46 protein-coding genes and 3 tRNA genes (2 of these 49 cut by a window edge) are annotated in these 57,671 nt (G+C 64.4%); 13 read left to right on the top strand and 36 right to left on the bottom strand.

Annotated elements, in window-relative coordinates:
* The 5 genes in view from L2Y96_RS07065 to L2Y96_RS07045 are tightly spaced (at most 32 nt apart) and all read right to left on the bottom strand, a layout consistent with a single transcriptional unit that may run on beyond the window.
* Positions 1-390 carry the 5' portion of a response regulator transcription factor gene (locus tag L2Y96_RS07065; protein WP_247334591.1) on the bottom strand. Its footprint begins 213 nt before the window's first position, so the window shows 390 of its 603 coding nt (coding positions 1-390); the start codon lies at positions 388-390; its stop codon lies beyond the left edge, outside the window.
* Entirely contained in the window at positions 387-1,484 is a 1,098-nt protein-coding gene (locus L2Y96_RS07060; RefSeq protein WP_247334589.1) for a sensor histidine kinase, read from the bottom strand. The genes L2Y96_RS07065 and L2Y96_RS07060 overlap by 4 nt, the downstream gene beginning before the upstream one ends.
* Positions 1,485-1,516: 32 nt before the next feature.
* Positions 1,517-2,716 carry a sensor histidine kinase gene (locus tag L2Y96_RS07055; protein WP_247334587.1) on the bottom strand — a complete coding sequence of 400 codons (1,200 nt, stop codon included), beginning with the start codon at positions 2,714-2,716 and terminating at the stop codon, positions 1,517-1,519.
* A gap of 6 nt (positions 2,717-2,722) precedes the next feature.
* Positions 2,723-3,502, bottom strand: coding sequence for an ABC transporter permease (locus tag L2Y96_RS07050; protein WP_247334585.1), 780 nt, complete (start codon positions 3,500-3,502; stop codon positions 2,723-2,725).
* Positions 3,499-4,410, bottom strand: a complete 912-nt coding sequence (locus L2Y96_RS07045; RefSeq protein WP_247334584.1) for an ABC transporter ATP-binding protein — start codon at positions 4,408-4,410, stop codon at positions 3,499-3,501. Before L2Y96_RS07045 ends, L2Y96_RS07050 begins: the two co-directional genes overlap by 4 nt.
* A gap of 235 nt (positions 4,411-4,645) precedes the next feature.
* Here L2Y96_RS07045 and L2Y96_RS07040 point away from each other — a divergent pair, with 235 nt between their 5' ends.
* The 4 genes from L2Y96_RS07040 to L2Y96_RS07025 all read left to right on the top strand — a co-directional run bounded on the left by L2Y96_RS07040 (position 4,646) and on the right by L2Y96_RS07025 (position 10,647).
* Positions 4,646-6,142 (top strand): aminotransferase class III-fold pyridoxal phosphate-dependent enzyme, encoded by a 1,497-nt coding sequence (locus tag L2Y96_RS07040; RefSeq protein ID WP_247334582.1) that lies wholly within the window; start codon positions 4,646-4,648, stop codon positions 6,140-6,142.
* 202 nt (positions 6,143-6,344) lie between these two features.
* Positions 6,345-6,665: a PsiF family protein gene (locus L2Y96_RS07035; protein WP_247334573.1), complete on the top strand. Its 321-nt coding sequence runs from the start codon at positions 6,345-6,347 to the stop codon at positions 6,663-6,665.
* Positions 6,666-6,866: 201 nt separating this feature from the next.
* A complete protein-coding gene (gene upp, locus L2Y96_RS07030; protein WP_247334571.1) occupies positions 6,867-7,505 on the top strand; it encodes a uracil phosphoribosyltransferase in 639 nt (212 codons plus the stop codon).
* Between the two features lie 406 nt (positions 7,506-7,911).
* Entirely contained in the window at positions 7,912-10,647 is a 2,736-nt protein-coding gene (locus tag L2Y96_RS07025; RefSeq protein ID WP_247334564.1) for a lamin tail domain-containing protein, read from the top strand.
* Between the two features lie 225 nt (positions 10,648-10,872).
* Here L2Y96_RS07025 and pip read toward each other — a convergent pair whose 3' ends face one another.
* Together pip and L2Y96_RS07015 are read right to left on the bottom strand one after the other, a co-directional pair.
* Positions 10,873-11,829, bottom strand: a complete 957-nt coding sequence (pip, locus tag L2Y96_RS07020) for a prolyl aminopeptidase (RefSeq protein WP_247334562.1) — start codon at positions 11,827-11,829, stop codon at positions 10,873-10,875.
* A 90-nt stretch (positions 11,830-11,919) separates the two neighbouring features.
* Positions 11,920-13,302 carry an FAD-binding oxidoreductase gene (locus L2Y96_RS07015; protein WP_247334560.1) on the bottom strand — a complete coding sequence of 461 codons (1,383 nt, stop codon included), beginning with the start codon at positions 13,300-13,302 and terminating at the stop codon, positions 11,920-11,922.
* A 124-nt stretch (positions 13,303-13,426) separates the two neighbouring features.
* On the opposite strand from L2Y96_RS07015, the gene serA reads away from it, so the two are divergent.
* The 3 genes from serA (at position 13,427) to L2Y96_RS07000 (ending at position 19,458) form a co-directional block, all read left to right on the top strand.
* Entirely contained in the window at positions 13,427-14,662 is a 1,236-nt protein-coding gene (serA, locus tag L2Y96_RS07010; RefSeq protein WP_247334559.1) for a phosphoglycerate dehydrogenase, read from the top strand.
* 26 nt (positions 14,663-14,688) lie between these two features.
* Positions 14,689-17,406, top strand: a complete 2,718-nt coding sequence (locus L2Y96_RS07005) for a glycoside hydrolase family 78 protein (RefSeq protein ID WP_247334557.1) — start codon at positions 14,689-14,691, stop codon at positions 17,404-17,406.
* A gap of 81 nt (positions 17,407-17,487) precedes the next feature.
* Positions 17,488-19,458: a S1 family peptidase gene (locus L2Y96_RS07000; protein ID WP_247334555.1), complete on the top strand. Its 1,971-nt coding sequence runs from the start codon at positions 17,488-17,490 to the stop codon at positions 19,456-19,458.
* Here L2Y96_RS07000 and L2Y96_RS06995 read toward each other — a convergent pair.
* Both L2Y96_RS06995 and L2Y96_RS06990 read right to left on the bottom strand, forming a co-directional pair.
* On the bottom strand, positions 19,455-20,396 hold the full coding sequence (locus L2Y96_RS06995; protein ID WP_247334554.1) for a GGDEF domain-containing protein: 942 nt from the start codon (positions 20,394-20,396) through the stop codon (positions 19,455-19,457). The two genes, L2Y96_RS07000 and L2Y96_RS06995, sit on opposite strands and share 4 nt — an antisense overlap.
* Positions 20,386-21,621, bottom strand: coding sequence for a homocitrate synthase (locus L2Y96_RS06990; RefSeq protein WP_247334552.1), 1,236 nt, complete (start codon positions 21,619-21,621; stop codon positions 20,386-20,388). Before L2Y96_RS06990 ends, L2Y96_RS06995 begins: the two co-directional genes overlap by 11 nt.
* Positions 21,622-21,846: 225 nt before the next feature.
* Here L2Y96_RS06990 and L2Y96_RS06985 point away from each other — a divergent pair, with 225 nt between their 5' ends.
* On the top strand, positions 21,847-22,173 hold the full coding sequence (locus L2Y96_RS06985; protein WP_247334551.1) for an EF-hand domain-containing protein: 327 nt from the start codon (positions 21,847-21,849) through the stop codon (positions 22,171-22,173).
* Between the two features lie 6 nt (positions 22,174-22,179).
* On the opposite strand, the gene L2Y96_RS06980 is transcribed toward L2Y96_RS06985, so the two are convergent.
* Positions 22,180-23,244: a linear amide C-N hydrolase gene (locus tag L2Y96_RS06980; RefSeq protein WP_247334549.1), complete on the bottom strand. Its 1,065-nt coding sequence runs from the start codon at positions 23,242-23,244 to the stop codon at positions 22,180-22,182.
* Positions 23,245-23,411: 167 nt separating this feature from the next.
* Here L2Y96_RS06980 and L2Y96_RS06975 point away from each other — a divergent pair, with 167 nt between their 5' ends.
* A complete protein-coding gene (locus tag L2Y96_RS06975) occupies positions 23,412-23,777 on the top strand; it encodes a hypothetical protein (RefSeq protein WP_247334547.1) in 366 nt (121 codons plus the stop codon).
* A 74-nt stretch (positions 23,778-23,851) separates the two neighbouring features.
* Here the strand turns inward: L2Y96_RS06975 and L2Y96_RS06970 are convergent.
* From L2Y96_RS06970 to uvrB, 17 genes are all read right to left on the bottom strand, one after another.
* A tRNA-Pro gene (locus L2Y96_RS06970) sits at positions 23,852-23,928 on the bottom strand.
* Positions 23,929-23,975: 47 nt separating this feature from the next.
* Entirely contained in the window at positions 23,976-24,332 is a 357-nt protein-coding gene (locus tag L2Y96_RS06965) for a MerR family transcriptional regulator (RefSeq protein WP_036114913.1), read from the bottom strand.
* Positions 24,313-24,612 carry an integration host factor subunit alpha gene (gene ihfA / locus L2Y96_RS06960; protein WP_036114917.1) on the bottom strand — a complete coding sequence of 100 codons (300 nt, stop codon included), beginning with the start codon at positions 24,610-24,612 and terminating at the stop codon, positions 24,313-24,315. The genes L2Y96_RS06965 and ihfA overlap by 20 nt, the downstream gene beginning before the upstream one ends.
* A gap of 1 nt (position 24,613) precedes the next feature.
* Positions 24,614-26,995, bottom strand: a complete 2,382-nt coding sequence (gene pheT, locus L2Y96_RS06955; protein WP_247334545.1) for a phenylalanine--tRNA ligase subunit beta — start codon at positions 26,993-26,995, stop codon at positions 24,614-24,616.
* A gap of 34 nt (positions 26,996-27,029) precedes the next feature.
* Positions 27,030-28,022 (bottom strand): phenylalanine--tRNA ligase subunit alpha, encoded by a 993-nt coding sequence (pheS, locus tag L2Y96_RS06950; protein ID WP_247334544.1) that lies wholly within the window; start codon positions 28,020-28,022, stop codon positions 27,030-27,032.
* A gap of 100 nt (positions 28,023-28,122) precedes the next feature.
* Positions 28,123-28,482 carry a 50S ribosomal protein L20 gene (gene rplT, locus L2Y96_RS06945; RefSeq protein ID WP_072322974.1) on the bottom strand — a complete coding sequence of 120 codons (360 nt, stop codon included), beginning with the start codon at positions 28,480-28,482 and terminating at the stop codon, positions 28,123-28,125.
* A 13-nt stretch (positions 28,483-28,495) separates the two neighbouring features.
* Positions 28,496-28,693 carry a 50S ribosomal protein L35 gene (gene rpmI, locus L2Y96_RS06940; RefSeq protein WP_045831437.1) on the bottom strand — a complete coding sequence of 66 codons (198 nt, stop codon included), beginning with the start codon at positions 28,691-28,693 and terminating at the stop codon, positions 28,496-28,498.
* Between the two features lie 199 nt (positions 28,694-28,892).
* Positions 28,893-29,420 carry a translation initiation factor IF-3 gene (gene infC, locus L2Y96_RS06935; RefSeq protein ID WP_343218450.1) on the bottom strand — a complete coding sequence of 176 codons (528 nt, stop codon included), beginning with the start codon at positions 29,418-29,420 and terminating at the stop codon, positions 28,893-28,895.
* 44 nt (positions 29,421-29,464) lie between these two features.
* The gene (gene thrS, locus L2Y96_RS06930) at positions 29,465-31,366 is read right to left on the bottom strand and encodes a threonine--tRNA ligase (RefSeq protein ID WP_247334535.1); all 1,902 of its coding nucleotides are present in this window, start codon (positions 31,364-31,366) and stop codon (positions 29,465-29,467) included.
* Between the two features lie 192 nt (positions 31,367-31,558).
* Positions 31,559-33,442, bottom strand: a complete 1,884-nt coding sequence (recD, locus tag L2Y96_RS06925) for an exodeoxyribonuclease V subunit alpha (RefSeq protein ID WP_247334529.1) — start codon at positions 33,440-33,442, stop codon at positions 31,559-31,561.
* Complete coding sequence (recB, locus tag L2Y96_RS06920; protein WP_247334528.1) at positions 33,439-37,089, bottom strand: exodeoxyribonuclease V subunit beta; 3,651 nt, start codon at positions 37,087-37,089, stop codon at positions 33,439-33,441. Before recB ends, recD begins: the two co-directional genes overlap by 4 nt.
* Positions 37,086-40,511 carry an exodeoxyribonuclease V subunit gamma gene (gene recC / locus L2Y96_RS06915; RefSeq protein ID WP_247334517.1) on the bottom strand — a complete coding sequence of 1,142 codons (3,426 nt, stop codon included), beginning with the start codon at positions 40,509-40,511 and terminating at the stop codon, positions 37,086-37,088. The genes recB and recC overlap by 4 nt, the downstream gene beginning before the upstream one ends.
* Positions 40,512-40,581: 70 nt before the next feature.
* The gene (locus L2Y96_RS06910) at positions 40,582-41,004 is read right to left on the bottom strand and encodes a CopD family protein (RefSeq protein WP_247334510.1); all 423 of its coding nucleotides are present in this window, start codon (positions 41,002-41,004) and stop codon (positions 40,582-40,584) included.
* A 68-nt stretch (positions 41,005-41,072) separates the two neighbouring features.
* The gene (locus L2Y96_RS06905) at positions 41,073-41,447 is read right to left on the bottom strand and encodes a hypothetical protein (protein WP_247334496.1); all 375 of its coding nucleotides are present in this window, start codon (positions 41,445-41,447) and stop codon (positions 41,073-41,075) included.
* Between the two features lie 101 nt (positions 41,448-41,548).
* The gene (locus tag L2Y96_RS06900; protein WP_247334495.1) at positions 41,549-42,259 is read right to left on the bottom strand and encodes an rRNA pseudouridine synthase; all 711 of its coding nucleotides are present in this window, start codon (positions 42,257-42,259) and stop codon (positions 41,549-41,551) included.
* Between the two features lie 100 nt (positions 42,260-42,359).
* A tRNA-Val gene (locus L2Y96_RS06895) sits at positions 42,360-42,434 on the bottom strand.
* Positions 42,435-42,515: 81 nt separating this feature from the next.
* The gene (uvrB, locus tag L2Y96_RS06890; protein WP_247334487.1) at positions 42,516-44,537 is read right to left on the bottom strand and encodes an excinuclease ABC subunit UvrB; all 2,022 of its coding nucleotides are present in this window, start codon (positions 44,535-44,537) and stop codon (positions 42,516-42,518) included.
* A 126-nt stretch (positions 44,538-44,663) separates the two neighbouring features.
* On the opposite strand from uvrB, the gene L2Y96_RS06885 reads away from it, so the two are divergent.
* The 3 genes from L2Y96_RS06885 (at position 44,664) to L2Y96_RS06875 (ending at position 46,567) form a co-directional block, all read left to right on the top strand.
* Complete coding sequence (locus tag L2Y96_RS06885; RefSeq protein ID WP_247334478.1) at positions 44,664-45,188, top strand: GspH/FimT family pseudopilin; 525 nt, start codon at positions 44,664-44,666, stop codon at positions 45,186-45,188.
* 47 nt (positions 45,189-45,235) lie between these two features.
* A tRNA-Asn gene (locus tag L2Y96_RS06880) sits at positions 45,236-45,312 on the top strand.
* 115 nt (positions 45,313-45,427) lie between these two features.
* A complete protein-coding gene (locus tag L2Y96_RS06875; protein WP_247334476.1) occupies positions 45,428-46,567 on the top strand; it encodes a serine hydrolase domain-containing protein in 1,140 nt (379 codons plus the stop codon).
* A gap of 12 nt (positions 46,568-46,579) precedes the next feature.
* Here L2Y96_RS06875 and L2Y96_RS06870 read toward each other — a convergent pair whose 3' ends face one another.
* The 7 genes from L2Y96_RS06870 to L2Y96_RS06845 form a co-directional block, all read right to left on the bottom strand.
* On the bottom strand, positions 46,580-46,852 hold the full coding sequence (locus L2Y96_RS06870) for a DUF2845 domain-containing protein (protein ID WP_247334466.1): 273 nt from the start codon (positions 46,850-46,852) through the stop codon (positions 46,580-46,582).
* 109 nt (positions 46,853-46,961) lie between these two features.
* Positions 46,962-47,567 carry a DNA-3-methyladenine glycosylase gene (locus L2Y96_RS06865; protein ID WP_247334458.1) on the bottom strand — a complete coding sequence of 202 codons (606 nt, stop codon included), beginning with the start codon at positions 47,565-47,567 and terminating at the stop codon, positions 46,962-46,964.
* Entirely contained in the window at positions 47,567-47,701 is a 135-nt protein-coding gene (locus L2Y96_RS22890; RefSeq protein WP_256452199.1) for a hypothetical protein, read from the bottom strand. Before L2Y96_RS22890 ends, L2Y96_RS06865 begins: the two co-directional genes overlap by 1 nt.
* A gap of 80 nt (positions 47,702-47,781) precedes the next feature.
* Positions 47,782-47,937 carry a DUF3309 family protein gene (locus L2Y96_RS06860; RefSeq protein ID WP_247334457.1) on the bottom strand — a complete coding sequence of 52 codons (156 nt, stop codon included), beginning with the start codon at positions 47,935-47,937 and terminating at the stop codon, positions 47,782-47,784.
* A 135-nt stretch (positions 47,938-48,072) separates the two neighbouring features.
* Entirely contained in the window at positions 48,073-49,470 is a 1,398-nt protein-coding gene (gene ppnN / locus L2Y96_RS06855; RefSeq protein ID WP_247334455.1) for a nucleotide 5'-monophosphate nucleosidase PpnN, read from the bottom strand.
* Between the two features lie 175 nt (positions 49,471-49,645).
* Positions 49,646-53,005, bottom strand: a complete 3,360-nt coding sequence (locus L2Y96_RS06850; protein ID WP_247334454.1) for a TonB-dependent receptor — start codon at positions 53,003-53,005, stop codon at positions 49,646-49,648.
* 409 nt (positions 53,006-53,414) lie between these two features.
* Positions 53,415-55,874, bottom strand: a complete 2,460-nt coding sequence (locus tag L2Y96_RS06845; RefSeq protein ID WP_247334452.1) for a TonB-dependent receptor — start codon at positions 55,872-55,874, stop codon at positions 53,415-53,417.
* Between L2Y96_RS06845 and L2Y96_RS06840 the strand changes: the two genes are divergently transcribed.
* Positions 55,864-56,106 carry a hypothetical protein gene (locus L2Y96_RS06840; RefSeq protein ID WP_247334451.1) on the top strand — a complete coding sequence of 81 codons (243 nt, stop codon included), beginning with the start codon at positions 55,864-55,866 and terminating at the stop codon, positions 56,104-56,106. The genes L2Y96_RS06845 and L2Y96_RS06840 overlap by 11 nt on opposite strands.
* A 560-nt stretch (positions 56,107-56,666) precedes the next feature.
* On the opposite strand, the gene L2Y96_RS22885 is transcribed toward L2Y96_RS06840, so the two are convergent.
* Together L2Y96_RS22885 and olsF are read right to left on the bottom strand one after the other, a co-directional pair.
* Positions 56,667-56,798, bottom strand: a complete 132-nt coding sequence (locus L2Y96_RS22885) for a hypothetical protein (protein ID WP_256452198.1) — start codon at positions 56,796-56,798, stop codon at positions 56,667-56,669.
* A 697-nt stretch (positions 56,799-57,495) separates the two neighbouring features.
* Positions 57,496-57,671 carry the 3' end of a bifunctional ornithine lipid synthase OlsF gene (gene olsF, locus L2Y96_RS06835; RefSeq protein WP_247334449.1) on the bottom strand. 1,531 nt of this gene lie beyond the right edge of the window, so 176 of the gene's 1,707 nt are visible here — the last part of the coding sequence; the start codon falls outside the window, past its right edge — the gene reads right to left on this strand; it ends in the stop codon at positions 57,496-57,498.

The raw sequence follows: 57,671 nt of genomic DNA, 5'->3' as shown, positions 1-57,671 counted from the left end.
CGCGAGCTGCGGATCGATCGCGCGGCCGCCGCGGTGCACGAGGCGCAGCGATTCGGCGAGGTTTTCGGCCGGCGCGTCTTTCAACAGATAGCCACTCACACCGGCATCCAGCGCGCGGCGCAGGAAACCCGGCCGCGCGAACGTGGTGACGATAACCACCTTGATCGGTAGCTCGTGGCGGTGCACGCGCTGGGCGATTTCCAGGCCGGTGAGGCCGGGCATCTCGATATCGGTGACCAGCACATCGGGCTTCAGCCGCTGCAGTTCCCGCCAGGCCGTTTCGCCATCGGGTGCGGAGCCGAGCACTTCGATATCGGATTCCAGGTTGAGCAGCGCCGACAGCGCGCCGCGCACCATGGCCTGGTCTTCGGCGAGAAACACACGGATCATGCGATGCGCTCCTGCAGGCCAGCATGGGAAAGCTCGATGGCCAGCGCTGTGCCCTGCTTCGCCGGCGAGTCGATGGCCAGCCGGCCACCGATCTGGCGCACACGTTCGCGCATACCCGACACGCCATTGCCGTGCGCGGCGAGGCCGCCGCAGCCGTTATCCGAGATTCGCATCGAGAACGCCTGTCCTTCCTGGGTGATGGTGACCCGTGCCTCGGTGGCGCGGGAATGGCGGTGAATGTTGGTGATGGCTTCGCGCAAGACCAGCGAGAGCGCTGCCTCGGCTTGCGCGGGCAACGTCAGTTCGCCCGGTTTCTCCACGGCAAGCGAGATACCGGAGGCCTCCAGCATCAAGCGCGCGGAGACCAGTTCGCAACCCAGGTCGCCCGCACGCATGCCGGTCACCGCGTTACGTACCTCGGCCAGGGTATGTCGGGCCACCCGCTCCACCTCCTCCATCTCGCGCTGCGCGCGCGGCGGGTCGGCGACGGCCAGGCGGCGTGCCAGTTCGGATTTCAGCGTAATCAGTGACAACGTGTGGCCAAGCAAGTCATGCAGATCGCGGCCGATGCGTTCACGCTCGGCCAGGGTGGCGAGGCGGGTGACCTCTTCCTGGGTGAGGCGCAGTTGCACATCGCGGCGGATCGTTCGCGCGTACAGGTAATTACCGTAGCCCGTAACCAGGCCGACGAAGGGCATGATCCATGCCTGGACGGCCGGAATATCGAACCAGTGAACCCACAGCAGGGTGAGGAGACTGCTGACCGTCGTCGCGATCAACCAGGGCCGGGGCGTGGTCGCGAAGGCCAGCATCGAAATCGAGATGACCACGTAGCCGATCGCGACCGGATTCACCGTCCACAGCGCGAAGCCCATGCCGATGACCGTGGCGCCGTTGCGAACCATGTGCCGCTGCGGTCCGAAGAAGACCTGCAGGTAGCAAGCCACGTACACAAACATCGAGAGCACCGAGGGAACCACCCACTCCCACTGGAAGCCCTTCACCGACCACGGCGCCGTGATCAGCGCGACCAGCCAGAACATCTGCAGGATGCAGGTCCAGCGCAGATAGATCGGCGAGTTCAGTCCGCCCATCAGGGAGTCGGGCCGCGGGTATCGCCACCAGTTCACGAGGCAAGCTTCCGCAGGACGGGCGGCAGGTCCTTGCGTTCCTCCGCGGTAAGCGGCACATGGATGACGACGCGCGTCCCCTTGCCCTTCAAGGAGTCGACTTGCATGCTGCCGCCGAGCGAACGAATGCGCTCACGCATGCCACACAGGCCGTTGCCCTCCGAGCCTGTCTTGCCGCGTCCGTTATCGGCGATGCTCAGCACCAGTTCGCTGCCCACCACCTCCACCTTTGCATCAGCCATCGAGGCCTGCGCGTGGCGGTGAATGTTGACCACGGCCTCGCGCAGCACGAGCGCGAGCTCGTTCTCGACGCGCGCGGGGAGCACCGGCACCTCCGTCAGATATGAAAAATTCACCGACGATGATCCCAGCAGCACACGTGCCGATGCGAGCTCCGCCGCAAGGCCCGTCGCACGGATGCCGGTGACCGCCGAGCGCACTTCCGCGAGGGCATGGCGGGCGACGCGCTCCGCTTCTTCCATCTCGCGGCGGGCCGCTTCCGTATCGCGATCGAGCAGGCGGCGGGAGAGCTCCAGTTTCAGGGTAATCAGGGACAGCGTGTGGCCCAGCAGATCGTGCAGGTCACGGCCGATGCGCTCACGCTCGGCCGTGGCGGCCAGCCGGCGCACTTCGTCGTGGGAAAGCTTCAGCTCCCAGTCCTTCTGGCCGTTCATCCGGTACAGCAGGTTCGCCACACTGACGGAGAGGGCCACGATCGTCATGACCAGCGCCACCGTCCAGGGCCACTCCATGACCGTGAGCGCCAGCGACACAAACACCGCGAGAACCACCGCGACCCGCGCGAGGCATACGCGCATGGGGCCATGGAAGCCCATGAACGAGCACGCGAAGATGACATAGCACGCGCCACCGCTGGCATTCACGCCCATCACCGCATAGCCCAGCAAGGCCATGGCCGTGGCGTACCACATCGTGTGCCGCACGGGACGGGTATACGCCATGGCGTAAAGGACCAGGAATGCCGGGAACGTCACGGACGTGACCGGTATCCAATGGTCGGGCAGCTTCGGCTGGAATACGAGGTCGCCGAAAACCCACAACGACCAGACCAGGTTGAACAGCGTCGTAAAGCGCAGCTTGCCTTGTGCCTTCAGGCGGGCCCACAGCGAATCGGGGGTAGGCTGCAACCACGACGAAGGCATCGGTCTGTCCGGGGTGGGAAGGTATGCGGCCATGCTACTTCAACCGTGCCGCGCCAGACGACGGCCGGCAAGGAACAGGAACACCGCCGTGAACCCGACCAGGGCGATCACGTGGATCAGCTCCCCACCCTTGCCCATGCCGATCGCGGAAAGCGCCAGTTGGTCAAGGTGGTAGGCCGGCCACAGCGGCGCGATCCCCTGGAGGAACCCGGGCATGATCGAGAGCGGAAACCACAGGCCTGAGAGGAAGGCCATGGGCAGGTAGATCAGGTTGACCAGACCCGTCGCCGACTGGCCCTTCACCAGCGTGCCGATGAGCAGGCCCAGCGAGCAGAAGGTGAGCACGCCCAGCACTTCGGTGACGAAGAACGCGGCGATGTTCGCGGCGCTTAGCTGCACATGCGCACCGAAGATGGCCAGGCACAACATGATCACCGTGATGAACGAGGCCATGATCAGCGCCATGCACATCTTACCGACGAGATAGGCGCCTGGCGGCATCGGTAGCGCGCGCTTCAACGTGAGCAGCCCCTGCTCACGATCGATCGCGAGCGATACGCCAAATCCGAACAGGCCCGGACCCATGACGCCGAACGTACCGTACGACGCGAGCAGGTAACGCGAGGCATCCGGCGAGTTGTGCTGGGCGAGGAAGATGCCGAACATCAGGTAGAACACCGACGGGAACAGCATCGTCGGCAGCAGGAAACCAGGCAGGCGCAGGTAACGCATGACTTCCGCGCGAGCTTCCTGGACATAGGCGTTCACGACCTGGCCGGTGCTCATCACCGGCGTGGCGGTACCTTCGAAGGTGTTCATGCGGCCTCCTGCACGGCGTCGCTGTCACGGGTAATTTCGGTAAACGCCTCGGCCAGGCCGGCGCGCTGTACTTCCAGTTCGGCGAGCTCGGCATCGATCGCCAGCAAACGGCGCACGACGGTTTCGGCTTGCGTGGTGGAGACCACGAGGCGATCGTGCTGCGCGCTGGCGCTCTCCACTTCCGGCCATGCCGCGACGGTTTCCGCGGGCACGCTGGTGATGCAACGTATGCGGCGCACGGCCACGTGGGCACGCAAGGCATCCACCGTGCCTTCGGTGACGACACGGCCCTTCGCGATCACGCACACGCGGTCGGCAAGCGCCTCGGCTTCTTCGAGATAGTGCGTGGTGAGCACCACCGAAGCACCGCTGGCGACGAGCCCGCGGATCGCCGTCCATAGTGCCTGCCGCGAGGTGATATCCATGCCCGCCGTCGGCTCGTCCAGGAACAGCAGTTCCGGATGCCCGGCCAGTGCCATCGCGAACTGCACGCGGCGCTGCTGGCCACCGGAAAGCGCGGCGTAACGGCGTTCGAGCAGGTCGGTGATGCCGGCGATCTCCGCGCATTCGGCCACGGCGCGTGGCCGCGGGTAGTAGCTGGAGGTGACCCGGAGCAGCTCGCGTACCTTCAGGGTCGGTGGCAGGTTGGCCGATTGCAGCATCACGCCGATGCGGCGGCGGGCGTCGAGCCCGAGCGGATCGCGCCCAAACAGGCTGACCGTACCGCTGTCGGCGCGATGGAGGCCGAGCAGCAGGCCGATGCTGGTGGTCTTGCCGGCGCCGTTGGGGCCGAGCAGCGCCAGCAGCTCGCCACGGTGGATGCTGAGGTTGATCCCATCCAGCGCCGTAACGGCGCCGTAACGCTTGTGGACGCCGTCGAGGCGGGCAATGCAGGTGTCGTGATTCATGGTGTCCTCCCTTGCGTCGCAACATAAACGCACGCAACCCCTTGGCGGCAGTCGTTTGCGTCATTGTGCGGATGTGACAAGCGTCACCCGGGGGTTACGGGGCAAAAATCGCCATGCTATGCTCGGCCAATAATCCCTTTAAACATAGGTAGTTAGAGCAATATCGGGGATTCCATCCAGGAGCGCGCTTACGCGCGATCCCATGCACGCCACAGCTTCAGGTTGAGGAAACGTAATGGACGTCATCGCTACCCTGCGCGAGATGCGCGACTTCGGCGGCAAGGCCCGCACCACCGGCCTGCCCGATGCCACCATCGAGCGCTTCGCGGCGCATGACGCCAACCTGCGCCGTGCCATCGAAGAAGCCGCTGCGTATCACAAGGGTTTGCGTGCGGAGATGGACGCTTTCCTGCGCATGGATGAAGCGGAGCAGATCAATCACCTGCAGTGCGGCCTGGTCAACTTCTACCCCGATGACGGCGTGAACCCGTACGTACCCGCCGCCGCACGCGGCCCGTGGGTGGTCACGCTGAAGGGCGCCGTGCTCCACGACGATGGCGGCTACGGCATGCTCGGCTTCGGTCACAACCCGGAGCACATCCTCGAAGCGATGTCGCGCCCGCAGGTCATGGCCAACGTGATGACGGCGAACGTTTCGCAGCTGCGCCTGTGCGAGGCACTGCGCAAGGAACTCGGCCGCACGCGTGGCAGCAATCCCTATTCGCATTTCCTCTGCCTGAACTCCGGCTCGGAATCGGTGACGCTCGCCGGCCGCATCGCGGACGTCAACGCGCGCCTGATGACCGATCCGGGTGCACGCCACGCCGGCCGCACCATCAAGCGCCTCGCCGTCAAGGGCGCCTTCCACGGCCGCACCGAGCGCCCGGCGCTGTATTCGGATTCGTCGCGCCGCAATTACCAGCAGCACCTCGCCAGCTATCGCAACGAAGACACGCTGATCACGGTCGAGCCGTACAACGTCGCGCAACTGAAGCAGGTGTTCGCCGATGCGGACCGCAACGGCTGGTTCATCGAGGCGATGTTCCTTGAGCCGGTGATGGGCGAAGGCGATCCGGGCCGTGCGCTCACGCCTGACTTCTATGCCGCCGCGCGCGAACTCACCCGCGACCACGGCACCCTGCTGCTCGTCGATTCGATCCAGGCCGGCCTGCGTGCGCACGGCGTCCTGTCGATCATCGATTACCCGGGCTTCGAGAAGCTCGACGCACCGGACCTGGAAACCTTCTCCAAGGCGCTCAACGCCGGCCAGTACCCGCTTTCCGTGCTCGCCGTCTCCGAGCGCGTGGCCGGCCTGTACCGCAAGGGCATCTACGGCAACACCATGACCGCTAACCCGCGTGCGCTCGATGTCGCCGTGGCGACCATGGCCGAGCTGACGGATGAGGTTCGCGCCAACATCCGCGAGCGCGGCAAGGAGTTCCTGCAGAAGCTCGAGGGCCTGAAGTCCGAACTGGGCGGCCTGATCACCAAGGTGCAGGGCACCGGCCTGTTGTTCTCGTGCGAGCTGGCCGCGGAGTTCAAGTGCTACGGCGAAGGCTCCACCGAGGAATACATGCGCGAACGCGGCATCGGCGTGATCCACGGCGGCGCCAACTCGCTGCGTTTCACCCCGCACTTCCGGGTCACCAGCGCCGAGGTCGACCTCATCATCGATGAAGTCCGGCATGCCCTGCTCAAGGGCCCGCGCCGCGCGGCCGAACAGGCAGCCTAAGCCCGCCCCGGTAGGAGCCCACCCTGTGGGCGACATCTTTCGCGGTACCGCCGAAGACCCTGTGGCGGCTGTGCGAAAGGCGTCGCCCACAGGGTGGGCTCCTACATGCGAACAGCGTCGCCCACAGGGTGGGCTCCTACGGTTTGAGAAATGGCGTAAGCTGCCCCACGCCGGACTTACCGGCGTCACGTAGGGGTTCGCCATGCGCGTGCAGTTTCGTGTCCTAGCCGTTTCCGCCCTCTTCGTTTTCGCCGGCTCCGCGTTTGCCGCGGCCCAGGCTTCCAAAGACCTTACCCCGCAACAGCAGCGGATGAAGACCTGCAACACGCAGGCCACCGGCAAGAAGGGTGACGAGCGCAAGACCTTCATGAGCAGCTGCCTGAAGGGTGAGCAGCCGACCGCAGCCGCGCCTGCCAAGGCGACCCAGCAGGAGAAGATGAAGACCTGCAACGCCGATCCGAAGGCCAAGACGCTGAAGGGCGATGAGCGTAAGGCGTTCATGAGCTCCTGCCTGAAAGGGTAACGCACACCTCGTAGGAGCCCACCCTGTGGGCGACGCCTTTCGCGCGTAGGAGCCCACCCTGTGGGCGACGCCGTTCGCACAGCCGCCACAGGGTCTGCGGCGGTACCGCGAAAGATGTCGCCCACAGGGTGGGCTCCTACAACGTAAGGTTCGTGGGCGTGCGAAAATGCGGGCATCGCCACCTACGCACGGCCCTGCCCCATGAAAATCGTCGAAGTCCGCCACCCCCTCATCCAGCACAAACTTGGCCTGATGCGCGCCGCCGGCATCAGCACCAAGGAGTTCCGCGAGCTGGCCTCCGAAGTCGCCGCCCTCCTCACCTACGAGGCGACAGCGGATATGGAGACCGAGTGCAAGACGATCGAAGGCTGGGCCGGCCCGGTCGAGGTCACCCATATCAAGGGCAAGAAGGTCACCATCGTGCCTATCCTGCGCGCGGGCCTGGGCATGCTGAGCGGCGTGCTTGAGATGATCCCGGCCGCCAAGGTGAGCGTGGTTGGCCTGCAGCGCGATGAAGAAACCCTGCAGCCGGTGGCCTATTACGAGAAGCTCAGCGGCCGCCTGGATGAGCGCACCGCCATCATCGTCGACCCCATGCTGGCCACCGCCGGCACCCTGGTTGCCACCGTGGATATGCTGAAGGCCGCGGGTGCCAAGCGCATCAAGGGCCTGTTCCTGGTGGCCGCGCCGGAAGGCCTGGCCCGGATCGAGGCCGCGCATCCGGATATCGAGATCTACACCGCCTCGATCGACGACCGCCTGAACGAGCTGGGCTACATCCTCCCCGGCCTGGGCGACGCGGGCGACAAAATCTTCGGCACCAAGCAAAAACCGGAATAAAAAAACCTCCGGCCCCCCGTAGGAGCCCACCCTGTGGGCGACATCTTTCGCCCCACCGCCACAGGTCCTGTTGCGCGATCGCGAACGGCGTCGCCCACAGGGTGGGCTCCTACATGCGAAATTCGCCTTACCGCCACAGGTCCTGTTGCGCGATCGCGAACGGCGTCGCCCACAGGGTGGGCTCCTACATGCGAAATTCGCCTTACCGCCACAGGTCCTGTTGCGCGATCGCGAACGGCGTCGCCCACAGGGTGGGCTCCTACGGGAATCCCTCGATCACCGTCACATTCGGTTGTCACAAACCTGCGGCAAAATCCTGCGGCGGACCTGACAGGGGGAGCGCCGCCGCAGGGGATTGCGGGCGTCTCGGGTCGCGTACAACTCAACGACTCGAGGGGAACATCGAATGCGTTCGACCAAGCAGCAGCGCGCCCTGTGGGCGGCGCTCGCCGGCCTTATGGCCGTCTCGTCGCTCCAGGCGGCGGATCTTTCCATCACCCAGTTCCGCGTCCGCGGCCCGGCTGGCGGCAACGACGAATTCGTCGAAGTCCAGAACTCCGGTACCGCCCCGCTGGATGTGTCGGGCTATAAGCTCAACGCCTCCAACAACGCCGGCACCACGGGTACCCGTTTCACCTTCCCGGCTGGCGTGACCATCGCCCCGGGCTGCTACCTGCTGCTGGCCAACACCGCCAGCTCCGGTTACTCCGGCAGCGTGGCCTTCGACCAGAAGTACTCGACCGGCGTGACCGACGACGGCGGTCTCGCCCTCCTCGACGCCTCGGGTACCGTGATCGACCAGGTCGGCCTGAGCGCCGGCTCGGCCTACAAGCTGGGCACGCCGCTGGCGAGCCTGGGCAGCACCAACGGCGACCAGGGCTACGGCCGCAAGACCAATGCCGCGGGCTTCCCGCAGAGCAGCGGCGATAACTCCGCCGACTGGGTGAAGGTCGCCCCGACCACCCCGCACAACAGCACCAGCACCTGCGTGGCCCAGGGCCCGAGCCTGTCGATCGCCGACGCCTCGGTCAGCCTGCGTAACGCCGATGACGTGCCGATGCCGTTCACCGTGACGCTGAGCCAGGCTGGCACCGCGGACGTGACCGTCCACGCCGCCACGGCTGACGACACCGCCACGGTCGCCGCAGGCGACTACGACGCCGTCAACACCGACCTCACCATCCCGGCGGGCCAGACCACGGCCACAGTGACGGTGAACGTGCACGGCGCCAAGGCCGCCGGTGACGACAAGGCGTTCAAGGTCAACCTCACCAACGCCTCGGGCGACGTGGCGCTGGCCAAGGCCACCGCCGTCGGCGCGATCCTCAACGAGATCCCGGTCGCCGCTGAAATCTGGCAGATCACTGGCCACGACCAGGTCTCGCCGCTGCTCGGCAAGCGCGTGTCGACCAAGGCCAACATCGTCACGGCCGTGGGCCCGGCGGGCTTCACCATCCAGACCCCGGACGCGCGTGCCGACAACGACGCGCTGACCTCGAACGGCATCTACGTGTTCACCAGCACGGCGCCGACGGTAAAGGCCGGCGACCAGGTGGACGTGGAAGCCACGGTCGACAACTACTTCAACCTGCCGGAACTGAAGAACGCCACCATCACCACGACGATGCACGGCGCTCGCCTGCCGACGGCCGTGGTGTTCAACGACAAGGTGCCGTCGAACGATCCGAACGCCCTCTCCTGCGGCACGACGAACTTCCAGTGCTTCGTGGGCATGCGCGTCACGATCAACAACGGCATGATCACCACCGGCAACCTGCGCTTCAGCAATGAGCCGTTTGCCGAGGTGTACATCACCGCCAACGGCCAGCGCTCGCTGCGCAAGCCGGGCGTGCGTTACACCGTGCCGGTGCCCGATGGCGTGAACCTGCCGAACTGGTCGGGTAACCCCGAAGTACTGAAGATGAACACGGCCGATTTCGGTGCCGTGGCCGCGAACACGCCGTACAACGCCGGCACCACCTTCAAGGCGGAAGGCGTGATCTCGTACGCGTTTGGTGCGTACACCTTCATCCCGAGCAAGATCACGGTCACGAAGACCAACCCGCTGCCGCGTCCGGTCGATAACAAGCCGTTCTACGCCGTGCGCATCGGCGCGTTCAACATGGAGCGTTTCTGCGATACGGACTTCAACACCACCTTCACCTGCAGCGGCGGCACAACCGAGCCGACGGCGGACGAAGTGAAGCTGAAGACCCAGCGTCTCTCCGCGTATGTCGGTAGCGTGCTGAAGCTGCCGGATATCCTCTCGGTCGAAGAGGTGAAGAGCCTCGCCGTGCTGCAGGGCCTCGCCAAGCAGCTGGGTGATGATTACCCGGCGCAGTACGAAGCGTTCCTGCAGCCGGGCCACGACCCGAGCGGCATCAACGTGGGCTTCCTGGTGCGTACCGACCGCGTCCGCGTGGTGGATGTGCGCCAGCTCGATGCCGACGCTACCTGGGACGACAACGGCTCCACCTCGTTCCTGCATGACCACCCGCCGCTGCTGCTCACGGCCGACGTGCCGTCGATCATCGGCCGCATGCGCGTCAACGTGATCGCCGTGCACCCGAAGGCCCGCCAGAACGTCGACAAGACGGGCACCACCGCGGACCGCGATCGCCAGAAACGCTTCCTGCAGGCGCAGTCGCTGGCCAAGCAGGTGCAGGCACTGCAGACCGACCGGAAGAACCTGCTCACCCCGATCATGGTGGTGGGTGACTTCAACTCGTACCAGTTCAGCGATGGCTTCACCGACGTGGTGGGCCTGATCTCGGGCAAGTACGACGACAGCCAGAACCTGCTGAAGCTCGGCAAGAACATCGTGAAGCCGGCGCTGTGGAACGCCGTGGATTCGGTGCCTGCCCAGGATCGCTACTCGTTCCTGTTCACGGAGAACTTCGGCAACATTCAGGGCCAGGCCCCGCGCTCGGTGCCGACGCACCAGGTGCTGGACCATGCGCTGCTGAACACCGTGGCCCGTGGCCTCTTCCTGCGCATGGAATACGGCCGTGGCAACCTCGATGCCCCGGTGCAGACGCTGGATGACGCCGCCAAGGAAACCGGCGTGAAGAAGGCGCTGGGCTCCTCCGACCACGATGGTTTCGTGGTGGATCTGCTGACGCTGCCGACGTTCCTGTTCTAAGCACGAAGCACGTGACGTAAAAAGGGCGCCCGGTGCAAACCGGGCGCCTTTTTTGTGCCTGCTACATCGTAGGAGCCCACCCTGTGGGCGACGCCGTTCGCGATACGGCAACAGGACCTGCGGCGGTGAGGCGAAAGATGTCGCCCACAGGGTGGGCTCCTACGAGGGCCGGGGGCGGCCGGGGGCGGCCGGGGGCGGTCGGGGCGGTCGGGGCGGTCGGGGCGGTTAGGCGGCGAAGGCGTCGGTGGCGCGGACGAGTTCGCGGGTGATGCCGGGTTCGAACGCGGAGTGGCCGGCATCCTGGACGATGCGCAGCTCGGCTTCCGGGAACGCACGGTGCAGATCCCACGCGCTACGCACTGGGCACACCACGTCGTATCGGCCCTGCACGATCACTGTCGGGATGTGGCGGATCTTGCCGACATCACGCAGCAACTGGCCATCGACTTCGAAGAAGCCCGCGTTGACGAAGTAGTGGCACTCGATGCGTGCGAAGGCGAGTGCGAACTCATCTTCGCCGCTGGAGGCCATGTGCCCTTCATCCTGGTACAGGTAGCTGGTGGCGGCTTCCCACACCGACCACGCACGCGCCGCGGCCACGCGAACAGCCGGGTCGGTGCTGGTGAGGCGGCGGTGGTAGGCGCTGATCAGGTCGCCATGCTCGGCCTGCGGGATCGCCGAGAGGTAGGTTTCCCACGCATCGGGATACAGCTGGTCGCAACCGCCCTGGTAGAACCACTCGAGCTCGGTGCGGCGAAGCATGAAGATGCCGCGCAGGACCAGCTCGCTGACCTGGGCGGGATGGGTCTCGGCGTACGCCAGCGCCAGCGTGGAGCCCCACGAGCCACCGAACACCTGCCACTTGTCGATGCCCAGGTGCTTGCGGATGCGCTCGATGTCGGCGACGAGATCCCAGGTCGTGTTGCCTTCCAGCTCGGCGTGCGGCGTGGATTTACCGCAACCGCGCTGGTCGAACAGGATGATGCGGTACTTCTTCGGGTCGAAGAAGCGGCGGCAGCGCGGGTTGGTGCCGCCGCCGGGGCCGCCATGCAGGAACACCACCGGCTTTCCGTTCGGGTTGCCGCTCTGCTCGTAGTACAGGGTGTGCAGCTCGGAAACCTTGAGCGAGCCGACGTCGTACGGCTCGATCGCGGGGTACAGGTCGGGGGAGTCCTGGGCCATGGCGGGGTCCTTGGGGGAGGTGTGGAGGAATTGTTACAAGGGTAACTCAGCTGGTGGCGCCTGTATGTGGCGCGCGGCAGCCTCCCCCGGCTACAGCAACTTCCCAGGATTCATCAGCCCCTTTGGGTCCAACACGGCCTTGATCCCCCGCATCAGGGCGATCTCGGCCTCGGAACGCACGCTCCCCAGCCACGGCTTCTTCACCAGCCCGATGCCGTGCTCGGCTGAAATGGAACCCTCGTGACGCTCCAGGGTTTCCACCAGCAAGGTGGTCACGTGCTCGCACTGTTCCACGAAGGTGGCATATTCCACGCCTTCGGGTTTCAGCACGTTGATGTGCAGGTTGCCGTCGCCGATATGGCCAAACCAGACGACATCCACGTCCGGATAGCCTTCATCCAGCAGCGCCTGCATCTCGGCCATGAAGGCTGGCACGCGGGAAATGCGCACGGAAACATCGTTCTTGTACGGCTTGTACTTCGCCAGGCTCTCGGTAATGCCCTCGCGCAGGCGCCACAGCGCACCAGCCTGGGCGTCCGAGGAAGAGATCACGCCATCGACCACCCAGCCCTCTTCCATGCACTGTTCGAAGAAGCCAAGCGCATCGGCTTCGGCCTTTTCATCGGCCGCGTCGAACTCGGTGACCACGTAGAACGGGTAGGTCTCGTCGAACGGAGCCTGGCCGCCATGCGCCAGCACGTGGTGCAGCGCGCGGTCGGTAAAGAATTCAAAGGCCTCCAGGTGCAGGCGGTGCCGCGCCTCGGCGAACACCTTCATCAGGGCATCCATGGCCGGGACGGCGAGCAGCATCACCTGCGAGGCCGGTGGCGGCGACGTCAACGCCAGGGTGGCTTCGACCACGATGCCCAGCGTGCCCTCGGAACCGATGAACAGATGGCGCAGGTCGTAGCCCGAGGCGTTCTTGATGAGGCCCTTGTTGAGATCGAGCAGCTCGCCGCTACCCGTAACCACCTTGAGGCCTGCGACCCATTGACGCGTGTTGCCGTAGCGGATGACCCGGATGCCGCCCGCATTCGTGGCGATATTGCCGCCGATCTGGCACGAACCGCGCGCGGCGAAATCCACCGGATAGATCAGCCCGTGCTCGCGGGCGGCGTTGTGCACCGCCTCCAGGGCGATGCCCGGCTGCACGGTGAGCGTGCGGTCCACCGGGTCGAAACCGAGCACCTTGTTCATGCGGTCCAGCGACACGACCAGCTCGCCATTCGCCGCCACGGCACCGCCGGAAAGCCCCGTGCGGCCGCCCGAAGGCACGATGGCGACCCCCTGATCGTTGGCCCAGCGGACCACGGCCTGGACCTCCGCGATATCCCCCGGATACGCGATAGCCAGCGGTGCCGGCGTCCAGCGCCGGGTCCAGTCCCGGCCATGGTGTTCCAGGTCACCGGAGTCGGTGGAAAGCTTCAGGCCGGGCAGCATGCGGGCCAGTTCGGTCAGGCGCGGGTCGCTCATGGGGGTCTCGCTAAGAGGGCCTCCCGAGGGTGCCAGCGCAGCCGCCAGCCGTCCACTGCGCTGCAACATCGCAGTCACGTTCTGGCATAGTGGGGATCCCCTTTTGCTAGAGACCGGGCTGGCCATGAAGCGCACGTCGTACCCCAAAGAGGACATCAAGGTGCTGCTCCTGGAGGGCGTCAGCCGCAGCGCGCTGGATACCTTCCGCCAGGCCGGCTACACCCAGATCGAGTTTCACGAGAAGTCCCTGCCCGAGGACGAGTTGCGCGAGCGCATCGCCGATGCCCATATCGTTGGCATCCGCTCGCGCACCCACCTCACGGCCGAGGTGCTCGCCGAGGCCCGCCGCCTCATCGCCGTGGGCTGCTTCTGCATCGGCACCAACCAGGTGGATGCCGCCGAGGCCGAGCGCCTGGGCGTGCCGGTCTTCAATGCGCCCTACTCCAACACCCGCAGCGTGGCCGAGCTGGTGATCGCCGAAGCGATCATGCTCATGCGCCGTATCCCGGAGAAGAACGCCCAGTGCCACCGCGGTGGCTGGTCGAAATCGGCTGCGGGCAGCTTCGAGGTGCGCGACAAGGTGCTCGGTATCGTCGGCTACGGCCACATCGGCACCCAGGTGGGCGTGCTCGCCGAATCGCTGGGCATGCGGGTGATCTTCCACGATATCGAAGCCAAGCTTTCGCTCGGCAACGCCCGCCCCGCCTCGAGCCTGGACGACCTGCTCGAGCGCGCCGACGTGGTGACGCTGCACGTACCGGAAACGCCGCAGACCAAGCTGATGATCGGCGCCGCCGAGATTGGTCGCATGCGCCCCGGCAGCATGCTGATCAATGCCTCGCGCGGCACCGTGGTCGACATCGACGCGCTGGCCGAAGCCCTTCGTTCGAAGCACCTTTCCGGCGCCGCGATCGATGTCTTCCCGGTCGAACCGAAGGGCAACGACGATCCGTTCCTCTCGCCGCTGGTGGGCATGGATAACGTGATCCTGACGCCGCACGTCGGTGGCAGCACCGGCGAAGCGCAGGAGAACATCGGTATCGAAGTGGCCTCGAAGCTGGTGCGCTACAGCGATAACGGCAGCACGCTTTCAGCGATCAATTTCCCCGAGGTTTCGCTACCCGGCCATCCCACCAGCCGCCGCCTTCTGCACATCCACCGCAACATCCCGGGCGTGCTTTCGAAGGTCAACGAGGTGTTCTCGCGCGCTGCGGTGAACATCGATGGCCAGTATCTGCAGACCTCCGGGCAAGTGGGTTACGTGGTGATCGATGTGAGCACTTCGGAAGAACACGCTGCCGCCCTGCGTAATGAACTGGCGGCCATCGAAGGCACGCTGAAGGCGCGCGCCCTCTACTGAGTTGCCTCACCACCAGGGAACCACCGATGCATCGATGGCTTACCCCCGCCACGCTCGCCGCCATCGCGCTGGCGGGCTGTGCGGCTCAACCTGCCACCGAGGTGGCATCGGCAACGCCGCCAGTCGTGAAAGGCCTGCGGATCGATGGGCGCACAGCGGAAGGGCCACCGTCCGAACCCCTGGTGATCGACGATGCCACCCCGCGCTTTGGCTGGTGGGCTGAAAGCAAGCGGCGTGGCGCCACGCAGACGGCCTACGAGCTGATGCTCGAGCCCACGTTCGGCGGCGGTAGCGCCTGGCGCAGCGGCATCGTGGTTTCGTCGCAACAGGTCGGCATCGGGTATGCAGGCCCGGCACTGGTGCCGCAGGCAGGTTACCGCTGGCAGGTACGCGTTCGTGACGATGCGGGCCAGTGGTCGGCATGGAGCACGCCGGCCGCGTTCGAGGAGGGACTCGGCATCTCGCGGGCGTGGCAAGCCGCGTGGATCACCGGCGAAGCGCACGCCCCCAGCCTGCCCCTGCTGCGCAAGACGTTTTCCCTCGATAAACCTGTGACCCGCGCACGCCTGTACGCCACGGCACGCGGTGCCTACGCGTTCCACCTCAATGGCCAGCCGGTGGGTGAATCCCGCCTCGCGCCCGGCTGGACCGATTACCGCAAGCGCATCGACTACCAGGTGTACGACGTCACGGCGCAGCTACGCGCAGGCGACAACACCCTCGCCGCCATGCTTGCGCCGGGCTGGTACGCGGGCTCCATCGCCTCATTTGGTCCAGGTAAGTACGGTGCCGAACCATCGCTCATCGCCCGCCTGCGGCTCGACTTCGCCGACGGCAGCAGTACATGGATCGCCACCGACGGCACGTGGCAGTCACACACGGGCCCGCTGACCGCGGCGGACATGATCATGGGCGAAGACGCGGACGCCCGGAACATTCCCTGGCATTGGGATACCCCCGGCTCTAGTGATACCCATTGGCGTGCGGCACGCACGCTGCCCGCTCCCGACGTGTCGCTCGCGGTGCAAACCGATCCGCCTGTCCGCGTCACCGAACAGCGGACAGCGAAGCGCCTTGATCGGCAACCGACCAGGGGAGCTACGCTGTTCGACCTCGGCCAGAACATGGTCGGTGTCGTGCGCGTACACATGCACGGCCGGCCATCGCAGCGGGTGACCCTGCGTTACGGCGAAATGCTCAATCCCGACGGCTCGCTCTATACGGCGAACCTGCGCAGCGCGAAGGCCACGGACCACTATGTGTTCGGGCCGGATGGCAATGTCACCTGGGCACCCACATTCACTTTTCATGGCTTCCGCTATGTGGAGATCAGCGGCCTCGACGAAGCACCGGCTGCCAGTGATCTCAAGGGCGAGGTATGGGGAAGCGATCTGCGTGTGACCGGCGAGCTGGAGACCTCCAGCCCCATGCTCAACCAGCTGATCTCGAACATCCGCTGGGGCCAACGCGGTAACTTCGTATCGATCCCCACCGACACGCCGGCACGCGACGAACGGCTCGGCTGGACCGGCGATATCAACGTATTTTCCCCCACGGCGAGTACGCTGGCCGATAGCGATGCGTTCCTGGCCAAGTGGCTACGCGACCTTCGCGATACTCAGAAGCCCGACGGCGATTTCCCGGGTGTGGCGCCTGACCCCATCGGTATCGATGGCGGCACCGGCTGGGCGGATGCGAGCATCACCGTGCCGCACGCGCTATGGCAGGCCTATGGCGACACGCGCGTGATCGAAGAGAACTACGCAGCGATGCAGCGCTTCATGACCCGTATCGAAGCGATCGCAGGGCCCACGCTCTCTCGCACGCATGGCAATTACGGCGACTGGCTGCACCTCGACGACAAGACCCCGCTCGACCTGCTGGGGACCGCGTATCTCGCCTACGATGCGCGGCTGATGGCCGGGATGGCACGCGCCATCGGCAGGGAAGACGACGCCAGGGAGTACGACGCCCTCGCGTCGAAGACTCAAGCCGCGTTCCAGCAACGATATCTCCACAACGGCCGTACGAGCAGCGATAGCCAGACCTCGTACGCCATGGCCATCGGTATGCAGCTGGCGAATCCCAACCAGACGGCGGCGCTCGCGGAGCGGCTAGCCGATCGCGTACACGCGCGTCAGGATCACCTCTCCACCGGCTTCCTCGGCACGCCGTGGTTGCTCGACGCTCTGGTGCGCGGCGGCCAACCCGCGCTTGCGTACAAGCTGCTGATGAACACCGACTACCCCTCCTGGGGCTACGAGGTCACTTCCGGCGCCACGACGATGTGGGAACGCTGGAACTCGCTGAAACCCGATGGTTCGTTCGGCGACGTGGTGATGAACTCGTTCAACCACTACGCGTACGGCGCTGTAGGCGACTGGATGTTCCGCACCATCGGCGGTATCGCACCCGCCGCGCCCGGCTACCGTGAGATTGCGCTCGCGCCCTTGCCTGGTGGTGATCTGACCCATGCACGCATGCGCCTTGCGTCACCCTATGGCGACATCACGTCGACATGGACGCGCCACGACAAACACATGGAAGGGCGTTTCGATGTGCCTTTCAACACCACGGCCGTGGTAACGCTCCCCGTCGCCAACGTCGATGATGTCCGCATCAACGGCAAGGCACTGCGTGAGGCGCCCGGTGTTTCGGCCGTGAGCGCGGACGCCTCTGGCGTGCATTTCCGTATGGGCAGCGGGGAGTGGCAGTACGTAGCCAACCTGCGCACCGAGCACTGAGGCTGCGCCGCAAGAACTTGCCAGCTTCAATTCAACCGCCCTGCTGCACTACCCTTCGCCCCACACCAAGGGATGACGAACATGGCGGTTCTGATGAAGTGGTCGCTCGCGCTTGCGCTGGGCAGTGCGGTTTCCATGACATGCGGTGCAACGACGCTTGATCCGGCTTTGCTGCCGCAGGTGCGTGCCGCGACCTTCGAAGTTGTCGCGGCCAAGCCCGACGAGAGCAACGTGACGTATGCGCGCCCCCTGCCGATGGATCAGGTGCCCTTCCAGGAACGCAACGATCACTACCGATCCGTAGGCACCGCGTTCGCCTTGGGCGATGGCCGATTCGTAACCGCGTTCCACGTGCTCCTTACCGGTATCGGCAGCCTGGCGGGGCCGCTCATGCTGCGCGATGAGCAAGGCCATGTTTACGCGATCGATAAGGTGCTACGCGCCTCGCCGCAGGAAGACTTTGTCGAGTTCAGCCTGATCCATGCACCGACGGTGGCGCCCCTTCCCGTGGAACGAGCACCGGCACTGAACGAAGCGGTATTCGCCGTAGGCAACGCGCTCGGCACGGGTGTCGTTCTGCGCGACGGCCTGTACACCTCGCAGACACCGGAAGACGTGAACGGACGCTGGAAGTGGCTCCGTTTCTCGGCACCTGCATCGCCTGGCAACAGTGGCGGCCCGCTCGTCGATGAGAAAGGCAAGGTCATCGGTGTCGTGCTACGCAAGTCGCCCAATGAAAACCTGAATTTCGCACTGCCCATCGACCGCGTGCTGGATGCGTCTGACCTGAAGGCCGTGATCGACGCGCCCCAGCATTTCACCGTGCCGTTCAGCCGCGAAACGCGCAACACGCGCTTACAGGGGTCCCTGCCCCTACCCATGGCCTATGCGGACTTCAACCAACGCTTCGCCACGCTGATCGATCAATGGGCCCATGGCGAAGCACAGGCATGGATGAGCGAGCATGCCGCCATGCTGTTCCCGGAGGGCAAGGCATCGCACGGCCTGCTCACGCGCGGCCCTTGGAACGATAGCCTGCCGGCCATGGTCTCGCAGGACAACGATGGGAACTGGGTACGCAAGCTTTCCCAACGCAAGCGCACGCCGCTCACCGATGGTGGGTACGTCGAGCTGGGCAATTATCAGGAGACGCTGGTCTGGCACCTGCATTCCGATGCGGATAAGCCGGCGCTCGGTGGAGGCGGCCGTGCGGTCATGGACCAACTGCTGACGCAAGGCATGGTCACGCGCAATGTCGGCGAGGAGAAAGTGAAGATCACCTCGCTCGGCGCGCCTTCGTCATCCGAGACGATCACCGACCGCCAGGGCCGCACATGGGCCATGCAGACGTTCGCCATGCCCTTCATCGACGGGTGCCTGCTGCTGGCGACGACACCGACCCCGGATGGCGCCGTGGGCATGTTTCGCTTTGCGCTGGCGCGCGATGCACGCCAGATAGCCCTGCAGCTACGGCTCATGGCCGATATGGAAGACATCGCGTATCACGGCAGCCTGCCTCAGTGGCAAACGTTCCTGGCTGGCGGCACGCCTGCCACGGTACTGCGTGATGCCGTCGTGCGCCGCGAGGGCGATAACGTCGTTATCCGGGTCGATGGCCTGGCGGCGACCTGGCCGGGCGATCTGGTGCCCCTGGGTGGCCGGGCCGAAGTGTCCGTACAACCCGGCTGGACCTACGAGAACAGCAAAGCCACCTTGCATGCGCGTGCCGTGGTCCTGCAACAGCGCGACTCACCCGAGGCGCTGGTCCGCCTGGATCGGTACGAACGGTACTTCGATGATTCGGCTCCGGAAGCGCAAAGCTTCTGGCACGACCTTATGACCCACGCGCATCCGCGCGATGGGCAGCCGTATGCGAACAACGATCGGCACATCATCGCCGAGGTTTACACGCCCAGTGCGCCTGACAGCGCACGGCATGCGTTCGGGGTGAGCTACACGGTGGGCGATAACAGCAGCGACGACACCCTGCGAATGCGCCTGAAACAGGCGGCAGCGGGTGTCGTCGTGCCGGATGCGAAGCCGGCGCCTTAGCCTTCGGCGACGACGCGGTGACGGCCGCGCTCTTTCGCTTTGTACAGGCGGCTATCGGCCACGCCGATGAACGGCAACACGCTGTCGCCCTCGCCAGGCACCAGCGTGTTGACGCCCGCGCTCAGCGTGACGCGCTTGTCGTGGCCTACGCCAGCGTGCGCGATAAGCGCCTTGTCGACCAGATCCAGGCAACGCCAGGCCAGGGCCATCGCCGTCGCTGCATCGGTGTTCGGTAGCAGGAGTACGAACTCCTCGCCACCGAAGCGGCAGAGCAGGTCATCCGGTCCACGCACAATGCCGGCAAGCGACGAGGCCACGCGCTTGAGGCATTCATCGCCCTCCAGGTGACCGTAGTGGTCGTTGTACTGCTTGAAGTAATCGATATCGAGCACGACCACGGACATCGGCTGGCCGGCCATCTGCGCTTCGAGCCAACGCGCATCGACCACGGAATCGAAGCGGCGGCGGTTCGCCACGCCGGTCAGGCCATCCTTGAAGGAAAGCTCTTCCAGCTCGCGCTGCATATCGAGCAGCTTCTGCTCGGTGCGCTTGCGTTCACTGATGTCGAACATGAAGCCGATCAGCGCGTTCGGCGTGCCGTCCGGGTTGCGCACGACATGCACCACGTCGCGGATCCAGACGAACGTGCCGTCCTTGCGTAGTGCCCGGTAATCAGCCTCGTGGTCGATGCCCGCCTGCGACTGCGCGACACAGAAGTTGAACACCCACTCGCGGTCTTCGGGATGGATGCGGTCGCGCCAGTCCTGCACGGTCACCCACGATTGCGGTTCCCAACCCAACAGCTCTTCGATCTGCGGGCCGATGTAGGCGAATTGCAGCGTAGGCCAGTCGATCTTCCACGGGATGGCCCGGGTCGATTCGAGCAGGGTCTTGTAGACCGTGACGTCCTCGGCATAGATCGCAACATCAGTGTTCATGGGCGGATTCCACAACCGGCTGGCACGCTTTGACGGCGCGCGCGTGAAGTTCAATGAGCCGCTCGGGCTCATCGTAGGGAATGCGACGCCCAAGACGCAGGTCGCGACGCATCAGGCGGATCATCATCTCGATGACATCCGTGGGGAAGTGCCCAGGCTCGGTGAACATGACTTCGGCCAGGCGGCCCGCGACCGCGACGCTGTCGCTCACGACGGGGCACACCCGGTAGCGGGATACACCGCCGATGGCCTCCGCCGGCAAATCGGTCTGCCGATCGGGCAGCTGGCGGAACGAAGCGAGCGAGACGCGGTAGGCGTTATGGCCAAACACAGGCAGATCGTCGGGTACCTCGGCGAGGTCATCGGTGATCTGCAGGGCCGTTGCCAGCGGTAGCAGGTCGTGCAGGTGGTAGGTCTTGGCCACCTTTTCGTTACCGAGGCGCGTGAGATTCGCCAGTAGTTCGCCCACGGAAGCGTGGCCGATCACGGCGGCGCGCTTGGGCAGGCCGCCCCAGATGCCGTCGGCACCATTGAGCAGGGCTTCGATGACCGAGGCGTTCTCGTAACCCGCGCCGGCGTGGATGTGAACCAGCACCTTCATGGCTTCAGGCAGCATCGCGCGGATGGCGGCCGTGTATGCCCCCACCTGACATGGCAGGTAGGTGCCGCGGTCGTCCTCGAACGTGACGCCTTCCAGCGGAAGGCCGGCCAGCATTTCCAGGATCGAAAGCGTCTGCTCCTGGTTCTCGGCGAACGCGTCGCAACCATCCACGATGTTGATGAAGATGCGCGGCGCCGCGCCCTTCTCGCCACGGATGTTTTCCATCAGCCACATCACGCTTTCAGGGATGCTGCGGCGGAGCGTCTCGTAATCGTACTGACCCTGCATGTTGCGCGGGCTCAGGTAGATTTCGTGCACGGTGTTCGGCACGCCGTAGGCGCGTAGCTTGAGCTGCGACGGATCGGGCGTGAAGTTGCCGCTTTCGTCGGCGATGCCCACGGCGGTGAACGCGAAGCAGCCGGAAAGATCGGCGCCATCGGCTTGCAGGGCTTCCATGAAGTCGTCATCGACCTCACGCTCGTCGGGCATGGCGTAATCAAGCGTGCCGAGCGAGATGTTCTTGAAGCCGAACTCACGCAACCTCGGCAAAATCGCCATCTTGTCGGCGAACGTCTGGCCGACCCGCGCACCGACGGGATTTTCCCGAAGTGAGAGGTCGATCAAAAAAGGCTCGATGCCTTGCAGATATTCTACCTTCGCCGCAGCCTGCCCAAGCGCTGCGTACGCCTTTTGCCGTGCTTCCCCTGCCGACATCGCCTTCCCCCCATGGCCCCGAGCCATTCGTAAGTGTGCGCTGCTGTAACGGCCGCAAGCGTAAAAGCTTGAGCGGGCTCGGTTTGCGGGGTACCGTCAGCAGGCAGCCCTGATCCTAACGCACGGAGAGAGCTCATGGTTTACGGAACCAAGCCCGCTTTGGCATGCCTTGCCGTTGCCCTGCTCGCCCTGCCCTGGGCCGTGCCGGCCCAGACCAGTCTGGGCAAGACCGCGACCTACGCCCGGAACCAGCTCCACCAGAAGTTCCTGAAGGCGGATAAGGACAAGGACGGCTTCCTGACCAGGGAGGAGGCCGAAGCAGGGAATTTGCCCGAAACGGCTAAGCATTTCGACAAGATCGACGCGACCGGCCGCGGTAAGGTCTCCGAGAAGGAGATCCAGACCTGGTGGCTCGAGCAGGCCGGCAAGCGGGCCGCCAAGCCACCGGCCGGGGGCACCTGACAGGTCTCAGTGGAGCCCGGCGAAGCGGAACGGCTGGGCCGCGATGAAGCTGGCCGAGACCTCCCCGGAGAAGGTATGCCGCTGGTCCGGCCCCAGGTCCAGCTTGCGCACGGGGCTGCCCTCGGCGAAATCCACCTTTTTCAGGTCCACCCAGAAGGTGTTCGGCGTGATGGCGGATTCGAACAGATACAGCCGGCGTTTGTGATCGAAAACGGTGCGCCAACGCGTGGATGAAATATTGGGCTGATCCGGAGTGGTTATGCCGAGCGGCACCGACACGTTACGGATTACCGAGAACACGCTCGCAAGCGCGAGGTCGGGATCGTCGTTCTTTGGGATGGCATTGATGTAGAACGAGGCGCGCGCGAATCGGTCGGCGGAGCGATTGGTACCCGGAAGCATTGTGGTGCCGCCGATACCTTGCCAGTACGTGTTCAGCGCGAGCTGCTCGTCGAATGTCGGCGAGTTCGTCATGACCTGGTATTTGCGGTCATGGTGGATCACCTGCTTCCCGCCGATGTATTCCACGATCGCACTATCGCCGGTGGCGTCGGACATCGATAGGTGCAATGTTGCAAGGCGTGGTTCGCCTGGCACTTCGTCAGTGACCACGACGAACGGCTCCTTCTCCAGTGCCTTCACCGCCTCATCGACGGTCGCAAAGTTATCCAACACGTATTGCGCCCAGAGCGCGATGCTAAGTGTGTGATCGCTGGCTTTGGGCTTTGGATAGGTCGATTCCACGAGCCAAAGCACATTGGCCATCAGGCCTTTTTCATTCGCGCCATCGGTGGTCGAGACGTCATACCCCGTGGCAATGACGCTGCCGTATTTCGCTGTCCAACTCACGGAGTTGGGCCCGGCCTCACCGACGCGCTTCATGCCACGCGGAAACACCCAGAGGTTCGTGCCGACATCGACTTTCCAGTCCATGGAGCGCGCGGTGATGACATCGTCGTTCTTGCCGAGGTAGACGACGCGAGTGCATGCACTACTTGCCGTTGGAATGACACCGAAGGCCAGACATGCCGCCAACACGCAGGCGCTGACGTATCGTTTGCAATGACTCATATCGAACCCCCGGTGCCCTACTAGCTCGCCTGCGAGATCCAGAGTACGCCGTGCGAGCCGCCGTGGCGCTAGGAAAATGTACTTAGCCAGCCGAGGATTGTTACGACGCTGCCGACATGGCAGTCTGAGCCTGGCATGCTATCCATCAGGCGAAAAAGGGAAACGCGATGGGCTACGACGTTCATATCACTCGCAAGACGGAATGGTTCGACGAAGAGGGGCCGACCATTTCGATCGACGAATGGAAGGCGTACATCGCGTCTGACCCAGAGATCCGGCTCGACGGGTTCGCGGAAGCAATTGTCGGCGGCGGGGCTGTTCTGCGAATCGAGCAAGAAGGACTCGCGGTCTGGACCGGTTATTCCAACCGAGAGAACTCCGTCTGGATCGGTCCAGGCTCCGGGGGAATCACCGTGAAGAACCCCGACGAAGAAATCCTGCGAAAGATGTTCGAAATCGCCCTGGCACTCGATGCACGCGTCATCGGCGACGAGGGGGAGGAATATGGTGCCGACGGCACCGTTGTCGGATAGCGGCGCGGTTTCGTACAGCGCCGCTATCACCCAACGAAAAAGGGCGCCCCACTGGGACGCCCTTTTCGAATAATTGGTCGGGGTGGCGAGATTCGAACTCGCGACCACTACACCCCCAGCGTAGTGCGCTACCAGGCTGCGCTACACCCCGACGAGCTAACGATTGTAGCAGCAACGCCGTGCCCTGCGGAAGCAGGTTCAGCGGCGAAGCAGCGTAAGCACTTCTTCCAGTTCCAGGCGGACCTGGCGCACGATCTGGTGCGACATGCTGGCTTCCATGCGGGCCTGGGGGCCCTCAAGGCGGGCGCGGGCGCCCGTGATGGTGAAGCCTTCGTCGTACAGCAACGAGCGGATCTGGCGAATCATGAGCACGTCGTGCCGCTGGTAGTACCGGCGGTTGCCACGGCGCTTTACAGGCTTGAGGGCCGGAAATTCCTGCTCCCAATAACGCAGCACGTGCGGCTTGACGCCACACAGCTCGCTGACCTCACCAATGGTGAAGTAGCGCTTCGCCGGGATGGCGGGGAGTTCGGTGTTATTCCCTGGATCCAGCATAGCCCTCGACTCTTACCTTGAGTTTCTGGCCAGGACGGAAGGTGACAACCCGCCGGGCCGAGATGGGGATTTCTTCGCCGGTCTTGGGATTACGACCGGGCCGCTGATTCTTTTGCCGCAGGTCAAAATTGCCGAAGCCCGACAACTTTACCTGTTCGCCTCGCTCCAGGGCTTCGCGGACCACTTCAAAGTAAGCGTCTACGAATTCCTTGGCCTCACGCTTGTTGAGGCCCACGTCGAGGAAAAGCCGCTCGGCCATTTCCGCCTTGGTCAGCGCCATCTTATCCTCGCAATCTCGCCTTGCATGTCTGCTCCAATGCCTTCACCGCGTCTGCCACGCAAGCGTCGGCATCGTCGTCGGTAAGGGTGCGTGAAGCGTCCTGTAAAATCAAGCCCATAGCGAGACTCTTTCGCCCTTCCTCGACCCCCTTGCCGACGTACCGGTCGAACAGGCGGACCTCCTTCAGGAGCTCACCCAGGGCACCGCGAACCGCACCCTCGACGGCGGCCCAGGCCACGTTTTCGGGCAGGTCCATGGCGATATCGCGGCGAACCGCAGGGAATCGCGCCACGCGGGTCGCGTTGGGCATGCGCCGGGCAAGTACCGGCTCAAGCGCCAGTTCCATCACGTAGACGTCCGGGCCCAGGTCGAGTGCCTTGGCGAGCGCCGGATGCAGCGCACCCAGGAAGCCCGCCGGCTGGCCATCGCGGAGAACGCGGGCACCACGGCCCGGATGCAACCAGGCCGGGAGGCCGTCGGCATCGATCGACCAGCGCTGGGCCTCGCCCGTATGGGCGATGAGCGCGTCGAGATCCCCCTTCAGGTCGTAGAAATCGACCGGGCGCGAGGCTTCGCCCCACTGCTCCGCCCGGGCGTTGCCCGACGCAACCACGGCCACGCGGCCGACCTCGTCCGGTGCGCCGCCGGTGGCGTGGAAGCTACGGGCGACCTCGAAGAGGCGCACGCGATCCTGCTGGCGGGCGCGGTTGTGGCGCAGCGCTTCGACCAGGCCGGGCAGCAGCGAGGTCCGCATCACGGCCAGGTCAGCCGAGAGCGGGTTCGCGAGCGGGACCCAGGCGTGGTCGAGCTGCCAGGTCTTCAGCAGGTCGGCGCTGACGAACGAAAGCGTCACTGCCTCGAAGTAGCCACGGGCAGCGAGCTGGTCGCGCAGGGCCATCTCGGGCAGGCGCGCCTCGGCCACCGGCTCCAGCGCGATCTTGCCGGCCGGGGTGGTGGTCGGGATGCGCTCGTAGCCGTGGATGCGGGCCACTTCTTCGATCAGGTCTTCTTCGATCTCGATATCGAAACGGCTGCTTGGCGGGGTCACGCGCCAGCCATCCGGGATTTCTTCCACGCCCATGCCGAGCGCGGTGAAGATGCGGGTGACTTCCGCCGCCGCGACATCGATGCCGAGGATGCGGCGCAGGCGGGCGTGACGGAGCAGGACCGGCACATGGGCGCGCAGGTGCTCACCGAGCTCGGCCGTGGTGACCGGACCAGCGTGGCCCCCAGCGATCTGGATCAGCAGTTCGGTCGCACGCTCGAGGGCACGCTTCGGCAGCGCCGGATCCACGCCGCGCTCGAAGCGGTGCGAGGCGTCGGTGTGCATGCCGAGCTTGCGGGCGCGGCCCATGATGGCGGCCGGCGCGAAATGCGCAGCCTCCAGGAATACGTTGCGAGTGACATCGGTGACGCGGGAGTCGAACCCGCCCATCACGCCGGCGACAGCCAGGGCCTTCGCTTCATCGGCGATGACGACGAAGGACGGATCGAGCTTTGCCTCGCTGCCATCGAGCAGCTTCAGGATTTCGCCGTCGACCGCGTGGCGCACGACGACGCTGCCGGCGAGCTGGTCGTTATCAAACGCGTGCAGCGGCTGGCCCAGCTCCATCATCACGTAGTTGGTGACGTCGACGACGGGGCTGATCGGGCGCAGGCCGGCGCGGCGGAGGCGCTCGGCCATCCACAGCGGGGTCTTGGCCGTGGTGTCCACGCCTTCGATGATGCGGCCGAGGTAGCGCGGCGCATCGGCGCCGGCATCCAGGCGCACGGCTCGGGTGCTGCCCGTCGTGGCCGGGACTTCGGCGACGCCCGCGGCGCGCACGTGGCTACCGAACAGCGCAGCCACGTCGTGGGCCAGGCCGGTGAGGCCGAGCACATCGGGGCGGTTCGGGGTGATCTTCAGCTCGATGCTGGCATCGGGCAGGCCGAGGTAATCGGCCAGCGGCTTACCCACCGGCGCGTCGGCCGGCAACTCGAGCAGGCCCGAGGCGTCGGCGTCGATGCCCAGCTCTTTCGCGGAGCAGAGCATGCCGAACGATTCCACGCCGCGCAGCTTGGCCGCCTTGATGGCGATGCCGCCCGGGAGGGTGGCGCCAACGGTGGCGAGCGGGATGCGGATGCCGACGCGGGCATTCGGCGCGCCGCAGACGATCTGCAGCAGCTCGCCCTGCCCCGCATCGACCTTGCATACCTGCAGGCGATCGGCTTCGGGGTGCTTGGTGGCTTCGACGATTTCGGCGACGACGACGCCGTTGAGGCCATCGCCCAGGGCGGTGACTTCTTCGACTTCCAGGCCCGACATGGTCAGCGCGTGCACCAGCGCCGCGCGGTCCGCGTCGATGCTTACCAGTTCACGCAGCCAGTTTTCGGAGAATTTCATGGGAGCGACTCGTATGCGTTAAGGGCGGCGGGGATCAGGCGAACTGGCGCAGGAAGCGCAGGTCGTTCTCGAAGAACGCACGCAGGTCGCTGACGCCGTAGCGCAGCATGGCGAAGCGTTCGACGCCCAGGCCGAACGCGAAGCCGCTGTAGCGCTCCGGATCGATGCCGCAGTTCTTCAGCACGGTGGGGTGCACCATGCCGCAGCCCAGCACCTCAAGCCAACGGGTGCTGCCGTCTTCGGCATCCCAGCGGATATCCACTTCGGCCGAGGGCTCGGTGAAGGGGAAGTAGCTGGGGCGGAAGCGCATTTCGAAATCGCGCTCGAAGAACGCACGAATGAACTCAGCCAGCGTGCCCTTCAGATCGGCGAAGCTGGAGGTCTCATCGACCAGCAGGCCTTCGATCTGGTGGAACATCGGCGAGTGGGTCTGATCCGAATCGCTGCGGTACACCTTGCCCGGCGCGATGATGCGGATCGGCGGCTGGCGCCCCTGCATCGAGCGAATCTGCACCGGCGAGGTATGCGTGCGCAGCAGGCGGCCGTCACCGAAATAGAAGGTGTCGTGCATGGCGCGCGCCGGGTGGTGCGGCGGGAAGTTCAGCGCTTCGAAGTTGTGCCAGTCGTCTTCGATTTCCGGGCCATCGGCGCGCTGGTAACCCAGGCGGCCAAAGATGTCGGAGATGCGCTCGAGGGCACGGGTAATGGGGTGGATGCCACCGTATTCGCCATCGCGGCCCGGCAGGGTCACGTCAATGCGTTCGGAGGCGAGGCGGCGGTCGAGCTCGGCCTGTTCCAGCGCCTGCTTGCGCGCGGCGATGGCGTCGGTGAGGCGCTCCTTGACCCGGTTCACTTCGGCGCCGCGCGCTTTGCGCTCTTCGCCGGTGAGCTGGCCGAGGGCCTTGAGGGCCGCGGTGACCGCGCCGTTCTTGCCCAGCAGGGCGACACGCACGCTATCCAGCGCCTCGAGCGAGGCTGCCGATTCGATATCGCGCAGGGAGGCGTCGACGTTCTCGATCGATTCCATCGGTTTTCCTGGAGTGCAAAAAGAAATGGGGAGAAGGCAAGGCCTTCTCCCCACGTCATCCATCATCGCGCGATAAGACTACCGCGCGTGGTAAAGCGGATTACGCAGCCAGACTGGCCTTGGCCTTCTCTGCGATAGCGCCAAACGCCTTGATGTCGTGCACGGCGAGGTCGGCGAGGACCTTGCGGTCGACCGAGATGTTCGCCTTCGCCAGACCGTTGATGAGACGGCTGTACGAGAGGCCGAACTGGCGGGCAGCGGCATTGATACGGACGATCCACAGAGCGCGGAACTGACGCTTGCGCTGCTTGCGGCCGATGTAGGCGTACTGGCCAGCCTTGATGACGGCCTGGTTAGCTACGCGGAATACCTTGCGACGGGCGTTGTAGTAGCCCTTCGCACGGCCGATGATCTTCTTGTGACGACGACGGGCGGTTACGCCGCGCTTAACACGTGCCATGACTTAGTCTCCCTTAGAGATACGGCAGCATCCGAGCCACACCCTTGGTGTCGCACGGCTTGACGTGGTTGGGAGCGCGCAGGCCGCGCTTACGCTTGGTCGACTTCTTGGTCAGGATGTGCGACTTGAAGGCGTGACCGGCCTTGAACTTGCCGGATGCGGTCTTGCGAAAACGCTTCGCAGCCGCCCGGTTGGTCTTGATCTTGGGCATCGGAATGCTCCCTTTTCGGGTTTCTGACTGAACCGGCGGCAAGCCCTTGATTGGGTTGCACTTTCCTTCCTGCCGGGTACGGTACACGGCCCATCCATACGGGCCGAGCCGGCGAGTATACAGGCTTATTAAGCTCTTGTGTAGGCGCGTGTTTGCGCGCAAGAGCATAAAAAAGGGCGCCCTGAGGCGCCCTTTTCGATCAGACCTTTTTCTTCGGGCCGATCATCATGACCATCTGGCGGCCTTCGAGGCGGGGGAAGGACTCCACCACGCCGTCTTCGCCGATGTCGACCTGGATCTTCTTGGCCAGATTCTGGCCCAGGTCCTGGTGGGACATTTCGCGGCCGCGGAAGCGGATCGTGACCTTGACCTTGTCGCCTTCCTCAAGGAACTCACGCATCTTGCGGAGCTTGATGTCGTAGTCGCCCACGTCCGTGACCGGACGGAACTTCACTTCCTTGATTTCGACCTGCTTCTGCTTCTTCTTGGCTGCAGAAGCCTTCTTCTGGGCTTCGAACTTGAACTTGCCGTAATCCATGATCTTGCAGACCGGCGGATCGCCGTTCGGCTGGATTTCGACGAGGTCCATGCCGAGTTCTTCGGCGGCGCGGATGGCGTCACGGGTGTCCATGATGCCTAGCTGCTCACCCTCGGCGCCAAGCACGCGCACCTTCGGCACACGAATCTCAGCGTTCTTGCGATTGCCCTTGTTATCGGTCGTAGCGATACCGCTATCCTCCAGAAGATTGATCTAAATACCGGACCCGCGCCTTAGCGGCGGGTCTCGGCTTCCAGGCGTTCGGCGAACTGGGCCACGGTCATGCTACCCAGGTCTTCGCCGCCGCGAGTACGTACCGAGATGGTACCCGTTTCCTTCTCGCGGTCACCGACCACGACCAGATAGGGCACCCTCTGCAGCGTATGCTCGCGGATTTTATATCCGACCTTTTCATTGCGCAAATCAGCGTTCACCCTGAAACCTTGTCCGCCAAGGGCTTGGGCAACGTCTTGCACGTAATCGGCCTGAGCGTCGGTGATGCTGAACACCACGGCCTGAGTGGGGGCAAGCCAGGTCGGAAGCAAGCCGGCATGGTGCTCGATCAGGATACCGATGAAGCGTTCCATGGAGCCCACGATCGCGCGGTGAAGCATGACCGGGTGCTGGCGCTGGCTGTTTTCATCGACGTACTCGGCGCCGAGGCGCTCGGGCATCATGAAATCGACCTGCATGGTACCGACCTGCCAGGCGCGGCCGATCGAGTCCTTCATGTGGTACTCGATCTTGGGACCGTAGAAAGCGCCCTCGCCCGGCAGCTCTTCCCACTCGACGCCTGCGGCGGACAGCGCCTTGCGCAGTGCATCCTCGGCGCGATCCCACACCTCGTCGGCACCGATGCGCTTTTCAGGGCGCAGGGCGATCTTCATGGCAATGTTGTCGAAGCCGAAATCGGCGTAGACCTGCATGGCCTGGGCGTGGAACGCAGCCACTTCGGCCTCGATCTGGCCCGGGGTGCAGAAGATATGGCCATCGTCCTGGGTAAACGCACGCACGCGCATGATGCCGTGCAGCGCGCCCGAGGGCTCGTTGCGGTGGCAGCCACCGAACTCGCCGTAACGGATCGGCAGATCGCGGTAGCTATGCAGGTTGGTGTTGAAGATCTGGATGTGACCGGGGCAGTTCATCGGCTTCAGCGCGTAGGTCCGCTTTTCCGACTCGGTAAAGAACATGTTCTCGTGGTAGTTGTCCCAATGGCCGGACTTCTTCCACAGGCTCACGTCCATGATCTGCGGGCCACGCACTTCCTGATAGCCGCTCTTGCGGTACACGCCGCGGACGTACTGCTCCACGGCCTGCCAGATGGCCCAGCCCTTCGGGTGCCAGAAGATCATGCCCGGCGCTTCTTCCTGCATGTGGAAGAGATCGAGCTGCTTGCCGATGCGGCGGTGATCGCGCTTTTCGGCTTCTTCCAGCTGGTGCAGGTAGGCCTTGAGATCCTTGTCGTTCAGCCACGAGGTACCGTAGATGCGGGTCAGCATCTCGTTGTTGGAATCGCCGCGCCAGTAGGCGCCGGCCACCTTCATCAGCTTGAACGCGCGCAGCTTGCCCGTGTTGGACACGTGCGGGCCGCGGCAGAGGTCGGTGAACTCGCCCTGGGTGTAGAGCGAGAGCTCTTCATTCGCCGGGATGCTTTCGATGATCTGGGCTTTGTACTCCTCGCCCAGGCCACGGAAGAAGGTGATCGCCTCGTCACGGCTCTTCACCGAGCGCGTGACCGGGATCGCTTCCTTGACGATCTTTTCCATCTCGGCCTGGATGGCGCCGAGATCATCCGGGGTGAACGGGCGCTCGTAGGCAAAGTCGTAGTAGAAGCCGTTGTCGACTACCGGGCCGATGGTGACCTGCGCGCCGGGGAACAGGCGCTGCACGGCCTGGCCCAGCAGATGGGCCGTCGAATGGCGCAGGATGTCGAGGGCTTCGGGGCTCTTCTCGGTGATGATCTCGAGCTTCGCGTCGTGGTCGATGCTGAAGCTGGAGTCCACCAGCTTGCCGTCGACCTTGCCCGCGAGGGTGGCCTTGGCGAGGCCGGCGCCGATCGAAGCGGCGACATCCTGGACGGAAACAGCGTGGTCGAACGGGCGCTGGCTGCCGTCGGGTAGCGTGATCTGGATCATGGGAGCGAATTCCGGGCAAACAAAAAGGGCGCCAGGCGCCCTTCGGATATCAACGAAGACGTGGCGGGGGCTCAGGTTGGGAAGCGTGTAGTCCGCATGTCGCACACTCGGCCGGCGTTACCGCGGGCCACCTATTCGTTGGGGTTACTGCCGTAAAGCTAAGTCCTGGCGGGGTGTGTGTCAAATCCAGGCTCAGCGCAGCCGCCCCAGCAGGCCTGAGGCCCGCTTTGTTTTCCGCGCTACCGCGTATGCGAGGATGTCGGCGGTTGCGAGCAGCGTGAAATACCGCCGCGCGCGGGTGACCCCGGTATAGACCAGTTCGCGGGTGAGCACGGGTGACGGCTCCGGCGGCAAGGCCAGGGCCGTGTGTTCGAACTCAGAGCCCTGCGACTTGTGCACCGTCATCGCATAGACGGTCTCCACGGCCGTGAGGCGACTGGGTGTCACGAAGCGCAGGCGCTCACCGCCAGCCTCATCCATCACCAGGAAGGCTACCCGCAGCATGCTGCCGCCCTGCCCGTCCGGTACGGCCAGGGTGACGCCGATATCGCCGTTCATCAGGCCCACGGCGTAATCGTTGCGCGCCACGATCACGGGCCGGCCTTCGTACCAACCCGTGGTGGCCTTGATCAGCTCGCGCTCCATCAGGCCTTGGGCAATCCGCTCATTCTGCCCATCCACCCCCAGGTCGCCACGCCGCGTGGCGCAGAGCAGCTGGAACCGGCCGTACGCCTCCAGCGCGCCACGGCCCCAGGCCGCAAACGCCTCGTCACCCGCATCCGCGGCAGGCCGATGGTCGTTGATCCACTGCAGGTAGTGCCGATAGCCCGGCGCCTCGGCGCGCCCTTCGATAGCCAATGCGGCCACCGCAGCGGCGCTCGCCGGTTGCCGTGCGATGTCCGCGAACCCGCCGGCGAAAGCCGCGTTGACCGCCGCCGCGTCACCCTGGTTGATCGCCGTTGCAAGCGCGCCGATGCCACTGGCGCTGCCGAAGCGGCGACTGCGCCGAAGCATGGTGATGCGCTGGTCGAGAGGCCATGCGGCGGACGCATCGGTCCATGCACCGACGTCAACGCCGGCGACATCACGCAACCACGCACGCGTCGCGTCATCGTAATGGCCGGGCTCCGCGCGAGCGCAAAGATCGCCAAGTACCGCGCCCGCCTCCACCGACGAAAGCTGATCCTTGTCGCCCAGCAGGATGAGCCGCGCGCCCGCCGGCAGCGCATCCAGCGTCGCCGCCATCATTTCCAGATCGATCATCGAAGCTTCATCGATCACAAGGACGTCGACGTGTAGCGGGTTATCGGCGTTGTGATGGAACGCGCGCGTATCCGGGCGGCTGCCAAGCAGGCGATGCAGGGTGGTGACTTCGGCGGGAATGCCTTCGCGCACGGCGGCGTCGACATCAAGCTGCGCTACCTGCGCCGCGATGGAGGCATTAAGGCGCGCGGCCGCCTTGCCCGTTGGCGCGGCAAGCCGAATACGGAGGCGTGGCTGGCTGGCTCTTACCGCCAGGGTCTGCAGCAGCCCCAGCAAGCGAACCACCGTCGTGGTCTTGCCCGTGCCGGGGCCGCCGGTGATCACCGCAAACGAACTGCGCGCCGCGATGGCGCAAGCCACCTTCTGCCAGTCGATGGCCGAGCCATCGGCCTCGGCGGGGAACAGGCGGTCAAGCTCCCTGTCCAGGCCACGCGGCTCAGGCAGCGCCGGTAGCCGATGCAGGATCGCCGCGGCAACGCGGGCTTCATCGCGCCAGAAGCGCCGCAGATACAGCAACGGGCCATCCAACACGAGCGGTGCGGACGGCGCGCCATCGGGTGAAGCGACCAGGGGCGTACCTTGCAGCCAATCAGAGGCACCGACCAACGCGCCATCGTGTTCGCCGAGCGAGGCGACGTCGACGCATATATGTCCGTCCGCCAGCTCGCGACTGACCAGCGCCGCCGCCGCGAGCACGCGTGCATCAGCGCTCGGATCGAGCGTGGCGAGGAAGCGTGCGAAGGCGCGATCCATAGGCCGGAGCCGCCCCTCCCCGGTGCCGTGATCGAGCCACGCGTTGATATCGCCGATCATGCGCGGGCTCCTTCAAACAAGCGGTCCATGGCTTCGATCATCACCTTTGGCGGGCGCTCCACGTGCACGCCATGGCCGTGGCCATCGACGCCACGCAGATAAAGGTAGACCGCGCCACCGACATGGGTGTCGTAGTCGTATGCCGCGCCCAGGCGCGAGCGCAGCAGGCGGTGCAGCGCCAGCAGGTAAAGCGCGTACTGCAGCTCATAGCGCGAGTCCAGGATCGATGCGCGCATTGCTTCGGGCGTGTAGGCATGCGCGTCGGGGCCCAGCCAGTTCGACTTGTAGTCGGCCACGTACCAGCGGCCCTCGTGCTCGATGATGAGATCGATGAAGCCCTTGAGCATGCCGTTCAGGGTATCGCTCGACAGCGAGGGGCGTGGCGCGTCGTCCAGCGTGTATTCGCGGACGATTCGGTCCAGTACAAGCGTATCGACGTGACGCGCTTCAAACAGGAATTCGAGTTCGGCGCGGTAAAGCGCCGGGTCGTCCAGGGCGCGCAGCGCCAGTGACTTGCCATCGGGTAGACGCATCGGTGTACGCAACAGGACCAACAACCAGTCCGTCAGCAGGTCGATGGCGCCCTCCCAACCACGGCGCTCGCAACGGCGCGCCACCGTGTCGCGCAGGCGGTCGGGGTCGTCGGCGATGCGGCCAAAGCCCTCATCGGCGATCCACTCGAGCAGATCGTGCAGGAAGGTACCGGCATCCGCGCCACGGTGAAACGCGTGGATGCTGGCCGGATCGGCCACCACTGCCACGGGCTCGGTGACATATTCAACGATGACATCGTCGGTCGCGGTTTCGGGTGCCGGAACTTCGGCTTCGGCCTCGTCATAGCGTAGACCGCTGTAGCTGCCGATGCGCCAGGGCTCGGCACGCGCTAGACGCGGCTCGCGCGGCGGCGCCAGGCGCTCCTCACGGACCGGGGGTACATAGCGCCGATCATCCGGCGCAGGCATGTAGGCCACCTCGATCGACGGTGTGCCACGGGCAAGCGACTGGAGCAGACCGGCGATGGCACCATTGTCGATCTCCGCACCACCCGTAAGCAGGTGGCCGAACGCGCTCCGATGCACCTGAGGCTTCTTCGCGTTGCTCGCCGCCACTGGGGCGATACCCAGCCAGCAGGCATGCCGCGCACGGGTCAGTGCAACGTAGAGCAGGCGAAGATCTTCCTGCAGCGCGGCGCGCTCTGCCGCCTCTTTCGCCTCGGCCACGGCAGGGCCACCCTGCTTCTCACTCAGCAGTTCAAGCGACATGCCCTCGCCATCGTGGTACCGGTAGCCCTGACCGGAACGCGCCTTACCGCTGGCACATACGAACGGAAGGAAGACCAGGGGGTATTCCAGGCCCTTGGATTTGTGGATGGTGATGACCTTGACCAGGTCGTCATCGCTTTCCAGGCGCACGATCTGGTCATCGCCGTGGTGGCTTGCCGTATCCGTGATCCGCTCGGCGAGATGACGGATGAGCGCCTGTTCGCCATCGAGCGTCGCCGCTGCTTGCTGCAACAATTCGGCGAGGTGCAGCACGTTGGTGAGCGCGCGCTCACCGTACTCCTGCATGAGCAGGCGTGCGGGCAAGTCGAAGATGTGCAACAAGCGGTGCAACATGGCCAGCACACCGGCCTGCCGCCAGGTCTCGCGCAGGGCCATGAACTCCCTGCCCCGGGCTTCCCAATGCAGCTCGTCGGTGTTCAGCCGCTCCAGTTCGCCAAAACCGAGATGCAGCGTGCGTGTCGCCAGCGCGGCGCGCATCGCGGTATCGGATGACGGCTCGGCAACGGCACGCAGCCAGAACAGCAGATCGCCCGCCTCAACGCTTTCCCACACCGAGTCCCTGTCTGACAGGAAGACGCTGCGGACACGGCGCGCGGCGAGCGCGGCACGAAGCTCGCTGGCTTCGGCGTGACTGCGCACCAGTACGGCGATATCCGCCGGGCGTAGCGCGCGCAGATCACCGCCGGCCGGCTGGAACCCGGCTTCACCGCGCGCGGCCTCGTCGAGCAGGCGGACGATTTCGCTAGCGCAGGCGGCCGCCATCTCCTGGCGGTAATAACGGATGCCAATCGGCTGTTCGTCATCCAGCAACCAAAGATGCATCGCTGCCTGCTCACGCCCCCCGCGAATGAATCGTTCGTCGCGTCCTCGCGCGCGGACGGGCGTGAACGGAAGGCCTCGGTCGGCGAAATGAAAAGCGCCTGACGCGTGGGTCTCGCCGTGGGCGAACAGGGCGTTCACCGCATCGACCATGCCCTGGGTGGAACGGAAATTGGTATCGAGGCTGTAATGCGGTGCCTGCGCCTCGGCTCGCGCGGCGAGGTATGTATGGATATCGGCGCCGCGAAACGAGTAAATCGCCTGCTTGGGGTCGCCAATCAGAAGCAGGCCCACGTCCGCGACGGCACCATAGACGGCCCGGAAGATCCGGTACTGCAGCGTATCGGTATCCTGGAATTCGTCGATGAGCGCCAGCGGATACTGCCGGCGGATCGTCGTAGCCAGATCGGCGCCCGCCGGCGTCGCCAGCGCACGATCAAGGCGCAGCAGCAAATCGTCGAAGCCGATCTGCGCGCGACGGCGCTTCTGTTCGATAAAGCGCGTACGCACGCGCTCGACCGCATCGGCCAGGACGACGTGGCGGATAGCGACCCGCGACGCCTGCCATTCCGTCCAGTGTTCGATCGCTGCAAACGCCGGGTGCTCCGGGCGGGCCTTGCCCTTGCCCGTAGCCTTGCCGAGCCGGGATACCGAATACCGTGCGATATCGAAACCACCGGGCTCACCGTTGCTGGCCCAACGGCGCATCGCCGCCATGTCAGCTGGCATACGCTCCGGTTTGTACCAGCCCTTGTGCAGCACCGTGCTGGCCGCTTCGATGATCTTTTTGTCGATCGCTTCGGCGTCGTCGCGCCACGATCGCGCCGCATCGGCCATGCGCCGTTGATCCTCGTCATCCCATGCGCGCCGCTCGGCAAGCACCGCATCGAGACCTTCGCCGACGCTGAGCAGCTCACCATCGACGCGCAAGGTCGCCTCACCGCCGGCGAGCAGCGGCTTGAGCGAGCGCAACAGGGCATCCGGCGTGCGCCATTCCGCCTGGACCGCCGCCAGGGTGGCCTCATCGAGCGGGTAGAAGGTCTGTCGCCAGTAGTCGCGGACGCACTCCGCGAGGAGTTCGCTTTCGTCCGGCTCCAGTGTCTGCGCAAACGCATGCCCACTGCCGAACGCGTGCTGGGTCAGCATCCGCTGGCTCCAGCCATGGATGGTGAAGATCGCGGCTTCGTCCATCCATTGTGCGGCGAGTTCAAGGCGCCGCGCGCAACCGGACAGATCGCCGGGCGCGTAACTGGCGATGAGGTCGCCAAGCAAGGGCTCGGTGGAGCCGCCGCTACGGAAAGCCGCCGCCGCTTCGACGAGGCGGGCGCGAATACGCTCGCGCAATTCCTGGGTCGCGGCTTCCGTAAACGTCACGACGAGGATCTGCGGCGGCAGCAGCGGCTGTGGCATGCCATGACCTAACACCGCCCGCACGTAGAGCGCGGCGATCGTCCAGGTTTTGCCGGTACCGGCGCTCGCCTCAATCAGGCGCACGCCATCCAGCGGAAGTGCCAACGGGCGAAGCGGTTCGACGGCGAAGCTCATGCCTGCTCCACTTTCAAAGCAGCGCGCAGGTCGCGATACGGGCCCAGCTGCCGCGCAAAACCCGCGGCCAGCATGGCGTCGAAATCCGGCCACGCACGGGCAAGGTAAGGGTCACCATCGATCTCGCCACGACTGAACTCGTCGCTGGGCGAATAGGCGCGCCGGGCAGCGGCCTCGGCCGCCTCCTCGTCCTCGGCACTAATCCAGGCAAGCGCGGTCTTCATCGCGACAGGGAGCGGACTGCCCATGCCTTCGCACCAGGCACGCACAAGCGTGGTGAGCGCCCGGTGCGCATCATCGGCATCCATGGGCGCCATGACGATCGTGCCATCCGGACCGATATAACGCGTTTCGACGGCATGCCCCGCCACCTGTGCGACGAGGTGATCCACCCACGGCATCACCACACGGTGTACGAGCGGATGCCCATCGTTATCGAGCACCCCTGTCGGCGACACCAGCAGCGCCGCGAGAGCGCCGCTCTCGTTCGCCCGCAGTCCGGCCAGCCAGTCTTCGATGACGACGCCGTCGCAAGGCACGCGCACCTCGAACTTGCCCGCTTCAACAGGCCAGCGCCGGCGCTCGGCGATATAGCGGCCGTAGACCAGCGAGGCGCCCTCCTCGAGTTCACGCCGAACCGGCGCGGCGAACCCACCCATGGGCAGCATGCCGCTACGCTGAAGACGCGCCGTTGCCTCAGCCATGGCCATCCCGGCGGGGCGATCTTCGCGGAGGGCCGCGCGCAGGACGGTATCGGTCATCGCGAAGCGATCGAGGCCATCGAGCGCAAACGGTTCAAGCGCGTCGCTGGCCGCTTCGGGCACTTCGAAACGCACCCCCAAACGCGCCTGGAAAAACTCACGGACGGGGTGGCGCAGGAAGCGGCGCAAGGTGGCCAGACCGATCGGACGATCCGCCGACCATGCGGGCAATGCATCGCCCGCCGTCTCGACGCCGCCATCGTGCACGTGCCGCCATTCGTTGGCGTAGGTGAACAAGCGAGCGTCCCCAGCACGGAAGTACTCGCGGCTAAACGGTTGCAGGGGATGCTCCACCGTCAGGCGATGCAGCAGGGACGCCCCGCCCTCGTCGCGCCAGGCCGCCGACAGGTAATCGCGCAGCTGGCCGACCAGTACGGACGGCGCGCGCTCGGCGTTATCGCGGGCGCTGCGGCCGACCCAACCGATGTGCAAGGCATCCCGCGCGGAAAGCACGGCCTCAAGAAAAAGATACCGATCGTCCTCGCGACGCGAGCGATCACCTGGGCGCCAGGCACCCGCTCGTGCCATCAGGTCGAAATCCATGGGGGGCCGCGCACGAGGGTAGTCGCCATCGTTCATGCCGAGCAGGCAGACGAGCCGGAACGGGATCGCACGCATCGGCATGAGTGTGCCAAAGCTGACGGCGCCCGCAAGAAAGCGTTTCGACAGGCCGCCATCATCAATCTGGCCGAGCCATGCCTCGCGGACCACATCGACCGGAACCGGCTCGTCGAAGGCCGCTTCGGCACAGGCGCGCTCCCATCCCTCGAGCGCGTCGAGCAGGCGCTGCGCACGCATTGCGTCGTCGGGATCCGAGGTGTCGAAGAAGTCGCGCAACAGCGCCCGCAGGCGCTCGCCCCAGACCGCGGCGGACGCGGGTACCGCCATATCACGCCAGTGCCCACCGAGGCGCTCGACCAGGTCGGCCAGCGGGCCGACGAGTTCGGCATCAAGGCCGCCGACTTCGCCATACGGTTCGATATCGCCCCAGGCCTCGCCCTGCCCGACGGCATAACCCAGCAGCATGCGGCGCAGGCCAAAGAGCCACGTGTTCTGCTCCAGCGCCGGCAGCCCGAGTGATGCGCGTTGCTCGGCATCCAGTCCCCAACGGATACCCGCACCCTCCACCCAGCGGTGGAGCAGCGGCAGGTCGTCATCCCCCAGGCCGAAACGCTGGCGCAGCGCCGGCACATCGAGCAGGTCGGCCATGTCGCCGGCGCCGAATCGCGATTCGGTCATGCCCATGAGCATGTCGAGCGCCATCACCATCGGCACCGTGCCACGCGACGCTCGGTCGGCGATGCTGTACGGCACGTAGCGCGGGTCATCGCGCGAGACACGGCCAAAGACCGCATCGATATGCGGTGCATACGTGTCGATATCCGGGACCATCACGATGACATCGCGCGGCAGCATCGGATCACCCGTGCGTGCCGAGGCTTCGAAGCGCGCCAGCAACTGATCGTGCAGAATCTCGACTTCGCGCTGCGGGCCATGCGCTACGTGGAATGCGATCGACTGATCGTCCGCGCTGATGGCCGCGGGCGTCGATGGCAGCGGATCCAGATCGAGGATCGCTCCCTGCACCTGGCCCAGCAGCGTCGCCGCCGTGGGCTCCTCGAAGAAATCGATTCGCTCGTCCCAGGCGGTAAAGCGCTTGCGGTAGGTCTCCGGGTGGTCGAATTCATCGAGCATGCGGATGTAATCGCGTCCCTGCTTGCCCCACGCGGCCAGGAGCGGATTCGCATACAGGTGCAGATCACCCTCGTCCGGCATCGACGGTACGCCCGGCTTGGCCTGCTGCCTGCGGCGCTCCGCCCGGAGCAGCTCGCGATCGTCAACGATATCGGCCCAGTAGTGGCGGCACGGGTTTAGCACGACCAAGACCACCTGCGACCAGCGCGATAGTGCGGAAAGCGCCTCGATCGTCTGCCGCGGCAACGATGACATGCCGAAAACAACGATGCGACGCGCCAGCGCCCGTGGCCGCTCGGTAGCCGACGCTGCTGCCTCGAGGAAGCGGGCATGGACCGCCGCACGGTGACCGTCCGCTTCCGCGGAACCGACATCGTCAAGCAGGCGCTGCCAGAGCGCCGCCTGCCAGCGGTCGACCTCGAGCATGGTGGCCTGGCCGCCACGCGCATCACGCATGACATCACGGCCAGCCGCCCAGTCATCGAGCCAATCGGCCCGGTACACCTGGTAGCCGTCATAAAGATCGGCCAGGCGCTCGGCGAGCTGATGGCATTTACGCGCATCGCCCCCATCCCCGAGGAAGGCAGCGAGCGGCTCAAAAATGGGCTCGCGCGCCAACGCGGGCAGCAGGCGCATCAGGCGCCAGATGAGCCGTGACTTGTCGAACGGTGACTCCGGCGGCACCGCTTCGCGACCCAGCACGGCACGGTAGGCATCCCAGAGAAAGCGGCCGGGCAGCTCGACGTTCACGGACGCAGCGATACCCAGGCCACCGTCCGATTCGGCACGCGCGAGGGCCAGGCGGAACCACTGCGCGATGCCGTTGGACTGGACGAGGATGCGCTCGTCTTCGAGCGGACGCAGCGGCGCGTGGCGCAGCCATCCGACGAGGATGTCGCGCAGGTCTTCGAGGCGGTTGCCGTGCAGGACCATGAGGCCCGGCTCGATGGGGTGCGTATCGCTCAAGCGCCAGCTCCGTCGGCGGGATGGATGTCACGGCGGATCATGGCCGATCGCGGTCTCAGGCGGAGAGACCTCAGAACGGCTTCGCCACCACGAGGTAAACGATGGCCAGGAGGACGAGCACCGGCAGTTCGTTGCCGATACGCAAGGCCTTGGACGACGGCAGCGGGCCGCCAGCCATGCTGCGCTTCAGCGCCCTGCCCGACCAGATGTAGTAAGCCAGCATGACCGCCACCAGCGTCAGCTTTGCGTGCAACCAGCCCCCGGTAATGCCGAAGTAAAGCCAGAGCACCAGCCCGAACAGGAACGCCAGGCCGAACATGGTGTGGCCAAACTTGTAGAGGCGACGCCCCATGAGCTCGAGGCGCGCCTTGACGGCAGCTGGCTCGCCCTCGGCCTCCTTGATGTTGACGAGGATGCGCGGCAGGTAGAACACCGTGGCCATCCAGGCGATGACAAACACGATGTGCAGGGATTTGGTCAGCAGGTAAGCCATCGGCGGCACTCCCTTGGAAAGCCTGAGTGTAGCCGGACTGGCCGCCCGCCGAGATGCGGCAGGGAGCCTCACAGGGCATGCATGAGCCGCTGAAAGGCCTGCGCGCCCGCAAAGCCCACCGTGCCACCCAGGGCCGCGATGGCCGTCATCATGCCCCACAGCCGATGGCGGTAACGGATGAGGTCCTGGACATCGCACTCGACCACGCGCAAGCGCTTGTCGATGGCCCCGACATCGCGGTGCACGATACTCACGGACTGTTCGACATCGCCCACGCGCTTCTCAAGCCGCTCAAGGCGGCGATCGATACGCTGAAAACTATCGTTCGTGCGGGCAGCGTGGTCGTCGAACCGGGATACGAACGCATCGAAACGCGCATCGGAGCGCGCCATGCGCTCCTGCAACGACGTCCAGTCAGCCGCGGACAGGGTCCAGTCAGTCATAGCTAAGGCATCCAAAGGAAGGAGCCCGCAGCATCCACCAGACGCTAAATCGCAAACAGTCTGCGACGCTCAACAGATGGCGTAAGGAAACCCTTACAAAATCAAAAACGATCGGTCGTCGCGAGATAACGCCACTGCCCCGGTTCAAGCCGCCCCATGGGAATACGCCCGACGCGAAGCCGCTTCATCCCCAACACCGTCAATCCCACCTCGGCGCACATCCGCACGACCGTTTCCGGCGAGATCCGCTTCATGGCAAACCGAAGGTGCTTTTCGTTCTGCCAGCTCACCTTGATCGGAGGCAGCGCGTAGTTATCGAAAACGAGCCCGTGATTGAGCAAAGCTAGACCGTAGGGCTTCAGCTCGCCCGATACTTCGACCACAAGCTCCTGCTCAATACGATCGATGTCTTCCTGCAGGCGCCGCTTCACGCGCCAATCCTGGGTAAACACCAGCAGGCCACTCGCTGCTTCGGGCAGGCCCAGCGCGGGCTCAAGCTTCGCAAAGTGTCGATGGAGGACGCGAAGCCCCGAGGGGTCGTCGTCCACATGGTTTTCCACCCGGATCAACGCGCGTGCCGCATCGACAGACAGGCCCGCCGGCTTGTGCAGGATCATGGATGCCGGCTCGGGAGGCGTCAGCCTGGCGTCCGGATCAATCTCGATGCGCTGGTCCGACACCTTGAACTGCGGCTGCTCGACGACCACGCCATCGACGCGCACCCAGCCACCCTCGATGTACATCTCCGCCTCGCGGCGGGAGCACGGTACGAGGGCTGCAATACGTTTGGCGAGGCGCTCGGGTTCGGTCATCAGCGTGGCCTGAGGGTTGAACCGTGCCGGAAGGCAAGAAAAAAGGAGCCTGAGGGCTCCTTAGTCGTTCTCTTCAATGCCACTCGCCTATTGAGGAAAGTGGTGGGCGGTACAAGGATCGAACTTGTGACCCCTACCATGTCAAGGTAGTGCTCTACCGCTGAGCTAACCGCCCGAAGAGCTGCGCAGTTTACCGATGCCCGAGGGCGGACGCAAGGGGGCAATGAAAATTCGTTGCCCTCCCCGTGCCGGGGCCTTAGCGCAGCGCCCGCTCCCGCAGCCGGTGGATCTCGTCGCGCACCTTGCCGGCCTCCTCGAACTCCAGGTTCTGCGCGTGCTTGTACATGCGCGCCTCGAGCTTCTTGATCATCACGCCGACCTGCTCCGGATTGAGGTCCGCATAGTCCGGGGCGGCTTCGGCCACCTTCTTCGCATCCTTGCCCTTCTTGCCCTTCCCGCGGGAACCGACGTCTGCGCGCGCGCCCTCCATGATGTCGGCGATGCGCCGCACCACGGTCTTCGGCGTGATTCCGTTGGCCGCGTTGTACTCCATCTGCTTTTCGCGACGACGGGCGGTTTCGTCCATCGCTTCCTTCATGGAACGCGTGATCTCATCCGCATAAAGAATAGCCTTGCCGCGCACGTTACGAGCGGCACGACCAATGGTCTGGATCAGTGAGCGGTTGGAACGCAGGAAACCTTCCTTGTCAGCGTCGAGGATCGCGACGAGCGAGACCTCCGGCATATCCAGGCCTTCGCGCAGCAGATTAATGCCCACCAGCACATCGAACTCGCCCAGACGGAGGTCACGGATAATCTCCGTGCGCTCCACCGTCTCGATATCAGAGTGCAGATAGCGCACCTTGATATCGTGCTCCGAGAGATAATCCGTCAGGTTCTCCGACATACGCTTGGTCAACGTAGTGACCAGCACGCGGTCGCCCATTTCGATGCGCTTGCGGATTTCACCCAGCAGATCGTCCACCTGCGTACGCACGGGACGCACTTCAACTTCGGGATCCACGAGGCCGGTCGGACGCACCACCAGCTCGACAATATTGTTGTCGGAATGCTCCAGCTCGTACTTCGCCGGCGTGGCCGAAACGTAGATGGCGCGGGGCGCGCGACGCTCCCACTCTTCGAAACGCAGCGGGCGGTTATCCATCGCCGACGGCAGGCGAAAACCGAATTCCACCAGTGTTTCCTTGCGCGAGCGATCGCCTTTGTACATGGCGCCAAGCTGCGGCACGGTCACATGGGATTCGTCGACCACCATCAGCGCATCGGGCGGCAGATAATCGAAGAGCGTCGGCGGCGGCTCGCCCGGACCACGCCGGGTCATGTGCCGCGAGTAGTTCTCGATGCCCTGGCAGAAGCCCACTTCGGCCATCATTTCCAGGTCGAAACGCGTACGCTGCTCCAGGCGCTGCGCCTCGACGAGTTTATTGTCCTTGTACAGCTGCTCCAGGCGCTCGGAAAGCTCTACCTTGATCGTCTCCATCGCGTTCAGCACGCTCTGGCGTGTCGTCGCGTAATGGGTCTTCGGGTAAACCGTATACCTCGGCACCTTGCGCAGGACTTCGCCGGTCAACGGGTCGAACAGCGAAAGATTCTCGACATCGCCATCGAACAGCTCGATGCGTAGCGCTTCGGTCTCCGATTCCGCAGGGAACACATCAATAACTTCGCCACGCACGCGATACGAGCCGCGACGCAGCTCCATTTCATTACGCGTGTACTGCAGCTCCGTGAGCTGACGGATCAGCGCGCGCTGGTCGATATGCTCACCGCGCGACAGGATCAACCGGAGGCTCATGTAATCCTCGGGATCACCCAGGCCGTAGATCGCCGATACCGTGGCCACGATCAACGCGTCCTTGCGCGAAAGCAGGGCCTTGGTCGCGGCCAGGCGCATCTGTTCGATGTGGTCGTTGATGCTCGAATCCTTCTCGATGAAGGTATCCGAGGCGACCACATAGGCTTCCGGCTGGTAATAGTCGTAGTAGCTCACGAAGTACTCCACCGCGTTATGCGGGAAGAACTCCTTGAACTCGCCGTACAGCTGCGCCGCAAGCGTCTTGTTCGGCGCCAGCACGATCGTCGGCTTCTGCACCTTCTCAATAAGGTTGGCGATCGTGAAGGTCTTGCCCGAGCCGGTAACGCCCAGCAGGGTCTGCGCGGCAAGGCCGGCTTCAAAACCTTCAGTCAGGCGGCGAATGGCCTCGGGCTGGTCGCCGGAGGGCTGGTACGGCGAGACGAGCTGGAAACGGTCAGTCATGGCCAGCAATATGAAGGCGAAAGCCTTGAGTTTAAAGGCGGAGCGCCTACATGGCGTGAGGTCGAAGCCCGACAGACCCGGACCTCAGTCGGGCCGATCCTGTGGGGCCCACTTCCTGCTCGGCTCATGCCACACATCCCTCGCGCCTTCACCCTCATCGAGCTCGCCGTCGTGGCGCTCATCCTGGCCATCGCTGCATCCATCGCACTGCCGGCGATGGACGGCCTGCTGGCGCGGGCACAGCTCCACCAGGCCAGCGAGGTCCTCGCCGAGGACCTCGCATCCGCCCGGCGTGCCGCCACCCTCCGCGGCCGGGCCATCACGATCTGCCCCAGTGGTGACGGGCATCGGTGCCAGCCAGGCGCAGGGTGGGAGGCGGGCTGGGTCACGCTCGACGGTACACGCGCGTTATCCGTGCACGATGCCCTCCCCCGCCGGCTCGCCACCCGCTCATCGATGGCCCGCACTGGCATTCGTTTCGACCCCAGCGGAATGGCACCGGGCGGCAACGACACGATCACCCTATGCGTCCGGAAACGGCCTGACATGGCGGTTTCCGTGGTGATTTCGATGGCCGGGCGCATCCGTACGGAACCGCCCGGGGCGCGGCACATCGGGGCCTGCGCGACGTTCCGTGAAAACAATCGTTAAGAATGCTTGACAGCCCCCGGCAAGATACACAAAATACGTGGCTCCCCGCCCGAATAGCTCAGCCGGTTAGAGCACTTGACTGTTAATCAGGGGGTCGTTGGTTCGAGTCCAACTTCGGGCGCCAGATTTGAAAAGGGCTTGCAGCGATGCAAGCCCTTTTCTTTTGCCTCTGCGAAGGCACATGGAAACGGCATCCATCATGGCTCACCATGCTCGGAATCGATTCCCCGGGGCGCGCCATGAAACGTCACCGCTTCGCCTTGGCTACTGTCGCCCTTTGCGCCAGCGTCAGCACTGCCTCGCTAGCGACCGACCAGCTGCAGAGTGATAACCCGCTACGCACCGGGATGAATAAGGCCGTCGATCGCGCGGCGACAGCATATTTTGCTAACGCATGCCACGCAGGTGTATCGGTGGCCGTGGTCACACCGGAAGGCGAGCGCGTGTACGACTACGGCGTTGCCAACCGCAAGACTGGCGCACCCACGAAGGCCGACAGCGTTTATGAAATTGCTTCGGTCACGAAAAGCTTCACGGCCACGCTAGCCGCCTTCGCCGTGCACGAAGGGAAGATGACCCTCGATGGCGACTTTCGTAGATATCTCGACGGACCGTATCCGAATCTCGCAATCGATGGACATCCCATCACCCTGGGAACCCTGCTCACCCACCGCTCCGGCATGCCTCGCGATATCCCGAAGTCGGACGCCATCTTCGCGGAGAAGGATCCCCGCACCCTGCCCGGCAAGCTACTCGCACTGAATCAGGGGCGAGGCGAAAAGGACTTTCTCCGCGACTTGCACCACACGACCCTGCAGAGCAAACCGGGGGACGAAGAGCGCTATTCGAATGCCGGATTCATGCTCATCGGCGTCGGCCTGGAGCGGGTTTACCACGCGCCCTACGCCACCCTGCTGGACCAGCGCATCCTGTCGCCCCTCGGCATGGCCTCAACGACCCTTCGACTGTCCCCTGCGCTCGCAGCGAAACGGGTCACTGGATATGACATGTTCGGCAAGCCCGCCCCTGCGCACCCCGATAACGCCGGCGCCGCATGGGGGCTGTGGTCTACGGCGGCCGATCTGGCCCGCTTTGTCCGCTGGCAGCTCGACGAATCGAATCCGGCCATCGCGCTCTCACACCGACCGCTTGTGCACGGCAGCGATGAGGATGTTGCCATGGCCTGGCACGTGGCGAAGGTCAACGATGCGCCGATGATTTCGCACGGCGGTGGCAGCTTCGGCACGTCCAGCCAGGTCGTGCTATTCCCACATGCAAAGCGAGGCTACGCCCTTCTCGCCAACGACACCTGCAAGGGCACCGAAGGCGCTCTCAAGAGATTGGCCATGGACGTTGAGCAGGCGAACGACTCGCCTTAACAGCCTGGACGATTAACTATCGATCTGCGTAATCGAGGTCACGCGACCATCGACGACCTCCACCTGCACGCTCTTCCCTTGCTGGAAATACTCCAGCCGGTAGCCTCGCAGGCCACCACGCGATGTCTCGATCGGCGTTTCGCGATCCGGCTTCCCGGCGATCTGGCGAAGGCGGCCCTCACTATCACCCGTACTCACTACCTGCGAGTTAACGCGCCAGGTCTCGGAAGCAAAGGCGGGGAGCGCCAAACACGCGAACAACAGGCCGACAACAAAACGTTTCATGCGGATCTCCGTATCGATGTGCCGCCAGCCTAGCGCCACAAAAGGATCAGCCACAAGTTGTTGCGAACCGCACGGATGCCGTGCATTCAGGGTGGCCAGCCGAGCCCCGTCACTTCGAAACGTTCGGGTTCCCGGCGACAAACCAGCGCCAAAGCAAATCCGTGCCCTCGCGAATGCCAATGCGCGCCGAGCCCGGCACGTTCTCCGGCGGAGGCATGCCATCGTCGAGCACGGTGTAGCCGTCGCGGGCGCGGACCAGGTCGATGCCGTTCTGCTCGCCGGTAATGCCGAGCGCCTGGGTGAGACGAGCCGGGCCGCTACATAGCTCTCGGTCGCGACGGATCTTCGGCCGTGCCGCACGCATCAATTCAAGGCCCGCGATGGGTTCCAGTGCGCGAATGAGACAGCCATTGCCCTCACCCTCTTCCCCACACACGGTGTTGCAACACCAGTGCATCCCGTAGGTGAAGTACACATACATGTGCCCGGCCGGGCCGAACATCACTTCATTGCGCTTGGTCTTCCCACGGAAGGTATGTGCGGCAGGATCAATCGCGCCCACATACGCCTCGACCTCCACAATGCGCCCCGCGCGGCCATCGGCCGAGGCAAGCACCTTGTTCAACAGCTGCGGCCCGACCTCGCGGGCATCGCGCTGGTAGAACGAACGCGGAAGAACCTCACCGGGAGGCCAGGCTGTGCGTTTGCGCGGCATCAGGTTTCGGGGACCTCGCCGTCGGTATCCGGCTCGGGGCCGGGCCGCTCCACGGGTTCATGGTCGTACGGCGGTGGCGATGTGCCGGGTGCCGGCAGGTCGGTATCAGGAACGGGGCGATGCGGTCGGGGCATGGAATCCTCCTCGCGCCGCCGCCAGGGCGCCGCGCACCCCATGATGCTACCCAAGGATGCGCGGCAACGTGAGTGCGGCGTCAGAAGACGCCGAGCAGCCAGCAGACCAGGATGATGGCGAGGATCACGCCAATACCGCCGCTGGGGCCATAACCCCACGAACGCGAGTAACCCCAGGTCGGCAGGCCACCCACCAGGGCAAGCAGAAGTACAACGAGAAGAATGGTGACAAGCATGGGCGCCTCCCTCAAGACGATATGTGCAGGCATCCTCGCCCGCCGCCCCGTCTAGGCCCTGTGACGCCCATAGGGGGCGCCCAAGTCACGTTCAGCATCTGGCAGGGCGGCGTTGCGCCGCCCTGCCCGTTTCTATCAGGTACGCACCACGTAGCACGGCTCGTAAGCCGTACCACCGGGGAGCTTCATGCGGTGCTGCGCCACGAAGGCCTTCAGCAGGTCGTCGAGCGCACGCATGATTTCCGGCTCACCATCGATCACGAACGGGCCGTGCTCGGCGATGGCACGGACACCCTCCGGCTTGACGTTGCCGGCGACGATGCCCGAGAAGGCACGGCGCAGGTCAGCGGCCAGTTCATGGCGCGGACGATCACGATGCAGCGCAAGGCTCGACATCGCGTTATGCGTCGGCGGGAACGGCTGCTGGAACGGCAGCGGGATATCGAGCGCCCAGTTGAAGAAGAACGCGTCCTTGTTGTCCAGGCGATGGTTGCGCACCTTGTCGATGCCCGAGACCATCGCGTGGGCTACGGCCGCCGGATCATCGATGATGATCTTGTAGTGCTCGGCCACGGAATCACCCAGGCACAGGCGCAGGAACCGATCGATCTGCTCGAAGTACGGCGCCGAGTCACGCGGGCCGGTGAAGATGAGCGGGAACGGGATGCCCTTGTTCTTCGGCAGCAGCAGGATGCCGAGCATGTACAGGATTTCTTCCGCCGTACCGACGCCACCCGGGAACACGATGATGCCGTGACCCAGACGGACAAACGCCTCGAGGCGCTTCTCGATATCCGGCATGATCACCAGGTTGTTGACGATCGGGTTGGGCGACTCGGCCGCGATGATGCCCGGCTCGGTCACGCCGATGTAGCGGTTGCCCTTGCGGCGCTGCTTGGCGTGGGCAATGGTCGCGCCCTTCATCGGGCCCTTCATCGCACCCGGGCCGCAGCCCGTGCAGATATCCATGCTGCGCAGGCCAAGCTGGTAACCGACGCGCTTGGTGTACTCGTACTCGTCACGCGAGATCGAGTGGCCACCCCAGCACACCACCAGGTTCGGATCGACCTGCGGACGCAGGATGCGCGAATTGCGCAGGATCTCGAACACGCTATGGGTGATGCCGACCGTGTCTTCCAGGTCGAACGCACCGGCTTCAAGCTGGGCGGAAACGTAAACGATGTCGCGAACGACGGCGACGAGGAGCTCGTTGATACCGCGGATGATGCGGCCATCGACGAAGGCCTGCTCCGGGGCATTCTTCAGCTCGATCTTGATGCCGCGGTCTTCCTGCAGCACCTGGATATCGAAATCCGGGTACTGCTCGAACATCGAGCCCGGATCGTCGGAAAGGTTGCCCGAGGTAAGCACCGCCAGCGCGCAACGGCGCAGGAGCTGGTGCAGGCCCGACCCGCTGGCATCGCGCAGGCGCGCGACCTCATTACGGGAAAGGATATCGAGGCCGCCCGCAGGAGAAACGCGCGCGCTGACCGTCTTGCCGGTGACCGGCTCCCCAAAATGCTGGGCATTCATTGACTTACATGTCCTTCTGACCGCGAATTAGCGGCGAACCCCGCTCCGGGAGGTGGAGCGGACTGCTTAGGATCACGCGGGGGTTGGGCGGGGGTCAAGTCTGCCGCTGGCCACAAAAGAAAACGGCACCCTTTCGGATGCCGTTTCCCAGTTCCACTAGAGGCTTACGCCGCCATTAGAACGTGTAGCGAACGGTCAGCTGGGCGGACCAACGCGAGACCGGGTTCAGCTTGGTCGCGCTGTTGTCGGTCGGGGCATCGTACACAGCCTTCGAACCCGGGGCGTAGTTGCCCTGTGCGTCGGTCGGCAGGTTGTAGATGTAGTTGCCCTGGGCGTCCACGCCGCCGAAGTTGGCCAGCGTACGGGTGTACGGGAAGCCGACGTACGACTGCTGTCCCCAATCCTTGTTGAGCAGGTTCAGGAAGTTGTAGATGTCGAGACGGATCTCGCCCTTGTTGCCCTTGAAGATGCCCGGGATTTCCTGGCTCAGGCCAAGGTCGATCTGATTGACCCAGCTCGACACCGCATCGTTACGACGCGCGATCTTGCCCTGGTTCTTACGCAGGCTCGGATCGTGCTGGATGTAGTCGAAGAACTGGTTGACCAGCGCATCCGATGCAGCCGACGCGCCATTCGCGGTGCGGAAGGCCGTACCGTCGTTACGGGTCGGGATGTAAGCCAGATCCTTCGAGTACGAGTCACCATTGGCGTCGTTACCGAACACCCAGCTATACGGCACGCCCGAGTGGCCATCGTAGAAGGCACTGACGGTCGTGTTGTAGTCGCCGAAGAACGCGTGCTGCCACGTGATCGAAGCGTTGAGGCGCTTGGCGATGTTGGTGTTGGCCGTGGAAGCCACGTCTTCGTTCGGGTTGGTCCAGGCGCTGTTCGAGTAGTTCGACGAAGCCTGGCTGGACGTACCCGGGTTCACTTCGGTCGCGTGGCCGCCGGTGGCCGACACGCTCCACGACCAGCCATTTTCCATCGGCTTGGTGAACGACAGGGTCACCGTATCCGCACCACCCTTCGAGGTGTTGGTCAGGTAGGTGACAGCCTGGGCGAAGCGGCCATCAGCACGGTAACGGTTGCGGTTGGTGCTGAGCGCCGCGCCCGTCGCATTGCTCGTCGCGCAATTCGCAGCGGCACCGATCGGGGTGGAACCACCGATGCAGCCGTAGTACGTGAAGCGGCCGTCCGGCATCTGGCCGGTCGGGCCACCGATGTTCAGGTTCTGGTAGAAGATACCGTCCTGCACGTCGAGGTGCTGGTACTCGATGCTACCGATGATGCCCATCCACGGCAGTTCACGATCAAACGCGATCGAGGACTTCCAGACGCTCGGCAGCTTGAAGTTCTTGTCGACCGTATCGACGGCCATCTGCGGCTGCGTACCCGGGCCGCTGGTCTGCTGCTTCAGCGGATCCGGGCTGAACGCCGGGCAAGCGATGCTGAGCTGGCTACCGAGACGGCAAGTGCCATCGGCGTTGCGATCGTACGAATACGTGACGATATTGATACCGTTGTTCTGGTACGGGTTCGTCATCCACACGGTCGGCGGATCGGACTGGAACAGGCCAACACCACCGCGCAGCTGGGTCTTGTACTCGCTGTCGAAGGTGTAGTTGAACGACAGGCGCGGCTCGACCAGCTTGCTGCCGTTAACCGTGGCGGCATTGCTGAAGCCGTACTTCTGCTCGAACGTCGCGTTGTACAGCGGCTTGTCGTCGGTCAGGTACTTGTTGACGCGGAAGCCGAACTGCACCGACAGGTTGTCGGTCGGCTGCCAGGTGTCCTGCAGGAAGAACGTGTGACGACGCAGCTCCCACTGGGCGGCGATGTCGTTCAGGCTGTAACCCGGAGCCGGCTGGTACAGCGAGTAGTTGCTGTAAGCGCCGTTGGCCAGGCTGTTGATGCCGTTGGCGAAGGTGTAGGCGCCGAATTCCGTACGACCGAACAGGTTATAGATGCGGTTACGCTCCCACTCGAAGCCACCCTTGATGGTGTGGTCGTCGAGGTACAGGGTGCCGGCCCACATGGCGTTCAGCGTCTTCACCGACGCCGAGTTGTAGTGCGAGAACTGGTCTTCGCCGAGGTTGATCGTCGGACCCGTGCCCTGGGCGCTACCGATGCCGCTGTTGACGCGCACGGTGAGCATCGGCTGCTGCGTATCCACCGAACGGTTCAGCGAGTAATCGCTGTAGCCGATCTTGGTTTCCGACGAGAAGATATCGCTCCAGTCGTCGAACGACTGCAGGGTGTAGTTCTTGATGTCGGAGTTGACGGTGTACCAGTAGCTGGACAGGCCGATCGACGACGCGCCGTTACCCTGCGGGTTGGGCTTCACTTCCTTGGTACGCGAGTACGCAAGGTTCATGCGGTGACCGTCGGTGATGTTCCAGTCGATCTTGGCAATGTAACGCTTGTCGGTCAGCGTGCCAGCATTGGCGCCAAGCGTACCCGGGACGATGCCCAGGCCCTGCGCGTTCGCAATCGTGCGGGCGAGATCGGCCGACGACACCTTGTTGTTGTTCGAAGCAGCAAGCGACGGGTCGAGGCCGTTCACGGCGCCCGAGCTCAGGCCGGTCACTTCTTCCTTCTCGTAACCGGCGAAGAAGAACAGCTTGTCCTTGATGATCGGGCCACCAACGGTGGCACCGGCCTTCCAGTTACGGTCGAACTCGGTGTACTCGCGGTCCTGGCCATTATTGATCCAGCCAGCGTCGCCCACCATGCTCGAGGCATTCTTGAAGCCGTAGTACACCGAGCCGTGGAACTCGTTGGTACCCGACTTGGTGACGGCGTTGATGTCCGCGCCGATCGTGTCGGAGCTGACGTCGTAGTTGGCGGTCGAGATGTTGAACGAATCCAGCGTGTCCATCGACACCGGCGAGCCGACGGTCGGCATGCCGGTCGAGTTCAGACCGAACGGGTCGCCCACGCCCAGGCCGTCGACCTTGATGGCGTTCATGCGCGAGTTCTGGCCGTTAGCCGAGATGGCGCCGGTGCCGTGGTCGACGTTCACGCGCGGGTCGAGGCGCGCGATATCAGCGATGTTGCCGCTGGGAGCCGGCGTAGCCTTGAGCTGCGCCTGCGAAATGGTGGTGCCCAGGCCCTTGTTCTCCGACGAGAACTGACCCGAGACAGCGGAAACGGTGACGGCGCCGAGCGCGGTGGCGTCAGCGGCGTTGGCGGCGGCACCCGAGGTGAGGTTCACCGCGGTGTCAGCGCCCAGCGACAGGTAGACCTGGTCCTGGCGGGCCGACGGCACGCCGTCCTTGTTCGCGGTCACGTCGAACGGGCCACCCGGGCGCAGGCCCTGGGCCGAGTAACGGCCGTTGGCGTCCGTGGTCGTCGTCTTGGTGGTGCCCGACGGCTCGTGAACGATGGTGACGGTGGCGTTGGAGACCGGCTGGCCGGCGCTATCAAGGACACGACCGCTGATCGTCGACGACGTCTCCTGGGCGAAGGCGGACGGCGCGGCGATAAGCGACGCAATGGCCAACGGCAGGAGTTTGGCGCGGATACGCTTCTGCATGTAACGAACCTCACAATTTCGCGAGAAAAAAAGCTGGTAAGACAAGGCGTCGCAACACGCCCGTCCCCTGGAAGGCAACAACGATTCTTCGGTTTTCCCCTGACCCGGCGACATCGCCCAGCGGTCTCGGAATGACAGTGGTCCGTAAAGACTAGATGAAGTTTATTACATCGGCGTAACAAGTTGCGATAGGAAAAGGTCCAAGAACGTACGCCTTCCCGGCACTTTTTAGATCGATCAAGCACTTATAAGTTCATGATTTTACGATCATTCAAACGCACGCAACTTTTCGTCGCCCGTCCTTGCGACCGGCGTCATGTTTCATGTCACATGAGACTTCGACGTTAAAAAAAAGGACGCCCCTCCTCGCGGAGGGGCGCCCTTTCAGGCCCTTGGGGGTACGTGCGTCTTAGAAGAACGACGCGCCGAAGGTGACCATGAAGGTACGTTCCTGCAGCACCGAGTAGTACGGCGCCGAGGCGAACAGCGTGGTGCCGTTCGCGTCCTTGATCTTGTCCGGGTTCGAAGCCAGGAACGCCGAGATGTTGCTGGCGTAGGTGAAGGCCTTGCGATCCGCCAGGTTGAACAGGTTGAGCTTGATGTACGGGCTGCGGAACGAGGGCGAGAAGTCCGGGAAGTTCCAGCCAGCGTTGAGGTTCAGCGTGGTGTAGCCGCCGATCTTCTGCGTGTTGGACCAGTCACCCCAGCTGGCGCCCTGGTACTTGGCGTTCAACTGAGCCCAGAACGGGCCGTTCTTGAAGTTCACCGCGACGTAGCCGGTGTTCTTCGGCGAGTTCAGCAGGGTCTTGCCCTTGGTGTAGTAGATGCCGTCGCCCAGCGAATCCAGGTTGGCCTGCATCAGCGAGCGGGTGTAGTTGTAGTTCGCATACACCGACCAGTTCTCGTCCAGCTTGTAGCTGACTTCCGAGTTCAGGCCGCGCATGTGCACCTTGGGCAGCTGCGTGTACACGGTAAGACCCGTGTTCTCGTCGTAGCCCGACACCTGCTTGTTGTTGAAGTTGGAGGCGTAGGCGTCGACGTTAGCCGAGAAGCTATCGCCGTAGAAACGCCAGCCGAGGTCGGCCGTCACCGAGGTTTCCGGCTTGTTCGGCAGCGGAGCGGCCTTCGCCGTGCCATTGCCGTACAGGGCGTTCGACAGGATCGCGCCGTTGATCGGAGCGCGGAAGGTCTTGCCCATGCCGAAGTAGAACTGGTTCTGGTCGTTGAGCTGGTACTTCACGCCACCCGACGGGGTGAACTTGTGGAAGGTCTTGTTGACCGAGGTGCCGTAAGCGGCATTCGTCGCGGTGACCTTGCCGGCCGTGCTGATCGAGCCGATCGAATCCGGGTACTCGTAGACGTCACCGTCGCGCTTCGACCAGACGTACGCCAGGCTGCCGGTGAAGGTCAGCTTGTCGGTCGGGGTCCAGTTGTCGGTGATGAAGGCCTTTTCGTTGGTCGTCGTCGTGTAGTTGATGTACGACTTCTGCGCCGTGCCATCCGGGAACGAGATGCGCTGGGTCTTGGCCCACGTATCCACCGGGATGCCCGTTTCCGGATCGACCGGCACGAAGACCTGATCCTGCTGCTGGCGCGGACGCTCCCACCACAGGCCGTATTCCAGGCTGTTGTTATCGGTCAGGTCCTGGTTGAGCTTGGCGATGATGCCCGGACGGTAGGTGATCGAGTTGCTGAACGAGTTGACCAGCTTGGTGCCGCTGAGCTTGCCGTCGCCGTCGAGGTCGTAGTTCACCGAGTGGTAGTAGTTGCCGTTAGCCAGCGCATTCTCGGTCACGGTGCTGCCAGAGCCGCCGCCGCCTTCACCGTACTGGAAGTACGGCACCACGCTCAGGCGCAGGCTGTCGGTGAAGGTGAACTCACCGTCGGCGCTGGCCAGGTAGTTACGGAACGGGTTCTGGTGCAGCGCGTAGAAGTTACTGCTGGTGCTGCCCGGCGTGTAGACGCTGGCGTAGCTCTGCTTGTACTGCTGCGCCACCTGGGCCTTGGTCAGGCTTTCGTAGTTGGTCTTCACTTCGCGGTTGTACTGCACCGAGAAGGTCACCGAGTTGCGGTCGTCGATCGTCCAGACCGACTTGCCGTCGACCTTGGTGATCTTCGCCTTACCGCGGCCGCGCCACAGTTCGGTTTCGTTGTTCGAGTACGAGAGCCACGAACGCACCGGGCCGGTGTCGCCGGTGTTCAGGCGGAAGAAGGTGCGGTGGTAGCTGTTCTGGCCGAGCGACTGGCTGAAATCGAGGCCAGCGGTGTGCGACGGATCGACCGTCACCCACGCGATCGAACCACCGGCCGCGCCGGAGATCGGCGTGTCGTTGTCCGGGTAACCCTGCTGCACGGTGATGTCACCCATGTTCTCGGTGTCGCCGTACTCGGTCGGGTAGATCTTGTAGTTGCCGCTGTCGTTGATCGGGGCGCCGTTGACGGTCACGCCCACTTCGTCGATGGGAAAGCCACGAATGCTGATGTTGCCGTCGTTGGTGCCGGTGACGTCATCGGTGGAGGACACCACGCCCGGGATCGAGTCGATCGCCTGGATGAAGGTCGCGCCCGGGGCAGCCTGCTTGATGGCGTCACGGGAGATGGTCGAAACGGCTTTCGGGGCGTCCTGGATGGACATGAGGCCACCGCCCAGCGACAGCGAGCTCGCACGCACCTGCACGGCGCTCATCTGCTCGGCGGCGCGGCGGGTGGCGTTGTCGTTGGTGGTGTTCGAGGACGAGGAGACGTTCGAACGCTGCGTGGTCGTCGTGCTAGCCGGGGCCTCTTGCGCCTGGCTGTCCTGGGCCGCAGCGGTGCCGGCCACAAGGCAAAGCGAGAACGCGATCGCTGCCGAAAGGGTATTGCGATTCATCGACTGGTTTCCTGGTGTGATGCAAGTAGTGGTAACGGGTAAATCGAAAAAAATTTCTAATGCGTTATTAATTGCGATTAATACGGCGTTCGTTTTTTATTACGCCATCGCAGGAAAAAACGGTTTCTCCGGACACAGCTATGCGCTCGGTACGCATACCAAGCGCGGAAATGTCCTGTGTAGCGCCGCCCGCTGCGGCAACCCTGTAAAACGCGGGAGGTCCCTGCCCTGAGATAATCAATAGGCTAGCATCACACAATGACAATTTGTCGAATGTTTGACGTTTTTTTCATGCGCAGGAAATCGGCTTTTCCTACGACAGGGAGATAATAACGAGCATCCGCTTTATGGGATTGCATGCGTTAGCGATACAGCTCGCCTTCGGCTTCGCGAGGTTGAAGCGGTTCATTCGCATTGGCGAACGCATGTGTTGAGCGGCTTGCGCCGCCTTGCGCTCGGGCACCTCCGGAAAGAGGCCTTGGGGCCCACCCTCGCTGCTCAGACAGGTCCTCCGCGTTCGTACCGGAATGCGCCTCCGGCGCATGTGTATCAATTAGGCCTGCGGCCGCTCTCTTGTGCGGAACTCGCCTCGAGGGTGGGCCCCAAGACCTCCCAGACACACCGAGGTAGCGTGCTGGGAAAGTGCGTGCATCCGCGCCAACCGGTACGTAATGACAACCCGCGCCGTCGTAGGAGCCCACCCTGTGGGCGACATCTTTCGCGTCGACCCTTGGGCCCTGCCGCACATCCCAACCAATCGAAGGCAAAACGCCGCAAGTAAACCCGCTTGCCTCACTGTGCGGACGCAATCGCGTTTGCGGGCACGGTCGACACACTCGTCGTCACCATCGCCCCCATCGTCAACACGCTCAGCAGGACGGCAACGGCAAAGAAGGTCTTCAGCAGGAAGGTTTCGGTTTTCATGGCCAGTCTCCGTGGTTTGGCAGGTGGGCGTTAGCGCCCTTCGCCAGAGAGAGTGCATTCGCCGTGCCAACCGCCGATGCGCCCGAAAAACCGCGCCACAGCGCCCTTTCGCCGGATCTCACCCCGTGCCGCTCGATGTCCGCGGACAGCCCGCTGTCCGCCCCCAACCGTCCGCCCCGTCACACACACCCCCTGTAGGAGCCCACCCTGTGGGCGACGCCGTTCGCGCCACCCTACAGATCTTGCGGTGTCTCGCCTTGATCGGTCGTGATGCACGGCAGGGCCTGGGCGTCGAGGCGAAAGATGTCGCCCACAGGGTGGGCTCCTACCACGTCGCCGGTTGCCATCACACCGGTCATGCGCTTTCCCATCATGCCGCCTCAGTGTGTCCGGGAGGCCTTGGGGCCCACCCTCGAGGCGAGTTCCGCACAAGTGAGCGGCCGTAGGCCATATAAATACACATGCGCCGGAGGCGCATTCCGGTACGAACGCGGAGGACCTGTCTGAGCAGCGAGGGTGGGCCCCAAGGCCTCTTTCCAGAGACGCCCGAGCGCGAGGCGGCGCAAGCCGCTCAACACATGCATTCGCGCCAGCGAATGAACCGCTTCAAACACGCGAGGCCGCAGGCGAGCCCACTCGAACGGCCACAAAAAAACCCGGCGCATGGCCGGGTTTCTTCGTCGCGAACATAGCCCGCTTACTTGCCGAGATACCGCGCACGCTTAGCCGGCTTCAGACTGAGAAGATCCAGCATTACCAGGCCATCCACGCAGCCCGCGAAATCCGGATCCTCGCCGAACGCCAGGAACTGCACGCCCTCCGGATCCACCAGATCCACATACTGGCGATACAACACCGGCAACGTCACACCCA

The organism is Luteibacter aegosomaticola, assembly GCF_023078475.1.
GTDB classification, from domain to species: domain Bacteria; phylum Pseudomonadota; class Gammaproteobacteria; order Xanthomonadales; family Rhodanobacteraceae; genus Luteibacter; species Luteibacter aegosomaticola.
This window is presented reverse-complemented; position numbering and strand designations above follow the sequence as displayed.

What these genes read in the sequence shown, in the direction of transcription:
- L2Y96_RS07060 (WP_247334589.1), bottom strand. Translation starts at nt 1,484, where the DNA reads ATGGGCGGACTGAACTCGCCGATCTATCTGCGCTGGACCTGCATCCTG.
- L2Y96_RS07055 (WP_247334587.1), bottom strand. Translation starts at nt 2,716, where the DNA reads ATGGCCGCATACCTTCCCACCCCGGACAGACCGATGCCTTCGTCGTGG.
- L2Y96_RS07050 (WP_247334585.1), bottom strand. Translation starts at nt 3,502, where the DNA reads ATGAACACCTTCGAAGGTACCGCCACGCCGGTGATGAGCACCGGCCAG.
- L2Y96_RS07045 (WP_247334584.1), bottom strand. Translation starts at nt 4,410, where the DNA reads ATGAATCACGACACCTGCATTGCCCGCCTCGACGGCGTCCACAAGCGT.
- L2Y96_RS07040 (WP_247334582.1), top strand. Translation starts at nt 4,646, where the DNA reads ATGGACGTCATCGCTACCCTGCGCGAGATGCGCGACTTCGGCGGCAAG.
- L2Y96_RS07035 (WP_247334573.1), top strand. Translation starts at nt 6,345, where the DNA reads ATGCGCGTGCAGTTTCGTGTCCTAGCCGTTTCCGCCCTCTTCGTTTTC.
- upp (WP_247334571.1), top strand. Translation starts at nt 6,867, where the DNA reads ATGAAAATCGTCGAAGTCCGCCACCCCCTCATCCAGCACAAACTTGGC.
- L2Y96_RS07025 (WP_247334564.1), top strand. Translation starts at nt 7,912, where the DNA reads ATGCGTTCGACCAAGCAGCAGCGCGCCCTGTGGGCGGCGCTCGCCGGC.
- pip (WP_247334562.1), bottom strand. Translation starts at nt 11,829, where the DNA reads ATGGCCCAGGACTCCCCCGACCTGTACCCCGCGATCGAGCCGTACGAC.
- L2Y96_RS07015 (WP_247334560.1), bottom strand. Translation starts at nt 13,302, where the DNA reads ATGAGCGACCCGCGCCTGACCGAACTGGCCCGCATGCTGCCCGGCCTG.
- serA (WP_247334559.1), top strand. Translation starts at nt 13,427, where the DNA reads ATGAAGCGCACGTCGTACCCCAAAGAGGACATCAAGGTGCTGCTCCTG.
- L2Y96_RS07005 (WP_247334557.1), top strand. Translation starts at nt 14,689, where the DNA reads ATGCATCGATGGCTTACCCCCGCCACGCTCGCCGCCATCGCGCTGGCG.
- L2Y96_RS07000 (WP_247334555.1), top strand. Translation starts at nt 17,488, where the DNA reads ATGGCGGTTCTGATGAAGTGGTCGCTCGCGCTTGCGCTGGGCAGTGCG.
- L2Y96_RS06995 (WP_247334554.1), bottom strand. Translation starts at nt 20,396, where the DNA reads ATGAACACTGATGTTGCGATCTATGCCGAGGACGTCACGGTCTACAAG.
- L2Y96_RS06985 (WP_247334551.1), top strand. Translation starts at nt 21,847, where the DNA reads ATGGTTTACGGAACCAAGCCCGCTTTGGCATGCCTTGCCGTTGCCCTG.
- L2Y96_RS06980 (WP_247334549.1), bottom strand. Translation starts at nt 23,244, where the DNA reads ATGAGTCATTGCAAACGATACGTCAGCGCCTGCGTGTTGGCGGCATGT.
- L2Y96_RS06975 (WP_247334547.1), top strand. Translation starts at nt 23,412, where the DNA reads ATGGGCTACGACGTTCATATCACTCGCAAGACGGAATGGTTCGACGAA.
- L2Y96_RS06965 (WP_036114913.1), bottom strand. Translation starts at nt 24,332, where the DNA reads ATGCTGGATCCAGGGAATAACACCGAACTCCCCGCCATCCCGGCGAAG.
- ihfA (WP_036114917.1), bottom strand. Translation starts at nt 24,612, where the DNA reads ATGGCGCTGACCAAGGCGGAAATGGCCGAGCGGCTTTTCCTCGACGTG.
- pheT (WP_247334545.1), bottom strand. Translation starts at nt 26,995, where the DNA reads ATGAAATTCTCCGAAAACTGGCTGCGTGAACTGGTAAGCATCGACGCG.
- pheS (WP_247334544.1), bottom strand. Translation starts at nt 28,022, where the DNA reads ATGGAATCGATCGAGAACGTCGACGCCTCCCTGCGCGATATCGAATCG.
- rplT (WP_072322974.1), bottom strand. Translation starts at nt 28,482, where the DNA reads ATGGCACGTGTTAAGCGCGGCGTAACCGCCCGTCGTCGTCACAAGAAG.
- rpmI (WP_045831437.1), bottom strand. Translation starts at nt 28,693, where the DNA reads ATGCCCAAGATCAAGACCAACCGGGCGGCTGCGAAGCGTTTTCGCAAG.
- thrS (WP_247334535.1), bottom strand. Translation starts at nt 31,366, where the DNA reads ATGATCCAGATCACGCTACCCGACGGCAGCCAGCGCCCGTTCGACCAC.
- recD (WP_247334529.1), bottom strand. Translation starts at nt 33,442, where the DNA reads ATGATCGGCGATATCAACGCGTGGCTCGATCACGGCACCGGGGAGGGG.
- recB (WP_247334528.1), bottom strand. Translation starts at nt 37,089, where the DNA reads ATGAGCTTCGCCGTCGAACCGCTTCGCCCGTTGGCACTTCCGCTGGAT.
- L2Y96_RS06910 (WP_247334510.1), bottom strand. Translation starts at nt 41,004, where the DNA reads ATGGCTTACCTGCTGACCAAATCCCTGCACATCGTGTTTGTCATCGCC.
- L2Y96_RS06905 (WP_247334496.1), bottom strand. Translation starts at nt 41,447, where the DNA reads ATGACTGACTGGACCCTGTCCGCGGCTGACTGGACGTCGTTGCAGGAG.
- L2Y96_RS06900 (WP_247334495.1), bottom strand. Translation starts at nt 42,259, where the DNA reads ATGACCGAACCCGAGCGCCTCGCCAAACGTATTGCAGCCCTCGTACCG.
- uvrB (WP_247334487.1), bottom strand. Translation starts at nt 44,537, where the DNA reads ATGACTGACCGTTTCCAGCTCGTCTCGCCGTACCAGCCCTCCGGCGAC.
- L2Y96_RS06885 (WP_247334478.1), top strand. Translation starts at nt 44,664, where the DNA reads ATGCCACACATCCCTCGCGCCTTCACCCTCATCGAGCTCGCCGTCGTG.
- L2Y96_RS06875 (WP_247334476.1), top strand. Translation starts at nt 45,428, where the DNA reads ATGAAACGTCACCGCTTCGCCTTGGCTACTGTCGCCCTTTGCGCCAGC.
- L2Y96_RS06870 (WP_247334466.1), bottom strand. Translation starts at nt 46,852, where the DNA reads ATGAAACGTTTTGTTGTCGGCCTGTTGTTCGCGTGTTTGGCGCTCCCC.
- L2Y96_RS06865 (WP_247334458.1), bottom strand. Translation starts at nt 47,567, where the DNA reads ATGCCGCGCAAACGCACAGCCTGGCCTCCCGGTGAGGTTCTTCCGCGT.
- L2Y96_RS22890 (WP_256452199.1), bottom strand. Translation starts at nt 47,701, where the DNA reads ATGCCCCGACCGCATCGCCCCGTTCCTGATACCGACCTGCCGGCACCC.
- L2Y96_RS06860 (WP_247334457.1), bottom strand. Translation starts at nt 47,937, where the DNA reads ATGCTTGTCACCATTCTTCTCGTTGTACTTCTGCTTGCCCTGGTGGGT.
- ppnN (WP_247334455.1), bottom strand. Translation starts at nt 49,470, where the DNA reads ATGAATGCCCAGCATTTTGGGGAGCCGGTCACCGGCAAGACGGTCAGC.
- L2Y96_RS06850 (WP_247334454.1), bottom strand. Translation starts at nt 53,005, where the DNA reads ATGCAGAAGCGTATCCGCGCCAAACTCCTGCCGTTGGCCATTGCGTCG.
- L2Y96_RS06845 (WP_247334452.1), bottom strand. Translation starts at nt 55,874, where the DNA reads ATGAATCGCAATACCCTTTCGGCAGCGATCGCGTTCTCGCTTTGCCTT.
- L2Y96_RS22885 (WP_256452198.1), bottom strand. Translation starts at nt 56,798, where the DNA reads ATGAAAACCGAAACCTTCCTGCTGAAGACCTTCTTTGCCGTTGCCGTC.